Origin of the sequence: Neorhizobium sp. R1-B, assembly GCF_004368875.1 — a bacterium.
Taxonomy (GTDB): domain Bacteria; phylum Pseudomonadota; class Alphaproteobacteria; order Rhizobiales; family Rhizobiaceae; genus Neorhizobium; species Neorhizobium huautlense.
On the sequence record NZ_SOEM01000012.1, the window covers coordinates 113,797 to 169,829 of the forward strand.

Below are 56,033 nucleotides of genomic sequence, written 5' to 3' on the forward strand. Positions count from 1 at the left end.
TCATCGTCGCCGCAGTGACGGTTGACGTCTATCGCAACCGTCGCCGTCGGGGTTGACCGCTGCATTTGACACGATTGGAGACCCAAGAAATGTCCACGTTCCGATATTTCTCGCCTTATGCCGCACGGCAACTTCTGAATTGGCATTGGTCTGTAAAGCAATGGCTTAAGGCACGGAGGCATCGCCGGAGGCGTAAAATTACCTGACAGGAATGAGAAGACTTCATGATGGTCGTACCACAGATGCACAAGATACCAGTGATCGTGATGGGAGTGTCGGGATGCGGGAAGACGTCGGTTGCACGCTTGGTCGCGGCTCGGCTGCAACAGAGGTTTGTGGAGGGTGATGAGCTTCATTCCCTTACCAACATTGCAAAGATGACCGCTGGCACACCACTGACCGATAGTGACAGGGCTGCGTGGTTAGAAACCATTGGTCGCGCCTTAGCCTCCAATAGTCGTGATCCCCCGGTTGTCACCTGCTCCGCGTTGAAAGCGCAATACAGGGATCAATTGCGATCACTCGCAGGCAACGGCGTGACGTTCCTTTATCTGAGAATCTCCCATGAAGAAGCCAAACAGCGACTTGCCGGTCGGGTTGGGCATTTCATGCCCGCCACGTTGATCGAGAGCCAGTTCCAGACCCTGGAAGATCCTTCGGCCGAGAATGACGTGATAACGATCGACGCTGGTACACCCGAAAGAGTCGTCGAGCAGTTCATGACCATACTCTCAGGTGAGAACCGACCGGTCGCGCAATGACCAGTTTCCTCTGGCATTGAGGAAACTGCTTGGAGGATAGGCCGCTGCTGGCTTGTGAGAAATGGCCGGCTCATCCTCACGTGTTGCGCTTCTGCGATCTGTCGGGCTAAGCTCCAGGCTATCTCAAGGGGAGCGTTGCTGCATCAGATGGTCTCAGCAATAGGTTCAAGTTCGTTTCCGTCGTTGGTTGCGGTGCCAAACGCGGCACTGTGGGGTCACGCGTCTGTTTCGATAGCGCTGCAGCTTTTCTCGATGAGGCGCCTAGGATCCATCGATGCACAGCTTGAGGCCTCTCGCAACGCCGGGTTTAAGATCGTCGAATGTCTGCAAATCCATATCCATGAACCGTCGATCTTCAGAACTATGCTGGATGTCCGGGGGCTGGAATGCACGACGCTGCACGTCGAGTATCAGTTCCTCATCGACAACGCTGGCTCCATTCTTGATGCCTGCCTCATCGTAGGAATTCGAAGCGTCTTCGTGCACGATTTGCGAATTCAAAAGGTGCGGGACGCTTCTCAATGGGCACGAGCGGGATCTCGTCTCGGGATTCTGGCAGAACGATTTTCTGGCAGCGGCATCGAACTTGGCTTCCATAATGGTGGAGACTGCTTCGACCTTCTCAAATCTGGCCGTTCGCCGATCGAAGAATTGTTTCGCTCCGACGATAGTGGTCTGTTGAAATGGCAAGCAGATATAGGCTGGATACGTCTCAGTGGTGCAGATCCGATCGTCTGGCTCCGTCGCTTGAAATCAAGGCTAGTCGCCGCGCATATAAAAGATGTCGCCACATCCGTAACAAGGGGTCATGAGTGGACCGACGTCGGCGACGGGATTTTGGTCCTACCTTTGGTGATAAGAAGCGCGGTCCAGGAGGGCGCAAGACTTCTCGTAGCCGAACACGATGATCCAGAGCACCCTGAACGATTTGCCAATAGTGCGTACTTGTACCTTAGCCGCTTCACTTGAAGACATGGGAGATCGACAGGTTAGGACAGCTGAACGCAGGCATTGGCATAGCTGGGCTGAACAGGCCAAGGCGCAGTGGTTAACTTTCTCCCCCAAAATAGGAAGCCAGTGTGGGGTATAGGGCTTTGGGGTCGGCAATACGCGTGCCTCTTGGAAAGCTGATCTGACAACGATGCGGTTCAGGCCAACCTATGACCTGCATGCCTGCGGCGTGAGCCGCAATGGCTCCCGGCACGCTATCCTCAACAGCCACACATGACTGCGGTGCGACACCGAGTAAGGCCGCGGCCTTAAGGAACGGGTCGGGATTTGGCTTCCCAAGCTCGACATCGTCTCGGCTGACTGAGATGACGTTGGTGGGGTCCATGCCGATGGCAGCAAGGTTCGTGTCAACCACAACCCTGCTTGAGTTGGACGCAATTGCAAAGGGAATACTTCCTCGCGTGACATATGCCAGTGCCTCTCGAGCGCCAGCACGTATGGCAAGTGATGAGGACCGATCGAGATAGTACCTATGTTTGGCATCCACGAAATTGCCGCATGAACCGGAAAGCTGAGTTTCACGCTGAAGCAAAGCGTAACAGGCTTCGCTGCTGAGGCCTGACAACCTGGACGCCAGATCCTCAGATAGTTCGCACCCCATCGATAGGGCTGCCGCAGACATAGAGGCGAAGTGATGGTTCTCACTGTCAACAAGTGTTCCATCGAGGTCGAAGATGACGGCTATCATTGCAATCTGTGCAGGAGGCATTGTGCGGCCTTGGCTATTTTGGAAACTCTGTCCGGAGGACTGATGGCGGGGCCAAATGGGTCATTTCCAGATACGAACGGCTCCTCGCTACGTCTTTGTAACAGATTGGAAAGAGGCTGGAGCTTTCATCTCGTATCCAGATAACAAAAGCTGATGTAAACAAGTGCAACATTGCGGCCGATGCTCATCTCGTTGCTAACATGGGATCGTTAGCCGTTTAAGATCTGAAGCACCTGAGCATGCAAGCTGGCATTCGCGGCCATGACGACGGGACCACCTGCCGCGGCATTGCCGCCACTCAGGGTCGTCACGACGCCGCCCGCTTTTTCGATGATCGGAATGATGGCCACTATGTCATAGGGCTGAAGCGAAAATTCGAAACAGATGTCGATATGCCCGGCGGCCAACATCGCGAAGGCGTAGCACTCGCCGCCATAACGCGTCATTTTGACCTGACGGTTAAGAGCCTCGAACGAAATTTGGGGGTTCCGCAGAATCGGCTCGGGACTATTCGTGTGGAGGATTGCGTCGGCTAGATCGACCTTTTCACTCGTTTTGAGTTCAATGGCCTTGCTATCCCGCTGCATCCAGGATCCCGTCCGGTCCGCCCAGAAGCGTTCTCTCGTGACCGGCTGGCTCATCATGCCGCTGACGGCATGACCCTTTTGCGTCACCCCAATCAGAGTTCCCCACACGGGGATACCGAGCAAAAAGGGTCTTGTCCCGTCGATGGGGTCGATGACCCAACGAATGTCGCCAGACCCAGAGACACCAAATTCTTCTCCCTCAATGGCATGGTCCGGGTAAGCGTCACGAATAATTGCCCGGATAGCAATCTCCGCCGCTCTGTCCGCATCCGTCACAGGATCGAACTTGTAACCGTCTTTCGGTTTGCTCTGCACATCCAAGCGGGTCCTGAACCGTTGCATCGTTTCCGCGTCGGCCGCATCGGCAAGACGATGTAGGAACAGCGCGTCAGGTAACTGTGTCATGTTGGGATCCATAACGATGGGCGGACAAGGTAGACCGCGAGGTTTCATGTTTCCGCCGGCGATCCGACGTTCTCGATGATGTTGGCTGAAATGATCGAGGCCGGGATGAGGCCGCCCCCGATCCTACACTTCGGCTTAAGGGGCGGCGGAACGCGGCCCGATAAGCGCAACGACGAGCAGTAGACCGGCAAGCATCACCAGCGCGGTAGAGAGACTGAAATGCTGCGCAACGAAACCGATTAAGGCTGGTCCTAGCAGAATTCCCGCATAGCCGACGGTAGTGACGGCGGCGATTGCGAGACTGGACGGCATTGCCTTCTGCCGACCTGCTGCCGTGAATAGCACGGGAACGATGTTTGAAGCGCCCAATCCGACAAGTGCAAACCCGCCAAGCGCGACAGAAGCATTTGGAGCAACGACTGCAAGAAGGAAACCGGTCGCAGACAACAGGCCGCCGAAGAAGACCACTTGGGCACCGCCCAACGTCTTGACAATCCAGTCGCCGATCAACCGGCCAAAGGTCATTGTGATCGAGAACACTGAATAACCGAACCCGGCATATGACTGATCGAGTCCATGTGCGGAAATGAGGAACAACGCACTCCAGTCGAGGATCGACCCTTCACCCAAAAAAACGATGAAGCAGAGGACGCCAATGAGAATGACAATGCCTCGTGGCAGGACGAAGAGCGGCGTGGCGTTCCTGTCGCGATTTCCATAGGGCAGCAGGCCAGAGTAAGAGGCGACCAGAAGGATCAGCATTGATGCGCCTGCGATCAGGGTCGCTCCGAAAGGCGACAGGCCGGCACCCAGAATAAGGCTGATGCCACCGGCGCCAACGATACCACCCAAACTGAACAGACCATGGAAGCCCGACATCATGTTGCGGCCGCTGTCTTTTTCAACAATCACGGCCTGAACGTTGATCGCGACATCGAGCGTGCCGACGCTGGCGCCGCAAAATGCCAATGCCAGTGCAAGATCAATAGGCGTGTTGGCGAGCGCGAGGAAGGGTACGCCGATAGCCAATAGAGTTGAGGAAGCGGCAATCACGGCACGACATCCGAACTTCGACGCTAGGACACCCGTGATCGGCATCGCTACGATTGAGCCCAGTCCAAGGCAAAGAAGCAGAAGGCCGAATGCGGCATCTCCAACAGCCAAGCGCGCCTTTGCAAACGGTACAAGTGGTGCCCAGGCCGCCATTCCAAGGCCTGCTATTAGAAAGACCGCTCTCGTTGCAAACTGTTCGCGCCGACCGCTCAAATCGTGGCGGGATAGAATCGAGGTAACGTTGCTGGTCATGCCGTGTCCTTGAGAGTGGGCCGTCTTGGGCTGTGTTTCCTAGGTATTTTTTGTCTATGCCGTCAGGCGATCTGGCAAACGCGTCGGAGAAGCCGTGGCTGGTGATCCTCGGGCCAAGGATTACCCTGTCGTCGTCGAGAAACTCGCAGCCACATCATCATCGGCCTCGGACAGCCCAAACTTAATCGTCAGTTCGCTGCGCAGGTCGGTGCCCGCCAATATCAGGAACCGTGCCTAGAAGCCGATTACTCCCTTGCTCTCGGAAAAATCTCCGGTAGTTGGGCCGAGATGGTTCCGCGAGACGCGAGCTGGAACCGTCGAGTCAGATCCCCGTAGCGGAACCTGGTGCAAACGCATTTTCCTTTCTTCTGGCGCAATTGGGTGCGCAACACATCGCTTAACCTAATCCTGCCGTCCGACAGGCTAGCGGGCACGGGCCAATTGGCGCCTGTTCTTGCACGTTTATCGGTCGACAGCGAGGCGAATTTGGCATAACATGCATAAATGTGCAACAACATAAATCAACAAGAAACGGAATGGCATGTTAACAGAAGAGCGTCACGACCGAATTCGGGGAGAACTCGCGCGAAAAGGCAAGGTGCTGGCGGCGCAGCTAGCTGTGGATTTTGGTGTTTCCGAAGATACGGTTAGGCGTGATTTGAGAGAAATGGCACGAATGGGTTTGTGCCGCAGAGTATATGGCGGCGCGCTGTCGCCCGCACCTGACCTAGGAACCATTCAGACTCGTTCAGCGATACTAAGCGAGGCAAAGCACAGGCTCGGAGCGGCGATCGGAGAACTGCTCAAGTCCGGTCAAACCATATTTATTGATGCAGGCTCGACAAACATCACAATTGCTGGCGCCATCCCAGTCGACACACAATTGACTGTCATTACGAATGCTCCAAGCATAGCGCTCGCGCTCGAGAACCACGAAAAGTGCCGAACGATCCTGCTTGGCGGCATATTTAGCCCTTCTAAAGGCGCTTGCCTGGGTGGACAGGTGCTGCGCGAAGCTCAGCAGATTTTTGCGGATATCTTCATCTTAGGTGCCTGCGGTATAGACGCAGAGATAGGGTTGACTGCATTGGATGCGGAAGAGGCGGAGCTTAAGCGGTGTATGATTGAACAATCCAATCAGCTTTGGGTGCCAGTCACCGTTGATAAGATTGGCACAGTCGCGCCCTACAAGATCGCAGACGCGTCCGCTATCGGTAAGTTATTCGCTGTTTCAGACGATGAGGGCGCATTGACCCTTCCATTTTCTGAGAAAGGCATTGTCGTCCACGAGGTTCGAAGCAATTATTTTGCACGCAAGCTCGACGGTGGGTGATTGCTTGAAATCGCGGTGACGAGGTGACCGAGGGTTAAGGACGCAGTTCGCTCTTGGCTCAGAACTCCGTTTGTTCGAACGCATCGACCAGCTGATCCCCGTTTGAACAGAGCGACAAGCTTATACCGGGAGAGTTGGAGCATTATGCTGCGTGGTCTGGGTAGGTAATCAAATGCCGTCGGATGCACCACTACCATCTTTAAGCCCTTCACGAAGGGTTCCGCCTTGGCTTCGTCCTATGTATGGCCTATTCGACCCCTCGAGCCAACTCGGAGGAATGGGTGCAGCCTGCCGCTGGTCTTCGTTCTTCTATGGCCGCCTTGAGCGCGGCGACAGTTAGGAGGTCGCGCCGCCGGCACCTGACAATATGTCAGGCGCCATACAAAACGGCAATGCAAGCTCGACAAAGCTCACGGCCGTGCTGCCGAGTCGTCAATCGTCATCCATTGCGAGAGTGATTTCCTTCTGAGCTTCTAGCTCCGAAAGCCGTTCCCTCAGGGCGTTTCGGATGGCGTAATAGGGCGCCTTGCCGAGAGCCAGTCTAACAGGTGCTGGTGTGTGCTCGGCCACTGAAAGGATCGCGGCAGTCATCTTTTCAGGATTACCGGTGATCTCGAACATACCACTGTCGATCGCCTTGCGGACCTCGCCGGCAGGCGTCTCATCATAAATCGCCAGCGGCTTCGCGGGTCGTACCAAGCCGCGGCCGAAATCCGTCTTACTGGGACCGGGCTCGATGAGGGTGAATGAGATTCCGAAGGGGGCAACCTCCTGGCGGACCGATTCCACAAAACCTTCGATGCCCCATTTGGTCGCATGATAGAGGCTAAAATTCGGATAGGCGATCTGGCCACCTTCTGACGAAATCTGCAAGATACGACCACCGCCCTGTTCTCGAAGTTGGGGAAGGACTGCGCGAATTAACTGGATGGATCCGATCAAATTCGTATCGATCTGGTGACGTATCTGCTCGTCGGTCACCTCCTCGCTCGCGCCGAACAGGCCGTACGCAGCGTTGCTAACCACCACATCGATCCGGCCAAGCTCGGAAAAGGCCCCATTGACTGTTTCACGTATTGCCGCAGTGTCAGTCAGGTCTAATGAGGCAATCCAAAGACGATCCCCGTGTTTGCTCTTAAGGTCATCCAACGCACCTTCCTTGCGCAGTGTCGCGGCCACTCTGTCACCGCGCTCCAGAAGGCGTTCTGTCAACAGCCGACCGAAGCCGGAGGATGTTCCAGTGATAAGCCAAGTCTGTACCATTGCTTTCTCCTTTGGTCGCCGCCGAAGCGACTGGGTTCTGTGCCAAAAGGTACGAAGACGGGATTGAAGATACTATTCGTGCGATCTTGGATGTAGTAGTGGCGTATCGCCATGAATGACGCGTCTCTTACCGAACTGACAGCCCTTTTGGCGGTGATCCGCCATCGAAGCTTTCGTAAAGCGGCCGATGAACTCGGCCTCGCGCCCTCTTCTGTCAGCCACATCATCCGGAGCCTCGAAAGCCGGATGGGTCTGCGGCTATTGAATAGGACAACACGTAGCGTTGCGGCCACGGCCGGGGGGCAACGCCTCTTCGATCGCATTGGTCCACTCCTTCGGGATTTGGACGCAGCGCTTTCGGAAGTAGACGACCTGCGTGACGCTCCTAGTGGGACTTTGCGCATCAACACCAATGACATTGCCGCTCGCCTCCTCCTGGCGAGAGCCGTGCCCGAATTTCTTGCCCGCTACCCGCAGATGTCGATCGACCTTGTCAACGAAGGCAGATTGGTCGATGTCGTCGCCGAAGGCTTCGACGCGGGCATAAGGCTGCGCGAGTCCGTTCCGCAAGACATGGTGGCAATTCCATTCGGCGGCTCGACCCGTTTTGTTGTCGTCGGTTCTCCCGCCTATCTCATCAGTGCGGGCGAGCCGAGGGCGCCAGACGACCTGCGACAGCATCGGTGTATCCGTCATCGAATGCCGAGCGGGAAGATGTACAGATGGGAGTTCGAACGTCGTGGGGAAGAAATTGCGGTTGATGTCCCAGGAGCGCTGACCCTCGACGACGTGGCACTGATGGCGCACGCAGCGCAGCGCGGCTTAGGTTTGGCATATGTGCCACTTGGCGCCGCTATGGGGGGCCTGGAGACGGGCTCTCTGAAAACCGTACTCGATGAATGGTGCCCGGAAATCGAGGGGCTTTGCCTATATTATCCTGGCCGCCGACATGTGCCGGCGGGCCTTCGAGCCTTTATTGAAGTCCTGCGGGCGCTCTAGTTGTAGCCGATGTAGCGCTCCTGATCCGGTTTTGCTGTAGTTGCCGTCCCGTGCAAACCTTCTTTGAGACCCTTTGCGACGTGATGCTATTATCGCCATACTCGATGCAGCGCTACGATACAGCGCCAGGATTTCCAGAAACGAGTAGCCTTAAGAGGACGGTATGCCACTCGTCTCTGATCGCTCTGATGACAGCGAGGACGCGTTGGACGACAGAAAAGCCGTTAGTCACTGGACTGGTTTTAACCCATTGAAGGCCGAGTGTTTGGAAGGCCAGTCGACACTCGCAGACCCCCAATGCGGGGCAATTGTCTATGCGCCGGCATAGCTTCCAATGACGATCACACCTTTCCCTAATCGTTTTAGTTCAGTCAGCATTGAAAGGCGCGGCCGGATTTGGTTCACCGGGAGGGCCAGGTTGTGATATTTCCGAGCAATTGCTCGCGGCGTGCTGTCCCTCGAGTCGCGACCGAGCGAATGCGAGTGAGTCCTCAAGTGATCCATTCACGACGCCGTCGTGGCTTAACCCGGGATAGCGACGCCACAAGACGGCGTTTCCCGCTTTGCACAATGCAGAAACTGCCGCGAACTGCCGCATCGGCTCCACCGTCTGATCGGCTAGCCCCGTCCCAACCAGCAGCGGCACACCGACGAATTTCATAGGCATATTTGTCACCTGAATACGAACTGCCGACAATTGATCGAGCGAGATTGAAAGTGTTTCCGCCAGCGACCGCACCTTTAGTTCGCGCGCGAGAGTCTGAATCTCCGCAGTGCATGCCCGTCGTGCCGTGTCCAGGAGCTGTTTGCCGACGGGGCTCACTATGTCATCGATCTGCGGGCCATCAGAGCGGAGGCCGCCCGTGGCGAAACTCATGAACATATTGGCGGAATTGCGGACCGGAAGCGCAACAGGGCCATCCGGGAATGTGACGTTAATACCGGTTGCGATGGCAGCAAGAATATTGATTTCGGGCGCATATTGAGTAGAGAACAGCGCGGCGCCCAAAGCCGCACCTGATCCTTGGGAGTGGCCGGCAATCAATACCTTGTTCGAGATTTTCCCCGGCCTCGCCGCAGACGCCGCGCGAATGGAATCGAGGACGGAATAACTGGCCACTTGCCAATCGAGATAGGGATGTGGCCCAGGTCCGCCGAGGCCCTGATAGTCGGTCAGGACAAGCGCGAAGCCGGCGTCAAGCCACCGCCTCAGATACGCGGTGTCGCGTGGCTTGAAGCCGGTCCAAGACGGTGCGCATATGTCCGCAATGCCGACAGTACCGTGCGCCCAGGCGAGTAAGGGCCAGCCCTCGGACGGAGGCCTACCGGGCGGCATATACAGGGTGCCACTGACCGGAACTTGCCCGGAACCCCAGCGCTTGTCGGTCGATGAATATAGGATGCGGACTGCTTCCTTAGCGCCAGGAATAATTAGCTCTTTCGGAAGAGGCTCTTCCTTCATCACGACACCCGATTTGTCTGGCACGGGCCCCTCCCACTTATAGAATGGTGAGAGATCCATATCACCCGCGGTCGGACCTACGGGAAGCATGTTTCTGGAAACAGGACCTGTAGGTTTGTGCGTCGCTTGCTTCTCAATATCCGTGGATGCCCACACCACAGTCGTAGACAATATTGAGAGGCCCAAAAACAAGAAGATGGATTTTACTATATACATATTATTCTCCGCCATCTGAGAGATAGCCGCTGTATAAAACCTTCATCAAGCGCGTCATTAGTTCTAATTACATTGGCCATTCCTAGGATTGCTCACTGATCCGATTGGAATTGACAGATATATAAAATCGCGCTGGGGATACGTGTATTTGAGTTAAGAAATGTTTCGTGGCCGCTTAGAGCGATCACACTTTTGACGCAAGGAAACCGCTTGCTCATCCCCCGACATCATCGAGCTCAGTTGGCTTGCATCGGAGCGCTGACATCGGATGCTCGATGCTACCGGTGGACGGCTACGCAGATCGCGAATGCAGCTTGGCGCCGCCAGCTTTAGCTATTTCGACCGGGCCTAGGCTGTCACGAGTGTGCCCAGCTTTTCAGAATCGTGGCCGTTGGTGGCGCTCAGGGATTGTGATCGCCCATGATTGCGAAGCGTGACTTATCAGCCCGCGCGCTGATCAGCGACTAATCGCTTTAGCGGGTCTGCAATATAATTCCTGGGACTTCTATGGCGGGGGGAAAATCACCCTGAAGCCGGAAGGCGACATGCATCTTGCGACCATGAGGAGACTAGATGTCGGACCAGAGAGATCTGCGAAATTTGAAAACAACCAGGCGACAGGTACTCGAAGCCGGCGCCCTTGTTTCGATGGCTGGAACAATTTTGCCCGCGACATCGAATGCCCAAGCGCCAGATTTGATGCCTCCCCGCGAGAACGGAACAACGGTCCAGATCGCGTGCCGCATCAACGACCACCCCTTTAGCTTAGTGATTGATGCAAGAGCGTCGTTGTTGGACATGTTGCGTGAACGTTTGGGTTTAGTTGGCACAAAAAAGGGATGCGACCACGGTCAATGCGGAGCCTGCACGGTTCATATCGACGGCCGTAGAGTTGCTTCCTGTCTGACGCTGGCAGCCAAAGTCAATGGCCGCGAGGTGACCACCATCGAGGGTGTAGCGGGTGCTGACGGCCTTCATCCGATGCAACAGGCTTTTATCGATCACGACGCTCTGCAATGCGGGTACTGCACACCCGGGCAGATCATGGCCGCGATCGCATGCGTCAAGGAGGGGCACGCTTCAACGCCGGAGCAAATCAGAGAATATATGAGTGGAAATATCTGTCGATGCGGTGCCTACGTCGGCATCATTGCGGCTATCGAGCAGGCGGCTCCCCAGATCGAGCGGAGTTGAATCATGAAAGCGATATCTTATGTCCGTGCCAGGAACGTTGGTGAAGCAATCGAAGCGTTTGCGGCGGCAGGCGACGATGCGCGCTACATCGCTGGCGGCACCAACCTCTACGACTTAATGAAACTCGGGATAGAGCAACCGCGCCATCTGATCGATATAGCGACGCTCGAAGGCGCTGACACGATAGATACGAGCGGGGATCACCTATTCTTTGGTGCTGGTGCGCTGATGGCTGACGTTGCAGAGGACGCCGTTGTCAAGCGTGAATACCCCATTCTCGCTGAAAGCCTCTGGAAAGCTGCCTCTCAGCAGCTTCGCAATATGGCAACCGTCGGCGGCAACCTCCTGCAGCGCACTCGCTGTCCCTATTTTCGGAACGGCGCGAATGGTATTTATCCATGCAACAAGCGAGCACCAGGCTCCGGATGCGCGGCGATCGGTGGGTTAGATCGTACTCAAGCCGTATTGGGAGTAAGTGATGCGTGCACCGCCGTGTCGCCGGGCGATTGGCCCGTCGCTCTGACGGCATTGGATGCAGCGATAGAACTACGAGGACCTGCGGGGATGCGATCGGTCCCCATCGCAGAGTTTTATCTCTTGCCCGGTAAAACTCCCCACCTGGAATTCGATATTGGGCCAGGCGAAATCATAACGGGCATCTCAGTGCCCAAAACTGATGCTGGTCGAAATTCAACCTACCTTAAGGTGCGTGACCGCCAGTCCTACGCTTTTGCGCTGGCGTCTGCTGCGGTCGCCCTCAAAATGGATGGTGGGCGGGTGGCGCGGGCGCTTATCGCTTTGGGTGGCGTTGGGACCCGGCCTTGGCGCGCGGGCGCGGCGGAGCGTCATTTGACTGGCCAAACCCTCGACAGAGCAGTGGCTTTGGACGCTGCCAAGGCGGCATTTGCGGATGCCAGAGCCGGCAAGCACAACGCTTTCAAAGTCGAACTTGGGGCTCGAACCCTTGCTGACGCCATCATGAATGCCGGAGGGAAGATCCAATGACACTGGAACCGACGCCTGACCGTCCCCGAATCGATGCCTACGAGAAAGTTCTCGGTCGCGCGTTGTACGCCGCCGATCATCCGGTCGCTGGGCTGCTTCATGGGATGACGGTTCCTGCGGCCATTGCTAGAGGATATATTGAGGCAATCGATATTACTGATGCGAAAAACGTACCGGGAGTCGTGCGAGTTTTCACGCACGAGGATTTTTCGCAGATTAAAACGACGCCTGCGGCACGTGGGGCTTACGGACAGCCTGGCAAGGGCTACCAGCCCATGACGAGCCGACTTATCCGGCACCGGGGTGAGGCGGTCGCTCTGGTGGTCGCGGAGACGCTCGAAGCTGCAATCGAAGGAGCAGAGGCAGTCAAGGTGCGTTATGTTCCCGAGCCATTCAGCGCGTCGATGGATGACGCCCTCGCGAAAGCAGAGCAAGAGGCCGCCAGCAAACTTTCGTCCGGCGACGCGGAGTCCGTCTTCGCTTCCGCAACCCACCGCATTGATGTCGAGTATCTACATCCTCAACAACATCACAACCCAATCGAGCTAATCTCGACCACCGCGGCATTCGAGGAAGGCAAAATCGCAATCTACGAAGGGACGCAGGCGGTAGCGGCCTTTGCAGGCGGACTTGCCGGCATGATGGGAATTGAGCCGCAAGCGCTTCGTGGCGTCAGCCCCTACACCGGAGGCGGATTCGGTCAGAAGAACGGCATACAGGAGCAGAGCGTACTGGTTGCAAGTGCAGCTATGGCGCTTCGCCGGCCGGTCAAACTGGTTATGCCACGCAGCCAGCTATTCCACACGGCATCCTACCGCCCGCACAGCCGACATCGGGTACGCCTCGCCGCAGATGATGAAGGTCATTTGCTTGCGGGCATCTACGAAACCGTTCAGCAAAACAGCCAATACGACGGTTTTGGCTGCGAGCATGGCGTCAATCCTCCCCGCATGTATAATTACGGCAGTTGGCGGGGAAATGACCGGATCATACGAGTCGATTCCCAAACGCCTGGGCACCAGCGTGCGCCGCATGAGCACCCCTCGAGCTATGCCACCGAATGTGCTATGGACGAACTCGCCGAGGCGCTGGCAATAGATCCCGTCCAGCTCCGGCTTATCAATGACACCCATCGCGACGTACTCACGCGCAAACCGTTTTCATCCCGTTACCTGGCCGAATGCCTCAGGCGTGGCGCAGAGCTATTCGAGTGGGGTCGACGTGCGCGCCAACCCGGCAGCTTGGTGGCTGCGAATGGTGAACGCATCGGTCTCGGCGTTGGATGCGGCTGCTACAAAGCATCGATGACGCCTGCATTAACGACACTTCGCCTTTCAGCCACTGGGCGATGCGAAATCACCACGTCCGGCCACGAGATGGGACAAGGCTTGCGCAGCGTTATTGCGGCCGAGCTCATTGAGGTTCTAGGCGTAGATCCAAACAAGCTGGAAATTCGCATCGGTGACACTGGTTATGCGCCCCAACACGTTACCGCTGGCTCCTGGGGGACGGGGAGCGTGGCGCCGGCGGCGCGGACTGCGGCATTGAAACTTCGCGAGGAACTCAGTCAACTAACCGGAGCGCCGCTCTCGGACGAGCCCGTCCATGTCCAGCTTATGCGAACCCGCAGACCCGTTCTGGAGGTGTCGGTCGATACTGTGCCCTTGGGCAAGGATCGACAGGCAATCGACCAAATTCGGAAAGGTATTCCGTCTACGACTGGCCCTGAATATCCCGATTTTATGGCGTTCAGCTGGATCGCACATTTTGCTGAAGTTCATGTCGAGCCGTCGACCGCACGAGTACGCGTAAGACGTGTCGTTAGCGTCGCCGACTGCGGCCGAGTCATGAACCGCCGCACAGCTGAAAGCCAAGTCCGGGGAGGCGTCGTTTGGGGTATTGGTGCCGCTTTGCGTGAAGCGGGAGAAACTGATCCGCGGTTCGGTGGCGTTCTGAACAACGACCTCGCCGAATATATCGTTCCCGTTAACGCCGACATTGGCCGGATTGAGGTCGATTTCATCGATGAGCCGGATCCAAAGCTGAACATTTCCGGCGTGAAGGGGCTGGGTGAAGTCGCCATGGTCGGTGCGACTGCAGCTGTCGTCAACGCGGTATATAATGCCACCGGCAAGCGCATCAGGCACCTTCCAATCCGCGTTGAGGATCTCCTCTAAGCCGCGGGTGCTGATACACCGCAAAGAGATCAATACCGAGCTGGGCGTCAACGACCGGCGGCTATCCGGTGGCGTCCCATTTGTAGCTTTTCATATAGTCGAGAAACGCGCGCATGGCCGCGCTGGGAAGCCGACGGTTAGGATAGTACAGGAACCAGCTTGGCAAGGAAGGGCGCCAGTCGACCAGGAGCTCAACCAACAGACCGCTTTCAATATGAGGTTTGGCATAGTCATCCAGAACGTGAGCAACGCCTTTGCCTGCCAGGGCTGCCTGAAGCTCATTGTGAGCCGAATTGAGCGTCAGGCGTCCCTCCGGCGTGACATCGAGTTCCTCGCTTCCGTCGGTGAATCGCCATGTCACCAGCGTACCGCCTGGGAACCTCCTCCTGATACAATCGTGATCGACAAGTTCATGCGGGGTTTCAGGCGTGCCCCGCCTTTCAAGGTAATCCGGTGAGGCAACAATCGCATATCTCAACGACGGCCCAAGCGGGACTGCGATCATGTCCTGGGCCAGTTGCTTGCCGAATCTTACTCCGGCGTCGAATCCCTGTTCGACGATGTCGATCACGGCGGCGTCACTGATGATCTCTATTTTGACCGCGCGATATATTTCCATGAAGTCGAACACCAGTGGGCACAGAAGATGATCAACCGCTGGAGCAGGCGCGTTGATCCGAAGCGTCCCCGTGGGAGTGTCCCTCAGTTCGTCGACCTCGGCAATCGCGAGCCTGATGTCCGCCAAAGCCGGTGCGAGGCGGTCCAGGAGACGCTGCCCGGCCTCAGTTGGGGAAACGCTCCTGGTGGTCCGATTGAGCAGTCGAATGCCAAGTGCCTCTTCAAGCGAATTGATTGTTTGGCTCAAGGCCGAGGAAGAGACGCCACGTTCAACCGCCGCAGCGCGGAAGCCACCGCAGCGGACAATTGCTACGAAGGCATCAAAACCATCCAGGCGCAGTACGTTCATTGCGAAGATAATCTTACCAAGCCGATCTGATTTCCATCACTTATCAGCGCGGAGCTCTGATGTCATGGTCTTTGTAGACGTACCAAAAGTCTCGTCCCGAGTGATGATGAAAGGAACCTGATCACCGTGTCTACCATTAATAGACGAACTCATGCTCTCTGCGGTATTTGGCGTCTCTAACGCGGTAATTCCTGGTTTGGGCAGCGAGAGCGCAGACGCACAGACAAGATCCTCCCAGAGTGGCAATGTTGGACACTATCGCTTTCGGGTCGGTGAAATTAAAGCGACGGTTTTGAGCGATGGCCTGATCGGCGGCCCTCCCCGAATCTATGCGAGGGACGCGCCGGAAGTGGAGCTTCAGGAGGTTCTGCGGCGGGCGTTCTTGCCAACTGACCACCTGGCACTCTGAACCGCACCGGCTTTGCCGGAGACTCCAACTCGTGAGAAGTAGGGTCTATGACAAGCAAGACGACAAACAAGGTTTCTCCTGAAGTCCGCGCCCGCGTCGTGCGAATGGTGACGGAGCATGAAGCCGAGCACCCTTCCCGGTGGGCGGCAGTATCTTCCAAAGCCGCCAAGATTGGCTGCTCGGCGCATGCGCTCAATGAACGGGTGACGAAAGCCGAGGTGGACAGCGGCGAGCGGGCTGGCCTGCCGAGTGACGTCGCCGAGAAGATGAAGGCTCTGGAGCGGGAGAACCGCGAGCTTCGTCAGGCCAACGAGATTTTGCGCAAGGCGTCCGCATATTTTGCCAAGGCGGAGCTCGATCGCCCACTGAAGCGATGATTGCCTTCATCGAGGAACACCGGTCGGTGCTCGGGGTCGAGCCGATCTGCAGACTGCTGCCTATTGCCCCGTCCACCTATTATGAGGTCATCGCCAAGCGCCCGGACGTGGACCGTCTATCGGCCCGCGCCCGACGCGACATTGCCATGAAGGTCGAGATACGCCGGGTGTTCAACGAGAACTTCCAAGTCTACCGCGTGCGGAAAGTCTGGCGACAGTTGCTACGGGAGGGTTACGACATCGCCCGTTGCACCGTCACTCGGCTTATGAGGGTAATGGGGCTGCAGGGCATTATTCGCGGCAAACCGATCCGCACGACGATCAGCCCTCCGCGAAGTGTCGCATACAGAGGAGCCAACTGGAATTGGGACTTACGAGCTCCAGCTGTGGCTTGGTCTGAGGGGCAATCTACCTCGCGGGTGGAGGCCCATATCGAGTGCCTGAAGCGAGAGGGTCCAGCTTTCTAAGGCGATTGCAGGCGGCCACTCCGCCAACTGCTCAAGCACGGAAGGCGCAGGAAGATCTCTGCAACTGGTTGACTGAACGGCAACTAGCTAGCTGGCAGCTCATTGACCGGCCGAATCATTCTCTGCCATCTCCCGCAACGTGAGTACGCCAACCCATTTGTGGCGGGCCAGGTTACCGCACTCACGGCGCAAATCCCACTCCGTAGGGTTCACCGATCCGCCAGAACCAATTCTGGTCGAGGTCGGTCCGCCGTTCTGTTTCGACAACGGCATCGGCCGCCCGATCGAAAAGTGCGTGGCAGAGTTCCGCATCATCATGACGAGAAAAATAGGCAAGGCCATCGGCCTCGACGGGATGTCCATACAATGCCTTCGACCAGGTCTGCGGAACGTCATATGGCAAGCCACTATGCGAGACTTCAGCTGTGGCGCCGAGCCGTGCGAGACCTGGACCGGCGAAGCGGATCAGCTTCAAATTTCTGTTAGTGCTGTAGCGGAGATAGGCTTTCCGTTGGAGTAGATCGGCGTCGATCAGCGTGCGGCCCGGTGTCCGCAGAAATGTTTCTGCGAAAGCACCGGCGATCTCCTTGGCAGAATAGAGCACGCCGTACGAAGCATCAGGAGCATTGAAGCGCCCCATCGTAGAGGTGTCGAAGAAGATCGGGTCCCGCTTGGCCGCGTAGAAGCGATGAAGGCTTTCTCCCGCCGGAAGCTCCACCAGTTCCGGCTGGCGCCGGTTGAGGTCGGCGGGAGGCAGCGGGCCGCTCACGCCCCCTGCTCGCCGTGCCGCCTCGCAGCGTCAAGCACGATATCAACGTTGCCGGACTTGAGCAGATCGATGGGCCTGCGGTTGTCCAATCGCACATCCGGGTGGGAAAGGAAGTTGAGCACCGACCATGGATTGCTGGTCTGCAAGGCTTCACGCACAGCTTTCAGACCGGGCACGACCGTACCGTCGCGGTTGAATTGGAGTGTCGGATAGCTGCGACGATTGCTAGGGCCGGGAACAGCCAGCAACGAACCTTCCTGCACGCGCTTGTCGACCGCCTGCCGGGACACGCCGCGCATCAATGTGCGGACCTGATCGAGGTCATAGGCTCCGCCGGCGTCTCGCAGATCCTCCTCGGCGATGCGGATGCCTTCGAGCATGGCCCGGCTGCGGGCATCTGGCTCGAAAGCCGACCTGTCTACGAGCGGCTTTGAATCGGCCCGAACTTGACCGGGCTCTTTCTCGATCACTTCCGTGACACGAGCGACACGACCAAGGGTGGTCTTCCTGATTTCCCTGACGGACTCCGGCCTCGACGACACGATCGCAACCTTGGCCCCGGCAGGCAGCTTGAACCCAGAAAGCGCCTTGATGGCATCGCCCTTCATGGTGAACATCGTTACTATGCCCAACGGCGTCTTGCCGCGGGTTTTCGCCGAACTCCTCGATTTCCTCGAATGTGTCTTGTCGATCATAGCTCATCTCCGTCGTCCTTAATATGGAGAATGACGCAACTTTGTCAACCGAGACAACTAAAGCAACGTCCAAGCCGCAGCCGATTTACATTGCGTTCCTTGAAATGCACTTACTCAACCGCCTCCACCAGGTCGCAACCGAAAGCGTGCTCGGCGAGGATTGTGGTCAAGGTCGGACGCCGATAAGGGCCAACATTCCGGACGATGACGTAATTGCTGCCGCATATCCCAGTCTCCTCGATGGCGGCAAACTGGTCCCAGTGACAACGGGACATCACAATGAACAGTATGTCGGATTGGACGTCTCACAGAAGGAGATGGCTGTTTGCGTCGTTGACGAGACCCGTCGCCTGATCTTCGAGGGCAGGGCTAAATCGGATCCTGGCGCTTTGGTGGCGCTTCTCGCGAAGAAGGCCCCGCATGCTGAACGCGTTGGCTTCGAGACCGGTGCTATGTCGAGTTGGTTCTGGCATGAACTGAAGAGGGCCGGTGTGCCGGTGGTCTGTATCGAAGCGCGGCACGCGCATGCCGTTCTGTCGGTCCGGATGAATCTGAAGCTTCGATCCTGTCATTTTGGCACTTAAACGGGGTCATCCTCAAATTGTGATTCAGCGGCAGCATTCTCGCCCTCATCAGTTCTGGGCCGGCGCGACCGTATATTGCTCGTTTCAGCATCTTGAGGCGGTTGATCTGCCCTTCCGCTTGACCGTTGCTCCAGGGGAGTTCGATTGCATTTTTGACGGCATCGATATCCCGGCGCAAAACGCTGGCGAAGCGCATGATCGCCGTGAGTTCGGTATCAATGGCATCGTCGATCCATTCATCCAGTGCCTCCGAGCTCCTGCTGCGCAAGATGCCGTGGAAGCGCATGGCCAAGCCACGCATTATGGCGAAGACCGTCGAGCCCTGTTTCAAGGCATTGACCTTTCTGGCCTGACGATCGGTCAGCAGGCCGCGCGGTTTTATGCACAAAGCTGCAGCCACCACAGACGGGATCATATGGCCCGTGTCGGGATCGCGGACGGGTTCTGAAACATCCACATCCGGAGGCGGCTCGTCGGATTGAAGATTTCCGACTTCACGCCACACCTTCAACAGGCGCTCCAGATTGGAGCGGCTGCCCGTGTAACCGCGGTTCTTGATATCGTAAAACAAATGGCGCCCAACCCGGTTTCCATTTTTCCAGCATTCAGCCAGGAAAGCTTCAAAATCCAATGGCGAAGTCGGATTCAATGCCGTCCGATTTCTATCTCGAGGTGCATTGGAAGTAAGCCAATTTGCGATGCTGCGGCGCTCGTATCCGGTCCGCCTTGCAATCTCGCTCTAGGTGAGGCTTGCTGCCGCAAAGCTTGAAGCGTGTCGAATATTTCCTGACGAGATTGCCTGTGCGCCAAGCGGGCGCGGCGCTGTTGTGACCTGGCGCTGACGATAGCATCTTCGGAGAGAATGGGTCTGACATGGGCGTGACCATAAACGCTCATCTGTTCCTTGATTGCCTCCCTGAGATTTTGGACCAGATGAAAACGATCAGCGACCTGGCGAGCCTGCGGTGCGCCCTCCCGGGCTGCCTGGGCATATAGGCCACAGCGATCTCGGCTAACGACCTCGATAGTCGGACGTTCTCGCAACCATGCTTTTGCGCTCTCGACGCTGCGGTCGTCCAGAACATCGACGACCGAATGACGCTCGAGATCGACCATGATCGTGCCGTAGCGCGAGGAATGCCGCCAGCTCCAATCATCAATGCCCACAACGAATATTGTCTTTTTGTATGGACACCGGATTGTCGCGCTTCAGTTGTCGCAAGATCGTGTCGTCGCTGACCGGTATGCCGAGCCGACGCATCAAGTATTCACCCGGGCGACCGCCCATCTGCGGCCAATCAAGCCCACTATCTCAGCCATCCGTTCAGTTCGTCGCATGTAGGGCGAAGCAATCTCGGGCAACCTGTCGGTGAATGTCCGTCGCCCGCATTTTCGGTGTCTACACTGCCACCGGTTCAGTGCGAGGTCTATTTTCACAACTTGACCCTGAACAGGCAAGTCCTGGAGGCGGCGGTTATGCCAGCCGTGCCGCTGCCGGCTTCGCGCTCCGCAATCCGGGCAGATACCCACAGGTTTCGCAGTGGCAGAAACAACCCAGTTCTCTGCATCTTGAAGGGCGATACCCAGAACTTTGACCCCTGGGCCGGGCGACCATTTCAATTTCGTTCGCATCCCCGCTGATAGCAATAGCGGCGCTAACACTCTGTTAACCACAGAAATTGAGGAAGAATCCGTTTAAGTGCCAAACGACAGCGGAACAAGATCAGAGCGGATACACAGCCGTTATCACCGACGCCTGACGGATCTTCCCATTGCAGGAAAGTCTGTGCGATTGGTTATTGCCGCACGCCGGTTCTACTGTGACGCAGTGATGTGTGGCCGAAGGATCTTTACCGAGCGGTTCGAGGCAGATGTCCTGGCGCCGTGGGCGCGGCGTACTGCGCGACTTGATCATATCGTCCATCATCTCGGGCTTGCTTTGGGTGGGCACCGGCGGCGACTATCGCCCGCAGACTAATGGTGCCGGTCAGCAACGACACCTTGTTGCGCGTCGTCCGACGGCGCGGCACGCCGCGTTTCGTCCCGCCGACGGTGATCGGCATCGACGACTGGGCGTGGCGGCGCAACCAGCGTTACGGGACGATCATTTGCGATCTCGAACGGCGTAAAACCATTGCACTTCTGCCGGACCGAGAGCCGGCAACCGCTCAGGCCTGGCTTTTGGATCAGCAACAGATCAGTATTGTCGCCCGCGACCGCGGTGGCGCCTACGCCCTTGCTGCAGCCAAGGCACTGCCTGAGGCAACCCAAGTGGCCGATCGATGGCATTTGATGGAGAACGCCAGTCGGGCATTCCTCGACGCCGTCCGGAAATCCATGCGCCAGATCAGAACAACGATCGGGTCCGCAACGATCAATCCGGACCTGCTGACGGCCGCTGAGCGGATCCAATATCAGGGATATCTTCATCGAGAAGACACGAACGCCGTCATTCTGGACTTGGCCAAGTCTGGTGTTGCAATCAAAGAAATCGTTCGTCGCACCGGTCACAGTCGTGGCCTCGTCAGGCGAGTGCTACGCGGTCAGCGATCCGAGGTGTTCCGCGTGCGGGAGAACTCGCTTGAAGTTTACCTCCCATGGCTCGACGCACAGTGGAGTCCCGGTCACCGCAATGGCACACAGTTGTGGCGAGAGCTGACGCGCCAAGGATTCCATGGCTGCCTTCGCGTCGTAACCGAATGGGCGACGCGTCGACGAAAGGCGGAAAGGATGGATTGCGAGGCGTTGAGCCGTACGCCGTCGGCACGGGCTGTCGCACGCCTCATGACCATCGGTCGCGACGATCTCTCCAAGTCTCAGACCGTTACGGTTGCCGCGATTGAAGTCGGCGTGCCGCAACTCGTGGAAGCGCGGGAAGTCGTCGCCGCTTTCCAAGCCATGATCCGCAAGAAATCTCTCGCCGATCTCGAACCATGGCTGGAACGCGCCCGATCAAGCTTGGTCGCGGCCTTCGCCAATGGTGTTGCCAAAGACCGAGCAGCCGTGAGTGCCGCGATCAGTTCGCCCTGGTCAAATGGACAGACAGAGGGGCAGATTACCAAGCTCAAGCTTGTAAAACGCCAGATGTACGGCCGAGGGAAAATCGACCTCCTTCAGGCCCGCGTCATTGGCGCCGGATAGTCCCCTGACCACCAAAACTGCGTCAGAGCCAATTTTGCACGCCGAAACACACTTAGGGCGGAGGCGTAGATCGCCTGCACTGTAGATAGAGATGCCCATGTCCGCGTAGGAGTTTAGTCAGCCGGCCGTATCACGGTGAACTCAACCCTTCAACCGAGATGCTGGAGACAATCATGCTCAAGAAATCACTGTCCCTTCTTCTACTTCTTTTCACCTCTACATCGGCTTTGGCCGCATCGGCAGTCACGCAGGCAGACCTCAATTTGAGGACAGGCCCAGGCGTTGGGTATCAGCCAATCACCACGGTCCCAGTCGGCCGAACCGTCGCTGTGTTCGGATGTCTCGATCAGGGCCGCTGGTGCGACGTCAGCTGGAATGGATATCGCGGCTGGCTGAGCGGCACCTATCTTGGGGCGGTGCACGTTCGCGTACCCATGATCACCTATGACCCCGTCGTCTACGAGCGCTATTACGTCGGTCAGCCCTACTACAATCCGAGAGCGGCAGCACGGCGCGATGCAAGGATCGAATATCGGGTTCACCGGAGAATGGATCGTCGTTGGGAGCGTTGGACTGATTGAGCAACGCGCGTCCGGGTGAAGCGGTAGGCACATGCCCTGAAGGCCGCGGCTTCCATGTTTTACTTCAGAGAGGGCGCCCGAGATGCTCAATTCTTTAGGCGCTACATACCCAAAGACTCAGATAACGCGTCTGGAGATTGCGTGTGCAGAGTTCGCCCGACTGGGCGAACTCCTCCTTATGATTCCCATGTCCGCAGCTCAGGGCTGCTGATTACGGGACCGAATGACCGAAACTCTTGAATGCTCACCACTGGGGCATCTTCGCTGAAAAGATGCTGCCGGCTGGCGCGCGTGGGGGAAACACGAATGACTTTGTGGAAAATGAAGGTGAACAGAATCTTCTATCGGTTATTTATTGAGGGCAAGCAACGGAACGGACCCACTTCTCTCCCCTCAATAAGCTCCAAGGGATGCTCTCGATCAGCTCAATTGTTCTTTCAGTCCGAACATATTCTGGTGGACATCGGCGTTCGGCGCGAAGAGATCTGGCATTCAAGACCGCAACGAGCTTGGCTTGAGCAGTACAAAAAACTGGGAAACTGATCGAACGTGCACCAAACCATGTCACCCGGAGGCCTTTATGAGTGAGGTCTTGCTGTTCCACCACCCACAGGGGCTGACCAAGGGTGTGCGCGCGTTCGCCGACGACTTGCGGGCCAGCGGTCACATCGTGCACACGCCGGACCTGTTCGACGGACGCATGTTCCAGAAGATCGACGAGGGTCTCGCCTACATCGGAAAGATCGGATTCGACGAGATGCGGGAGCGGCATAGGCTAAAATCAGCAATGTAGCTGTGCCCAATGCGGTGATTATCTTAATCATGGTTTTGGATCTCTCCATTTGAGAGGGAGGGCGGCGATTAACGTTTGCGCAGAGCCCTGAGTTCAGAGAGGGAAAGGCTGCGGTCGCCGTTGCTGTCTGCGTGCAGAAGACGATCAGGAACGAACTGAGCAAATTCGGCCCTCGCAATTCGACCATCGCCATTCGTGTCCATCCGGTGTGCTTGCGTTTCCAAGCCCCCAGCGGTTGCCATTTGAAGCCTACCGCCCGCTCTCGCACGCTCAAGGGCGACCTTTGCCTCATCTTTATCGAACACGCCATTTCGATTTGCGTCCAGACGATCGAACACAATGGCGCGCGCCGCCTGCAGCTCACTGAACTGAAGTGCTCGGTCACCATTTTGATCCATTTGGCGGAAGGCCTGACGGGCCTTTTGTCCGTCTGCCGCACAAGCGCTCCCGGTCGCCAGAAAAAACATCACGCAAGCCAGCGGTTTCACGTTCATTCTATTCTCCCCTTTTCTCAGATGGGATTGGCATCAATGCCCTCTTCTACGGGCGCTGACCGGGGGGCCTACGAGCGGTCTCGCTTTTTTTCTGTTTGAGGGGAAGGATCTCTGCTGCGTGCTCCGCCTGTCGAATTCGGAAGGCGATGGCGTAGGAGGCATGCAGCTGCGTCGTATCAGTTCGTGTCGCTGCCCATCGGCGGCCGGAAACAACGCAACAAAAGGACCACGACCAATGAAACTGAAGCCATACGCACGCATCGCGGCGCTGGTGGCGGCGCTTTCAGTGCCAGCGTTCTCGGCGGAGGCGCAAACAAGTTTGCCTGTTCTGCAGCGGCTTGACCAGAACAAGGACAGTGCTGTTACGCGCGACGAGATTCAGGAGGCGCGCGGGAAACTGTTCGCGCGCCTCGACGCCAACGGAGACGGCGCAATCGACCAGGATGAAACGGAACGGCTCCGTGACGCGATTATGGATCACGCGATGGCGATGCAGGCGTTTGTCGGAAACCAGATGTTCCGTCTGGATACCGGTGGCGATGGCAAGGTGTCCGCAGACGAGTTTCGAGCGCGCACGCCCCTTTTCGATCTCGCTGACCGGGACGGGGATGAGAAACTGTCGGACGGCGAATTTCTCGTCATTCGCAGCATTCTGGTCAACCGTTGAGTTGATTGCAGTTACAACCAAAAATTCCATTGGTAATGAGGAGATGACGATGATGACTTGCTGGAAGACAATCTTTGCCGCACTGGGTGTTGTCGTAACGTTGGTTCCGATGCCGGCGATGTCGGCCGAGTTGACGCGGGATACGCGAAGCGGCGGTCAGATCACCCGCAACGGAACGAAAGACGGGAACATCTATCAGGGACAAACGACGCGCGTCGGGCCGAACGGCGCGACCTACACCTCGAGTTCGACCTGCCGTGATGGTGTGGTCGATCGCTGCCGCCGCAGTTACTCGGCCACGGGTCCTGATGGCCGGACGTACTCGGGCAATACTGCGACGGCGCGAGGTCCCTATCGCGTGCGTTCCATCGGGGTTCACAATGGCCCCGGCGGAACAGTCGGCGTCATCCGCCGCCATTGGAGATAAATCCGCGTGAGCCAGGCGCGTGTCCCGGAACCAGCTGGGCTGCCGGAGCGCTTCGATGACGAGGAGCTGCTCGCCCGTATTGCTGCTGGCGAGCAGCCTGCCCTCCGGCAACTGATAGACAGACACGGACGGGGCCTGCAGCTACTCGCTGCACGTTATCTCGGCGGAGCCCATGAGGCGGAGGATGTCGTTCAGGATGTCTTCTTTTCCGTCTGGAATAACGCAAAGCGTTTCGATCCCGCAAAAGGACGCGCGACCACCTGGATCTACCGGATTGCCGTTAACCGATGCATCGACGTGAAGCGGTGGCGCCGGTTCCGGCTGTTTCTCGGATTTGACGACACCGACGATGTGTTTGCATCAGACGATCCGCCAGCGGATACGCTGATCGGCTCACGCCAGGAACTGGCCATCGTCCGCGCCGGTCTCGACACGTTACCGGAACGCCAGCGCATGGCGCTACTCCTGCGCGCTGTTGCTGACCTTGACGTCACCTCGATCGCCGAAGCTATGGGAACCAGTGCCGGTTCGGTAGAGCAGCTGCTGGTGCGGGCAAGGCGGACGCTGCGCGCCCGGCTCACGAAGGTTGGTGAATCCGAACCAAGGGATGAAAGGCTGTCAAAATGAACACAGACGAGTTCGAGAACCTGAAGGTCAGGTTTGGGCCTGACACCGCGACATGGCCGGCGCCTTTTCGACAGGAGGCATCACGGTTTCTGACTGGGCACCGGCTTACCGGGCTCAGCGACGATGAAACGCTCGATTATCTTGTTCTCGAAGCGACGGAAACGTCGGTCGACGAGACCGTGCTCGTTCGCCACGTGATGACAAGAGTTGGAAAGTCCAGGCGCCGGTTTGGGCCTACGGTTGGTCCTCGATGGTGGTCAATCCCGGCAACAGCGGCAAGCACGGCATTTGTCATCACGCTGTCTGCGGCCAGTGGCTACTGGGCAGCAGGGGCGCGAATAGACATTTCCGACGACGCCCTTCTGGCCTTTGCCATTGGCGTCCCCCCCTCCGAAGTGGCGCATACGTCGATCTTCACACAAGAAGAAGGAAGCCGCCCGTGAAACGATTTACCTGGCCTCGCTTACTCCTGTTGGCCGTCTTCATGGCGTCGCTGCTCGGAAATGCCTTCTCCCTCGGCTACGTGTTCAAAAGGGATCGTGACGCCCCTGCAATGTCCATTTTGGCTGAAGGTGCGTTTTCGGCATATCCGGATGATGTCCGCACGGAGTTTCGTCGGCTCTTGCGAGAAAACCGAGAGCAAACCGTTCAGGCGCTTCGCCAATTGCGCGAGGCGCGGCGGGAGCTTGCGTCGGCAAGTGCCCTGCCGCTCAAGGAAGTGGAAGTAGGAAAGGCAATGGCCGATGTTCGGGAGGCGACCGATGCACTCCAGCGTCTCATGCAGGGTCTGCTGCTCGAGGCCCTTCGGGCGACAGAGCGAGGGCGGGCCAGCGATACCAAGTGAGGCACGGGCTGCCCGCCCGCAAGGAATGGAGACCAACTGCACCCTCAAAGCCTCCAAGGACGCATGCAGTCATATAGTTGGCTGAAGCGCGTTGTCGCCCTCTGTGCGAAGGGGACCATATTGGGCAAAGCGTCCATCGGACAAACCGATGGCACAATCGGAACCTTCCGTTTTATTTGCCGGTCGAAGCAACACATCTTCTTACCATCGGAAAAGGAGATGCACATGAACGACATCAAGATCGAAAACGCAGAGATTGTTATTGTGGGTGGGAGCTCCGGCATGGGGCTGGCGCTTGCGCGGCGGCTCCTTCTCGAGGGCGCGAGTGTGACCATTGTGGGTCGCTCGCAGCAGAGGCTTGAAGCCGCAAAAAGTGTGCTGGGTGAGGGTTCACGACTTCGCACTGCCGTTCTTAACGTGACACAAGAAGATCAGGTCGCTGCCTTCTTCCGCAATCGCGGGCGCACCGACCACATTGTCAGCACAGCAGCTGATATTGAGGGGGCCTACCAGCTATTGCCGGATATGAAGTTGTCTGCGGCTCAGCGAGTGGTGGAAAGCAAGTTCTACGGTCCTCTACTGCTTGCCAAGTACGGCGCCCCCTGCCTGCCTCCATCGGGTTCCATCACTTTTACGTCGGGGGTTGCGGCCTATCGACCGGCGGCGCGCGGATCGGTGGTTGCCGCGGTCAATGCGGCGCTTGAGGGACTTGTGAGGGCTCTGGCCGTCGAACTCGCGCCGCTCCGCATCAATGCCGTTTCGCCGGGATGGGTGGATACGCCTATCTGGAACTTTGTTGCAGGCGACGCGAAGGAGGCGACGCTCGACGCGATGGCACAACGACTGCCCGTGGGCCGGGTGGGCCGGCCAGAGGAAATTGCCGATGCAGTTCGCTTCCTGATCGGCAATGGTTTTGCCACCGGCACTATCCTTCATGTCGAAGGGGGGCACCGGCTGGTCTGAAGGATTGCAATTCCTTTTGCGCCGCAGCAAGCATCAATGAGAGGGGCGGCGGTTGCACCCGTCTGCGTCGCCAGACCATTACCAGCGACGCGGTCGGCGTTTTTCCCGGCCAAGGCAGCTCGAGTAGATCACCGCGCGTCGGATAGGCATTGAGCGCAAGTTGCGGAACCAGACCGTATCCTGTACCAGCTGCGACAAGCCGGATGATCGTGGCGACACTGTCGACCTGCGTTGCTATAGGCGGCGGTGCGACCGCTGCCTCAGTAAAGGCTTTATCGAAGAGGTGGCGGTAGACACAGCCTTCCTGCGTCACAATGAACGGCAACTCGCTAAGGCCCGCAAAGGTGACGGTCGGCAGCGCCCTGAAATTTACACCCGCAATCAGCGCCATCGGTTCGTGCGACAGCTTGCGGTCAATGAAGCGCTCGTCTTTCTGACCACGATCAAAAGTGATCGCCAGTTCGATTGAACCATCCTCAAGCCAGCGCTGAAGGTCGCCGCTCCCGCCTATCTTCAGTGTCAGACCGATATCGGGGTGGACAAATCGAAATCGTGGGAGAAAGGCTGCCAGTTTCTCGGTTGCGATCGTCTCAAGTGTCCCGATCGTTAGGCTCTGATCGTCGTTCCCTGCGGAGGCACGGATCGCATTCTTGGCCTCTTCGTTTAAGGCCAGGATTTCCGTTGCGTAAGTCTGCATCACATGCCCTGCTGGTGTCAGCGCCACTCCGTGGCGGCCGCGCTCGAACAGCTGAACGCCTAGCTCCTGCTCGAGCGATTGTATTTGATCGCTCAGGCTTGATTGCGCCAAGTTGGCTTCCGAGGCCGCCCGGGTCAGATTACCGAATCGCGCAGCGGCAAGAAATGTTCTTAACTGGTGTGGGTTCAATTCAAGCTTCCGTTATTGGCGACAGCAAAGATCGACTGAGCATGTGTGAGACGACTTCAAACTCAATCGCCACTGGATTAATTTGAGACCATGAGGCTGAGTTCGAGGGTGAGGATTTCAATGGAGATCCATTTGCCCCACTCCCGTCAACAAGTATCCTGCTGGACCTAGGGAAATATTCTGATGTTTGATCCTGCCATCAAAGGGATGGCAACCGCCCTTGCCGCTGCCCCCGGGGTTGAGGCTGTCGTGCTTGGCGGTTCCCGTGCGAGGGGCGATGCAGGCCCTGCGTCGGACTATGATCTCGGTCTCTATTTTCATTCGCAGTCTCCATTCCTTGTTCAGGACCTGGTACGGGCGATCTCGCCTTTCGTAGATCCCGGCTCCGGGACATCGCTAACCCCAATCGGCGAATGGGGTCCCCGGATCGTCGGAGGTGGCTGGCTGACCGTCGGCGGCACACCCGTGGACCTGCTCTATCGCTGTGTGGAGGATGTTGAAGCGACGATTGACGATGCATTGCACGGCATTGTCCAGGTGGACTACCAACCCGGCCATCCCCATGGCTTCGTCTCGACGATCTGGTTGGCGGAAATCCACCATTGCAAGTCGATCTTCGACGCGAACGGCAGCATTGATAAATTGAAGCAGCGCCTCGATCCCTATCCGCGCGCGCTTGGTCTGGCACTTGTCGAGCAGTTTCAATGGGAAATCACGTTTGCCGCCGGCAATGCGGCCAAGGCGATTGGCAGGAACGACAGGAGCTATATCGCCGGCTCGATCTTTAGAGCGCTGGCCTGCATGGCCCAGGTGATCTGTGCCATGAACGGTACGTATGTGATGAACGAAAAGGGCGCCATGCGGCTTGCCGCCTCCTTGCCTGTCACACCGGCCGAGCTTGCCGATCGAATTGATATGATCTGGAACGGGTTTGCCAGTGGCGACCACGAGGGATCGTTGCGTATTTTGAACCGTCTTGCCCACGAGGTCGCCCAGTTGGTGGAGGCCTGGCGGTCCAAAGGCTGACGTACCAGCCTTGGCCTCCGGGGAGATCTGGTTTTGTCATGGTGACCGGGCGACGGAACCTGCGAATATGCCAGAGGGTTGGTGGAACCAATAACTGAAAGGTTATGACATGATAGTCCAAGCATGCATCAATGGTAGCCGAGACCCGGATTTCCATCCGCTTTTCCCTTCCACCGTTGAGGACATGGTGCGGGATGCTGTTGCCGTTGTCGAAGCTGGCGCTGCGGAACTGCATGTGCATCCCCGCGATAGAGCGGGGCGTGAGACCCTGGCTGCGGTTGACGAAACGGTTGCCGCTATACGTCAGAGCTGTCCCGGCACATTCATTGGCGTTTCGACCGGCGCGTGGATAGAGGGCAACGAGGAGCGCACCAGAGAAGCTATTGCCCGCTGGCATGTCCTTCCCGACTACGCATCCGTCAACCTCTCTGAAACCGATGCGCCCGGCGTTATGGATCTGCTTCACCGCAAGGGGATCGGTGTAGAAGCCGGTCTGGCAACGGTCGCGGATGCGGAACGATTCGTCAAAACGGAAGGTCATGACCGGGTCTTGCGCATTCTCGTCGAGCTCGATCATGAAAGCGACGATGAGGCGGCCATGAGGAGCTGCGATGGCATCCTGTCGGTCCTGCGAAAGGCCGACGTGAAACGGCCGATCCTATTGCACGGTTTTGACCAAACGGTCTGGCCCTTCGTGCGGCGCGCGCGCTTGGAACATCTTTCGACGCGTGTGGGCCTGGAGGACGGAAAGCACCTTCCTAATGGAGAGATCACGCGCGACAATGCCGAACTTGTCTCGGCGGCAGTGGCGATCTTTAGGCAATTATGAGAGCTGGCTTGCTGTCGAAGGACTAATGGGCGAAAAGTGTGCCGTTAGAACTCAGGGGGCGTCGCCGCGGTGATCGCCGAAACGGTGCAATGCCGCAGCCACGACGCCTACACGGCATCTACAGCAGGTCGCAGCACGAAGCTCCGGCTACGCTCCCCCGACAAAAGGCAGTCATGAGCAATCTTTCGAGACTCGTCGATCGATCAAAGCATTGGAAATTAGACACGGCTGCCTGAAAGCAGACAAGGGGCAGTGTTCGTTCACTGCCCCTTGTCTGGTTCCTACTGTTGTACCCTGTCGTATCGGCGCAGCATCCTTAAGGCTGTCAGTACCGCTGCGGCCATCAGCAACGAATAGACCACAATTGGCCATGCAGTGTCACTCCGTAGGGCTACGAGGACAACCGTACCGAGCAAAGTAACGATCAGACTTTGGGTGCAGAAATAGAGGGCGACGGCAGATCCGGCCACATCCTCAAGTCCAGCAAGGGCACCGTTGGCTGTGACAGACACCGCAAAAACAATTCCGATGGCCATGACCCACATGGGGAGAACAAAGGTCGCAAACGACGGCCACTCCAGGAACTCTCCCACACAGAGCAGTGCCGCCCCTAGTATTAAGGCCACCATACCGGAGCTGAGACTGCGGGCAATCCCCATTCGCTCGATGAGCCGCCGCGTGAAGCGCGTGGTGATAATCATGACGATTGCTACAGTCGAAAATGCCAGGCTGAACTGCAGCTCTGAGTAATCGGCTCTTTCGATGAGGACACTTGGTGCCGTCGAGAAGAATAGAAAAAAGGTCCCCATTGCCGCGCTAAAACCAAGCGTATACGTCCAGAACGCGGGGCTTTCCAAAACCGGCCGGAACCGCCGTCGCACGAGTGACGCATTTACCGGACGTGTCTCGTTCCACCAAAGCAGCGCATTCACTGTGGCCAACAAGCTCACTGTACCCAGCGTGACGAAGATGGCGCGCCATCCAAACTCGTTTGCGATCATCGCTCCCGCGATCGGTCCGAGAGCTGGGACAAAGGCCAGAATGGAGCTGAACAGCCCGTAGATTGTCACGCTTTCCTGGCGGTTTGCGTAAACATCCCGCACGGTCGCGAAAGTCGCGACCAGCACAGCAGACGCGCCCAGTGCCTGGGCCGACCGCAGCAGAACAAAGAACACGACGCTTGATGAGCTGGCGAGACCAAACGATGCGGAGGTGAAAAGGAAGCCTCCACACAGAATAACCGGTCGTCTCCCTATGCGATCTGATATCGGTCCGAAAATCAGCTGGCCCACGCCGAGCACAGCAATGTAGATGCTCAGTGTCAGCTGGATGACAATCGGAGTGGCGTCCAGCTCGGACGGCATGGCAGGAACGACAGGCAAATAGATATCCATTGCCAAAGACGCGAGGATATCGAAAGGCGCCATTAGCAAGAGCGCCACGGGCAAAGTATAGCGCCAGGAATCACGAATTGGAGACATAGCGAGGTATCCGCTCAAACGAGAACATTTGGCGGCTTCTGCCTCTACCCTCCATGGGATCTTCTCGACAGAGCGCCGCAACAACGAAACAAATGTTGTTGCGGCCTATTGATCTGCTGACTTGGCGGTTCCCATGCAATGACTCCAAGGCGGTTCTTTCAGGTCGACGCCTAGCATTTCTCCTCCACACGAGCAACCACACGGCTAGCAGCGTGAGGGGCCCACGAATGATCCGCGCCCCTCTGCTCGACAAACCGGAGCTATGCTTCCTGAGGCGCTGCCGTCACCTACCCTGGCGTCCCGCCCATGCCTTCATTGCAGTGACGAGATAGTTGGCGAAACCGGGCTCGATCGCCTCATAGCGTGCCTGGAAGTCGGGATGCTGGTAGATATTCGCCAATTCGGCATAGGCGTGCGGGCCACATTCGCCTCCTTGACTGGCTCCGACCCAGCGGCGATGGCGTTTCAGTGCCGGATCGAGCACGGTGGATTGCGGTGGCACACCCCGACGCAAGCCCTCCGCCAGCATGTTTTCGATCTCCCGCAGTTCTTCCATCCACGCCGCCATGTCGGCGTCAGACAGCGCAGCCATCTTGGCGTGGCTCCGCTCGATCTCGCGGTTAATATCCGGCCCATAACGCTCGGCCAGCCAAGCCTCATACCCGGCCTGCTTTTCCGGCGCGACGATCCCCGAATAGAGGTCCTTATCCTTCATGGTGATTTCTCCTTCCAGCCGCTTTATCGTGCGGTCAATGGTTTCAATCATCGCCAACTGCCTCTCGACGTCCTCGGCGAGCCGGGTTCTCTGCGCTTTCAGCGTCGTGAGCCGATCGAAGTCGGGAGCATCCAGCACTGCCGCGATTTCTGCGAGCGGCATGCCAAAGGCACGGTGAATGAGGATCTGCTGTAGCCGCAGCAGCTCCTCCTCACCGTAGTAGCGGTAGCGGTTCGTTCCGGTGAATGCAGGCCGCAGCAGGCCAATCTCGTCATAATGGTGCAGAGTCCTGACCGAGACCCCGGCGAGATGAGCAAGCTGTTTTACGGTGTAACTCCTCAAGGTCTGCATCCTCCAAAAAAGTGCCTAAGCCCTCACGCTGCGTGAGGGTCAACCCGGGTTTTTCGAGTGGCTCCTGAAACGTCCTGTCGAAAGTTGCGTAACTGCATAGGTGGCTACACGCCGCAATCAGACCGTTTATTCCGCGTGGAATCCAACAGTGTCCGATTGACAATTTTCCAAAATTTGCCCTCCTTATCGTGTCTCATTCTCAACGGAAAAGAGACATCAATGAGTAAGAACTTCTATGCCTCCCAAAGCGTCTATTCCGAACCTGGGCCTTATCGAGAAACATTGTTGCGCTTTGGCACTGAGCCTCGTTCAATTGCCCGGTGGATTAGTTCGTTCTTGCAGCATCCGCTCGGGGCTGAGACCAAGGAGCGTGGCTTCACAGATGAACAAGCCTCCGATCTGAACCTCCGCTCGGTGACCGATATCCTATCTGTCGCTGCGAACCGGAATTTGCTTGACGGCGACGACACACAGCCCAAGGTCGGCGGAGTATGCCGAGATTCGCTATAATAGCCGTCAGTGCATTTCGTGAGCGAGGCGTTCCAGCTCGCCTCCGTGTCGGGTTTGCCGATTATCTGGTACCTGGCTGCTGGGAAGATCATTGGCTTTGCGAATGGTATGACTGCGGGCGTTGGAAACGGCTCGACGTTGAGTTTGCGGCTATTGGAGGCGTTTCTTTCGATACCTTGGATGTGCCGAGTGAGCGATTCCTAACCGCCAGCGAGGCATGGTTCCGGATCCAAGGCAATCCGGAGATGGCCTCGCGATTTGGCGTGTCTAGCCTTAATCTTGAGGGGGAGTGGTTCGTAGCGGGAAGCCTGCTTCGAGAAATGGCGGCCCTGCGTAAGTTGGAACTGAAACCGTGGGACTACTGGGGTCCGTCAAAGGACCTTTCTCCCATTTCAAACGGGTTGCCGAGCGAGGTGAGGACAGTTCTGGACCAACTCGCTTCGCAGCTCGCGACTGTCGCCCCCGATGCGGAGGGCGAACCGGAAGCAATCGCGAACTGGCCGTTGCCGGATGAGATAGTCAGCTTTCCCCATGGCGAGCCCTTGGCCGTCAGATTGCACCACGCAGAAGATGCGCAACGCTAGCCGATAGTAGGCTGACGGCAGAGGGCCAAGCGGCGGACCGCTTTACCGAAGCGTGGCCGCCGTGGCCCTCTACCGGTCCTCTGCATGAGTCTCGGTCCGGAATTGGAATACGGTATTGAGCCTACCCGCATCGGACGCCAAGCCGGCAAAGTCCGGGCCGGGATAATTGGCGATCGCATCCAGCCGCGTCGTAGGCAGGTGAGCGCGATAGGGATCACCGATAAGGACCGCCATGCCCGCCCCCAGGCACCGGTCGAGAAAGGCAGTTACGCGTGCCGCCAACACCGCGTCGTAGAAGAGGTCGCCGACGAGCACCACGTCGACCTGCGGTGGTGGCCCGGCGGTGAGATCGCCGAGCAGCGGCAAGAGCTCGGCTCCGTTCGCTTTGGCATTCACTGAACTGCCCACGATGGCGTAGGGATCCACGTCGGAAGCAATGATCTGGGAAGCCCCCACCTTTGCGGATGCTATGCCAACAATACCTGAACCTGTCCCGAGATCTAGCACGCGCCGGCCCTCGACCACGTAGGGATGATCAAGCAAGTAGCGGGCGAGCGCCAATCCGCCGCCCCAGAGATACGCCCAATAGGGCGTTCTGAAGTGTTCGTATCGCTCCGCCAGCCGCCGCATACAGCTCCTTGGACCTGCCGTGTGGAGCAGAATTTCCGGCACGGTCGGGACCGGGCCGAGGACGAAATTGTTGCGGATAAAATGAGCGAGACCGGCTGCGTCTATCGATTCGATGGCCGTATCACCGACATGGCCGATTGATTTCAAGGACTGCCGTTTCCCGACCGGATTTGGGCAACCCCGCGCACGGCCACACGGAAGGCCTCGTCGAAGTTGACGCCGCGAACCGTCCAGCGCTGTTCCATGCCGCCAGCGCTCAGCCGCCAGGTTGCCACCCAGCCGAGATCGGCGTCGCTCCACATCAGCCGGCCCACCAGCGGCAGATCGGCGCCGACCGCTTCGGCCCTTTCTAAAAGTTCGGGGGCGGCGGGACCTAGCGCCCAGGCATCTATATCGCCCTGCGCCGGAAAGCGAACCTGCATAGCCATCGGTTCGGCGCCAAGCGCAAAAGACTCCCGCATCGCGAGATCACGCGGATCGACAGGCGAAACACGGTAAGGGGAGCCCTTAGGCTGGACATCGAGGAAAACGGCAAGCGTCGGTCGCTTTTCGAGCCAGGGACGGCTTCCGAGTTTAGCAAGCACATTGTTGATAACCGCGAGATCGTAGCGACAAGTCAGGTCGTGCGGGCGGTCGTAGGTACCCTGTTCGTCGTGAATGGCTTTGCCCGCCAGCCGGTCGCGATAGGAGAAGGAACTCACGTAGTCTCCTGCGCTGGCCCGTAGCCGTTCGTAGCCCGGGTTTTTCGGCAGCCGCTGGTCGCCCGACACACGGATCAGTACACGCTCAAGGCAATCCCTAAAACCGGGCTGACGGTTCCTTTCTCCCTGTCCGGTCACGATTGCCTTAGCGACATAGAGGTCGTCGATCTGGCGCGCCTCTACCTGTGGCGCTGGTGCCAGCAAAGAGAGCGACAGGGCCGCCCATGTCTTGATGTCCAGCATCGTCTCAATCCGATCACAGAGGGGCTGACTAATGTAACCTATTAGGTAGTTACATGGGCTATGCGAGGGAATCAAGTCATGAGGGGTGGCCTTTTCGAGCCAACGTCTTGCTTGCAGATCATGCTGTCGCTGCTTAAATGGTTACATGGCCCGATCAGCAGCCCCTTTGCCCGCGCTGCGCGCGTATTTTTCCGACCTTGGACGGATGCGGATGTTGGCCGGGGATCCGGCGCTCGATTTCGCCAACACCTTGCACTGGCGGGGCGGCAGTCAGGTCGATTTCATCCCCAGCTATTCCGCCCTGGTGGAATGGTCGTTGCCGGCCGGGCTCCTGACTGAGGAGGAGGTTGGCTTGCTGCAAGGCCAGGCGCCCGACAATCCCGACGACGCCGCATCGGCACATCGTGCCGCCTTGTACCTGCGTCGAATCTGGCGTGATCGGCTTGAGCATCGAATGAGTTCCCTCCGGATGGACGAAACGATGCAGGCGCTACGCACATTACTGGCTGAGATGCTCGGTGATGGCGGACTGCATTCGGAGAAGGTGCCCGGCAGGAACAGCGATCCTGGATCGCGCTTCATGCTACCGGTTAGACGCGTAGCTCTGGCGATTGCGAGCCTCGAACTCATACCCATCGAGAGGCGTATCGGCCGATGCGAAGGCGATCCTTGCGGCGGCTTTTTCCTTGACAGCTCGAGGTCGAAGCCTCGCCGCTGGTGTTCGATGGATACGTGCGGCAACAGAGCCAAAGTACGTGAATATCGCGGCCGCATCCGGGCAGAGGAAGTGACCGGGGACTGATACGGTCAACGCATGTTGGCAGCCGCAAACAGTGCAATTTTGCCGAGACAGCCCTGCCAGCCCAAGGCATGTTCGTCGCGCACAGTTACATCGGCGAAGCGCTCATGGTGAATGCGAACTTCGGTACCATCGGGGTGATCGAAGAAATTGACATGCAGCAGGGAAGGCCCGGAGCTGTGCGTGTCTAGCATCCAAGTGTAACTCAGCGCGTCCGGAACTTCGACGCGGGTGAACGTGCCGCTGATCCATATGATCTGACCATCCGGCCCCAGGTTTGCAAGCCGGTAGCTGCCGCCCACCCTGAGGTCGATCTCGGCGACCGGGCATGTAAAGGGCGGCGGGCCCCACCATTGCCGGACAAGCTCGGGATTCGTCCAGGCGGCAAACACCTTGCGGCGCTCGGCCTTCACCACCTGCGAGACAAATAGCTCGGTCGGCTGCATCAACTGTCATCCCGGCTTTCGACGAATTGCGCGAGGCCGTGCAGCTGGCTCGTCCAAAACTGCCGGTAATGGGAAATCCATGCATCGGCGTCGGCAAGCGCGCCTGGCGCGAGCACGCAGGCCTGGCTGCCCCCCTCCTGCCGCCGCTCGATCAGCCCGGCCTTTTCCAGCACGAAGAGGTGCTTGGAAATGGCATTGACCGACATGTCATAGGGCCGCGCCAGCTCGTTGACACGGGCGGGCCGAACGCTGAGATCAGCAAGTAGTCGCCGCCGGGTGCGGTTCGACAGCGCATGGAAGATGGCGTCGAGCGTTTCGTCTTCAGCTATCATGATTTTCGTCAACCATATGGTTGACGCCCCTGTGTGCGTGGTCTAAAAGATCATTGTCAACCATTCAGTTGACGAATAGCAGTTACTCCCATAGCGATCAACTGGCACGACGTCGAAAGGCGGCGATGGCAGGGGGATTGCCTGTCATACGGAAAAGGAAGGACTTCATGCTTCTGAAGGGAAAGAACATCGTCATTTTCGGCGGCAGCGGCGCGATTGGCACCGCCATGGCCAAGGAATTCGTTGCGGAAGGCGGCCGCGTGTGGCTTGGCGCGCGAAACCAAAAGCGCCTGGATACCGCGGCGGACAAGGCGGGCGCCGCCAGCGGCACTATCGAGACATTCAAGGTCGATTGCCTCGACGCGACGGAGACGACGGAGGCCCTGTCGATTCTTGGCGCCCGCATCGGCGGCATTGACGTCGCGATCAATGCGACCAGCTTCATGCACGATCAGGGCTCCCATATCGATGACCTTGATCTCGCTACTTTCATGAGTCCGGTGGAGAATTTCCTGAGCTCTTTGTTCAACAGCTGCAAGGCGGTGGTGCCGCATATGGGCAAGCGAGGCCGGGGCGTCATCCTCACGCTCTCGACGCCTGCCGGACGCACGGCACCTCCTGGCCATCTGGGCTATAGTGTCACCTGCGCAGGCGTAGAGGCCTTCTCCCGGGTTCTGGCAGCAGAACTGGGGCCGCGCAACATTCGTGTCGTCTGTTTGGGCCCGCATGCGATTTCCGATGCCCCGCAAGCGGGATCCTATACTGGCGAACTCTTTGCACCAAAGGCCGGTGCTCTGGGACTGACGGTCGACCAATGGCTCGGTGGCGGCGCCCAGACGACGATGCTCGGGCGATTGCCGACCCTGGATGACGTGGCGCAAACGGCAGCCTTTTTGGCCTCCGACAAAGCCCGGTCCATGACGGCCGCCTACGTCAACCTGACGGCGGGAATGATTCCAGAGTAGGAGTCTGGCGGGAGCTTCGTATAACGGTAGTCCCGGTCGAGGGACTCCGTCATCCAATGGACAATCTTCGTAAGCAAGTAGGAGCAATGATGTTCACGTCTTCCTTCTTCCCGCTGATCTGAGCCGCGAAGCGCTGCTCAATCAGTTTCTTTTCGAAAAGATCAGAATGGCCCCGCAGTGCGGGCGCCATGGTAGACCATCATGTCAAATCAACACCATACCGGGCTGACTGCTGTTCAGGTCCAGCAATTCATCGACGACGGTTTCATCAGGATAGATCACGCTTTCAGTCCTGAGTTGGCGGCGCAATGCAGGGCGGAACTTTGGGCCGAGATCGGACTGTCGCCTGAGCGGCCGCAGGAATGGCGCCAGCCTGTCATCCGCGTTGCCGGAAAGTACACACCGCCGTTCGTGGAGGCTGCCAATACGCCGAGGCTGCGCGCCGCCTACGACGACCTCGTCGGAGTGGGTCGCTGGGTGCACCCCCGCGGACTTGGCTCTTTCCCCATTCGCTTTCAATCCGCAGAGCCGCCGGGTGACGATGGCTGGCACGTCGACATGAGCTTCGGCGATTCCGCCGATTTCATGGAATTGCGGGTCAATGTGAAGAGCCATGGTCGAGCCCTACTCATGCTTTTCCTGTTGTCCGATGTTGGCGAGAAAGATGCCCCCACTCGGATTCGAAAGGGTTCACACAAAATCATTGCGCGCGAGCTTCTACCCCATGGCGAAGCGGGACTGTCGCTGAGGCAACTGTCGCTCAATGGTTATGCGTCCTCTGCCAATTGCCCAGAGGAATTGGCAACTGGTCCGGCCGGTACCGTTTTCCTTTGCCATCCGTTCCTGGTCCATGCGGCACAACCTCACCGGGGCAGTCAGCCTCGCTTCCTAGCGCAGCCACCGTTGGTGCCGAAAGGGGAGTTCGACCCGGCTATCCCGCCGTCTCCGGTCCAGATCGCCATCCGACGAGGCTGCGATCTGACCTTCTGACCTCATCAACCTCAGGGACGCAGTTTGCGCTGCGTCCCAATTCTAGTCGCCGATGCGGGTCCGACGGGCGCAATCAGGAGGTGAGGTTCATGAACCCGTGGCGGCATTCCTTCTGGCCATGAGAGTCTTACGGCCGATCTCGAGAGTGTCTGAGCACAAGGCGCTGGCCGCAATTCTGTTCGCTTGGGACGAAGAGACGGGGCCGCCTTTTCATGAATGAAAAACGCCGTAGAATCTCGGTTGTGGCGGCAGCGCCGGCCCGTATGAAAATGTTCACCGCCAATCTTCGGTCTGGGCCCGGACCCGGGCCAGATTGTTGTTTTTCCCTTCTGGACTGAAATGAGGAGATGAAAATGATCACTACCCGCAAACTTGGCCGTAGCGACATGTCCGCGCCACCCATTGGTATGGGCTGCTGGGCGATCGGTGGCCATTTCACAATGGACGGCATGAACGACGGATGGGGCGACATCGACGATGCACAATCGATCCGGGCCATTCATGTCGGGCTGGAGCTGGGCGCGACGCTGTTCGACACATCGGATGCCTATCGCACTGGCCACAGCGAAGAGGTGATCGGCGAGGCTTTGAAGGGAAGGCGTGAGCAAGCCACCATCGCCACCAAGTTCGGTTATACATATGACCGTGATAAGAGGGCGCTCATCGGCAGTGATGTCAGTAAGGCCTACATCGAGTGGTGTCATTTTGCATTTAGCCGTGAGATTCCGCTTCTAATATTTTCAACCAGATAGCTTGGCACTAAATTTGAGACTTGGCACTTAATGTGAGATTCCTTCTTGGATTTTGGCACTTCATGTGAGATTCAATCGTCGACGCAATCGACGGTATTTCTGCATGATTGATCCATTCCCTGAGGAGGTTGACGAAGCGCTTTGGGATGAGGCGTGTCGACGAGCCGAGGCATCCGAGGATTTCTGTTGCGTCGCTCTGGCAAGGTAGCGGCCGGGGATATGGCGCTGCCGGCTGCCGAACTAGACGTCAGTCGGGCAACCGCATTCCGCCTTATCAAGCTATTTCGAGCTGGAGGAACGGTGATGTCGCTGGTGGAGCGCAAACCGGGCCGGCCTAACGGCCGCAGGATGCTCGACGACAGGCGAGAGGAAATCATCCGCACAAACTGAATGGCTATGGTCTCACCACTGCACACATCCTCTACCGCATCCCCGATTTCGAGTCCGTGCTGCAGACGTATGTCTGGTAGGACTATGATCTGGCTCCCGATTTTCCCGAGATGCACAGGTTCCTGGATTTCTGGCAAACCCGCCTGGACGGACCCCTGCACTCCGTCCGTTATTCCCATCAGCGCCTGATCGGGCCGAATGAATGGCGACGCGTCGAAGGCGAGTTCAAGCTTCACTGAGGGCTTGAATCTGAAATTTTTCCTTCCTAGCTCTTGTGTGACCGAGGCTTGATGAGCTCGGTTTTTTTCCGCACGTCTGTTCAGAGTGAGGCCAAGATGGAAGAAAGAATTAATACAATCAAAGATCTCGATATCGAAGAACGCGAGGAGGTTTTCGTGGACATCGCCCGCGCCCTCGAGCATACAGCGCGCGACGCTTTCATCGAAGGCGACAGGCACTATGCTGCGATGTCGACTAACATGGCCGAAGCGATACGTATCAATGCCGACGAGCTTGCTCGTGATGATTTGCGCAATGCCGAGCGTGTGCTGCAACAGGCAACGGCGATGATCGCCCAGTTCAAGGCTGTACATCCCTACCCGCTGGTGAGCATGGCTGTACATTGACCGCCTCGTCTGTTCCTTCCCAGCCGCCTGAACCATGATATTTCGCCTTATGCGGCTGCAATCCTTCGTTAGGTGTCCCTGTCAGCGGCAGGATTGTGAAGCCCATGGGATGAGGTGGGCTCCGGACACAGGTGGCACACCACAAGTTCTTGCGCATCTCGCTCGCCTATGAGAGCGCTTTCGTGCGCTCTACCGCATCGGGCAAGGGCTGAGCAACTCGCCGAATGCCATATCGAAGATGAAGAGCGATATGACGTATTGCGTGGATAGCGGTGGCGCGACGCCCACCTCTACTCGCAACTGGTGTAATCCGGGAGGAACGCATCGACGCTGAGAGAGACCAACGAGGTCAGAAAAACATAGAGGATAATGCGGCTGTCTCGAGGAGATGAAGGGCCTCGAGAATATGTGGCCCAATTGGGCCAGAGGACGAAGCTGGCGCCGTGCGAGCCTTGCATGAAGGCGCGTCACCGGTTTGTTAAAGACGGCGCAGCGCGCTGGCATATTGGCGACGGCGCGGCGCAGTGACAATCCTATCATGGCCAACAGCATATGGGTGTTTCCGTCGCGCTCTGATCATCGGATGTTGTTCGGCTCGGCCCCGGGCACAGCCGAAGCCCGTTGATCTTCCGCGGCGACAACTCGCGTATTGCCGGCCCATGGTCGAAAGAGTTCGCGACGAAGCTGAAATGGCTACACCATTGGGCCTTTTTGAGAGTGTGGGATAGATAAATGATGTCGAATGAGTTGCAAATCGTTCCTGTCGGTCCGGCCGACGACCCCGTTCTGGTGACGCACTACCTCGCTATATGGGATAGCTACGGCACGCGGCTGGAAGACTATGCTCCCGACGCCACCGAAGCCGTCGCTCGCTTCATCGGAGAAACGCGGAGTGATGGGAGCCACGGCGGATTCCTCGCAATCGTCAACGGCGAAATCGCTGGTTCGGCGATATGCTGTTTGTTGCGGTCACCTTATCCCGAAGTCATCAAACCGGCAGTTCGCCGGCGCGGTTACATTTGGTCGGTCTACACGGAGCCGCGCTACCGCGGCAAAGGTGTCGGCAAGAGCCTGACCGAGCGAGCCATCATTCACCTGAAAACGGCCGGCTGCACTGATGTCGTGCTCCACGCCTCTGACGCGGGCGCGTCGATGTACGAAAAGCTTGGATTCACTCGGGCAGGCGAAATGCGACTGGCTTTGTAGCTGGTGAAGAATCTAACCGTGCCCTAATCGAAATTCGTCCCAGAGTACGGCGGTTTTTCAGTCACAATTATATCCCGGCAGCCGAACGCATAAGAGCGTGGCGGAACGCCTCTGCGGCAGGTCCCAGCGGCTGGTCTATGCGATGCGCGAGGTAAGCCTCCGACGCAATCTCACTATTGCGCCCCAACGCCTTGCTTGCAATACGCACAAGGCGCCCATCGCGAAGATCACGTTCCACCTGCCAGAGCGGCAGCCGCCCCCAGCCCAATCCGGCAACAATCATCGCATGCTTAGCGTCTTGGCTGCTGACGCGGCAGGTCTGAGGCGATAGCACCCCGAAACTTCGTCCGTCTGACAGAGGTGACGGATCCGTCAAGACAATCTGCAGATGATCGGCAAGATCAGGCACCCCAATTTTTTCGTCCTTTGGCCATTGACCCAGCGGGTGGTTGGATGAAACCACAGCAACTTGCTTGACAGCACAGATAGCTTCTTGTGCAATGCGCGGATCTCGGAAGTTTTCGCCCACCAGAAGAGATAGCGTACTGCGCTTCTCGATTAGCGCGGTGGGTGGTCCGCCAAGCGGCTCAACCGCGAGTCGGATTGACACGTCTGGATAGGCCACTCGCATCTCAGAGAGCGCTTTGCCCACGACCGCGGCGGGGAACAAGGTGTCCACTGTAAGAGAAAGCTCAAGCTCAACGCCTTCGCCGAGACTGCGGGCGCGAGCGCGCATCACATCGATCCTGAGGAGGATGTCGCGAGCATTAGCTAGCAGCGCGTGCCCCTCGGCTGTCAGCACCGGACGATGCCCGCCGCGATCAAACAAGGCCACCCCAAGCTCAGCCTCTAGATTGGCGATTGCATGACTAATCGCTGACTGGACGCGGAATAGTCGCGCGGCGCCTGAGCGAAAGCTTCCGCTTTCCGCCACCGTCACGAAAACCCGCAATTGATCAAGCGTCAGAGCGTCCAGCATGATCTACCCAATCGATCAAACTCATCGATCTTATATCACTTCCTCTGACGCAAAACAGAGGTATCTTTTCAGCAACTAATGTGAAGCAGCTGAGGAAGTGCGATGACTAAAGTCCTGGTGCTATACTATTCATCTTACGGTCACATCGAGGCGATGGCGCAGGCGGTAGCTGAAGGGGCGAGGGATGCTGGCGCTGATGTCGCGATCAAACGTGTTCCAGAGCTCGTACCTGATCCTGTCGCTGAGAAAGCCGGATACAAACGTGATCAGTCCGCCGACATCGCCACTGTACCGGAACTCGCTGACTACGATGCCATAATATTCGGCACCCCCACGCGCTTTGGTAACATGGCCTCGCAAATGAAGAACTTCCTCGACCAGTGCGGCGGTCTTTGGTTCGAGGACAAGCTCGTGGGCAAAGTCGGCAGCGTCTTCACCTCGACCGGCAGCCAGCATGGCGGCCAAGAAAGCACGATCCTGTCCTTTCACACCGTTCTACTCCATCTCGGCATGGTGGTTGTCGGTTTGCCCTATACCTATAAGGGGCAAGGGCGGATGGACGAGATCACCGGGGGCTCTCCCTATGGCGCGTCCACGTTGGCCGATGACGGTAATGGAGGTGATCGTCAGCCAAGCAGCAACGAATTGGATGGAGCACGGTTTCAGGGTCGGCACGTGACCGAAATTGCTCGCGCTCTGGCTTCGGCGAGGTTGAGGGAGGCTGCGTGATGCCTCCGAGAGCGTACGCTTCGACTGTGCCCCAAACCTGGGGCGTAATCTGTGTCGTGGTGGCGTCCGGCGTGATCAGCGCACTTCAAGTCGGTAAGACTGCCATTGCGACACCCATGTTGCAGTCGGAGTGGGGTCTCGGCCTTGCGGCGATCGGGTGGCTGACGGGGATCTTTTCTGTCCTTGGACTTGTCGGCGGTATTCCTGCGGGCGCATGGGTCTCGAATGGTGGAGACCGCCGTATCATGATCATCGGGCTTGGATTGCTCAGCGCAGGCACCATCATGGGCGCAATGGCGCCAGGTTATGTCGTGCTCCTCGCGGCACGGTTCTTGGAGGGCACTGGATTTCTCCTGGTTACCGTTGCTGCCCCTGCCGTTCTGAACCGGGTGGTGCGAGGGGAGCACCGTGACTTTGCGCTCGCTCTGTGGAGTTGTTTCATGCCGGCCGGTATGGGGCTCGCCATGCTAATAGGTCCGTTGTTTAGTGGTTGGCGTTCGCTCTGGTGGGGGAACGCAGGTCTTTTAGTAGCAGCAATTGCAACCACGCTCGCTATTGTTCCGGCCGCATCGGGAGGGCCGACAGACTCTGCAAGAAGCATCGCGTCTGACGCGTTGCGAGTCCTCACAGGCAGGCAGCCCGTTCTACTAGCTGCCTGCTTTACATTCTATAGCCTTGTGTTCTTCGCCCTGTTCAGCTTCCTCCCTGTGCTTTTGATGCAGCAAATGGAAGTCGAGCATGGCATGGCCGGTTTTCTCAGTGCTCTGGCTAGCGGCGTGAACATCATTGGCAACCTTGGAGCGGGTTATCTTCTGGCACGTGGCGCAAGTCGTCGACTGCTTCTGGCAGGGTCATATCTGATCATGGGCCTCGCAGGCATCGGCATTTTCTCTGACGTACTTGGCCCTCTGCCGGTGTTCGTGCTCTGCGTCTTGTTCTCGGCGGTCGGCGGCTTGATTCCCGCTACACTAATATCGTCTGCCCCGCTGCTTGCGCCTTCCGCTGGACTTGCCCCAGTCGTGATCGGTCTGCTTATGCAGGGCAGCAATCTTGGCCAGATTATCGGTTCTGTGGCGGTGGGCGTCGCGATCGGCGCATATGGGTGGGTAGCCGCATCAGTCATTGTCCCGGCAACCGTTCTATTGGCTATCCTGTCAGCGCTGGCAATCAGTTTCGATGACAGGCGGGCCCAGTGAGACTTATCGGTAGGTGGTCCAATGGTTGGTGAAAGTGGAGAGTCAGGCAAAGCAAGTCGGCTCGCCAAAGTCGGAGAAAAAATTTGGGAGAAACTGCAGCAGTGCCTGTAACGCCGCAGCGAACAACCAGAGGCCGTAGATGTGGCCTCTGTCACCTCGAGTTGCCTGCCGCAAGCCAGTTCATAACCTCAAACTGAAGCCAGGCCCGCGGCGCTTCTTGGGTTTGGTGAGCATCAGGTTGCCCATACCAGTTCAACAATGGAACAGTTAAGAAGGGATACCTAACAGATGGAACTGCAACCCGATGAAATGATCCTGTTTCGCAACACGATGAAGATTACCGAAGGCCACATGGACGCCTTCAAGCAAGCCATTTGCGCGGCAGTAGATTTCGTGAGTGAACACGGTCCGCAATTGATGGTGCAGACGTTCATTGACGAAAAACAACTGACCGCCGTCAGCTATCAACTTTATCGAGATTCCGAAGCGATCCTAGAACACTGGCGACTTGCCGATCCCTACATCGCTGAAGTTATGCAGCATTGCACGGTGGCCGCGTTCGAGATTTGCGGAGAGCCTAATGCGGCGGTTATGGAACGGATGAACACCATGATTCAGGACGGTCGCGCTACCCAAATGGTCCGCCTCGCGGGTTTCGTTCGGCAATAGGCAGACGTCTAATCACGGGTGGCGCCCGTTTAGCAAGAGCTTCGCCCGCCTTGAAGCGATCGGAACCAAGGCCCCCGCAATTTGCTTCGCGCCCAGCGGCAGACAGTCGAGATACCGGACAGGCTCTGACGTAAGCTTTCTCTGATCGACGTCATCACACCTCTTGGCCGAGTTAATGGTCTTGACTATTCTAGAGTCTGCTATCCACCCAAAGCCTTAGAATAAAGTCGAAGCTCCGTACTTTGCCATCATCAATCTTACGCCCTCGACGCTGATGGAACAAACAGACGCTGTTCCGCAACATTGCCGATGCCAATCTACGCTCCATATTCCAAAGCTGAAACGGCCGACCGTCGACCTGTTCAAGCTACGCTGAAGCGCGGAGGTGGAATTGCTAAATGATCTCAGCGGTCCGCGACGCGTTTATTCGATTTCCAACTCTTCTCCGTCATCAAGCCTGCCTGCCTTTGTAAGCGTGCTTGCAGTTATCGCTATTCTCTATTTCGCCAAGGACGTGCTTCTTCCTCTGGCAATTGCAGTCCTGCTGACGTTCGCCCTCGCTCCGATTTCTTCACGTCTGCGGAAGTTGGGTCTCCCGCGCATTCTCGCCGTTATAATCACCGTCGTGCTCGCCTTCCTTTTTCTCGTGATTTTTGGGCTCGTCGTGGCTGGGCATGTCGCCGAGGTGGCTCAGAAGCTCCCGGAATACCAAGGCAATATCATAGCCAAGATCCGGGCGCTTCAAGATAGCGGAACGGACAACGGTTTCATCCGACGCCTTATGGCCGCCATTGAGAGCGTGGGCCGTGAACTCAACAATGATGGTCAGCCACATGCGGGCCCAGGTGCTGGACCGATACCCCGCGAACCGCTTCTCGTTGAGATATTTGCGCCTAGTCGTCCAATCGCCACGCTCACGAGCCTGATCGGCCCCCTGCTTGGCCCCATAGCCTCACTAGGCCTGGTCATAGTCGTGGTCATTTTCATGCTCTTGGAGCGAGAAACGCTTCGCGACCGCTTTATCCGCCTCGTCGGCTACGGAGATCTGCATCGAACAACAGAGGCAATCCAGGAGGCCGGCAGCCGGGTCGGGCGATATCTGCTCATGCAGTTGGTGGTCAATTGTACGTACGGCGTCCCGTTGGCGCTCGGTCTATGGGTGGTGGGGGTTCCGAACGCAGCGCTCTGGGGAATGCTCGCGATCGTCCTCCGTTTTGTCCCCTACATTGGGCCTGTCATAGCGATGGTTCTGCCCCTGTTCTTAGCGTTCGCGGTCGACTCAGGCTGGAGCCTCGTTTTGTGGGTTGCGGCCATATTTCTCATTTTGGAATTGACCAGCAACAATATCGTGGAACCGTGGCTTTATGGATCTCGCACTGGGCTGTCCCCCTTGGCAATCGTCGTCGCTGCGATTTTTTGGGCGTGGCTTTGGGGACCAGTCGGCCTGGTCCTATCGACACCACTGACCGTCTGCCTTGTAGTCCTGGGCCGATACGTCCCGCAGTTCGAGTTCCTGGAGGTTCTATTTGGAAGCGAGCCGGTGCTCGATCCTAAGGAGCGCCTCTATCAACGGCTACTCGCAGGAGACCCCGATGAGGCGACTGACTACGCGGAGGAGCTGCTTGAGGAGGACTATCTGGAGGACTACTACAGCCAAGTGGCTATTCCGGCCCTTTTGCTTGCTGAGAAGGACCGGCGTCGTGGTGTCTTGAGGGCGGAACAAATGGATCAGGTTTATGAAGCTGCCATTGCTCTGGTCTCCAATCTTGCCGACATCGCCCAGGAAGAAGAGCAGGAGGAGCAAGCTCCTAAAGATGAAACCAAGGTAGATCAGCGCCCTTTGACGCCGATCAAGGTTAGCGATGATGCAGCGGAACTACCGGACGGGAGTGGCAAAACAGTCTTCTGCATCGGCGGCAGGGGGCCGCTGGACGATGCGTCAGCAGCCATGCTCGCTCAAGTCCTCCAGGTCCAAGGAGCCGAGGTGGTGGTAGCAAGGCACTTAGATCTTTCCGATCGCCGTGGCACCAATTTGGTGCCGGAACGAACAAGCGCCATCGTCGTCTGCTTCCTAAATGAGGACTCGGGCAGGCACGCCCGCATGGTTGTCCGCAGGCTCAAGCGTCTTTACCCGGCGGCGCGGGTGGGCGCGGTTCTATGGACGGAAAGCCAGGACGACAAGCTAACGCTTGATCTCGAAGAGGCTGACTTCGTAGCTTTGAACCTGAGCTCGGCCGCTCGGGAAGCGCTCTCTGATACGCAGCCGCCACTGGTGGCCCCGCCGCGTAAAATCCGCATCAGGCGTCATCTGAACAAGCCAAGCAACACCGTCGGGCATTCCGAGCCCATCTGAAGCGGAACAAGCCGCACCGAGCAATTCCAGATCGAGCAGTCGCATCCGAGGAAATCAAGCAACTACCACTACGCTGCATGAAGGCGACTAGATCTACGAAGGCGGACGCATAGCGTGGTCCCGTTGACAGGTGAGTGACGCAAGCCATCTTGAACGCCCTAATATCTTCTAAACAAGGACGTCTCTGTGCACGCGATCAATGATCCAATTTGGTGGGGGGTACGTCCGCTGCCCCCTCCAAACGATATACTGCTGCTGTTATACCTTAGCGCGACTTCTTGTAGAGCTTTTGAGCAATCTCAAACATCTCTTCGGGCGCATAATCCGGCGTAAAGGCTGATGGCACACCGACCAATTGATGGATTTTACCGCCCTCGGGCATACCGTCTACGACTTCGAGTTCACCCGGCGGGTCGTCTGGAAGCGCAACTTCCCCGTTGCCCCATATGCCTGCCATTTCTTTGTAGTCGGCCGGGCTGAAGGTATAGAGCCTGCGGTGGGAGCCCTCGTCGAGGTACTTCTGAGATTCTGGTATCTTACTTAGCGGGATGTTCGGTGTCGGCAGGAACTTCTCAATCTCGACGCCGGTGATTTTCTTGAGGGCCAAGGCATAAGCGTGTGCGTGGACTGAACCCCGAACTAACAAATAGCCGCATACCTCTCTCCCAGTCGGGTCGCTCAGTGTTTCGTAGACACGGAGCTTATGAAGCCGGGCTCCACATTCAAGGTGGAAGTTGTGCAAGAGGTCAAGCACGACATTGCCCGTCGTGGTGATGAAGTCATTGTTCCAGGAAACGCCATTGCTGTTGATGGGCATTGCGCCGCCGCCGCCAGACAGAAAGCTCGCAGCCAGACGGATATCCTTCATGTCCTCAAATGGCGCGCCCGATATGTCGCCACCGTCTCCGGCGTCCCCGTCAGCGACGTCCGGTCCGTTGTTGAGCATGGCGACGCCGTTGCTTACAAGCTCAACATGGCCGAGTTCTTCCGCTGTGATAGCCGCGACGAGACTGTAGAACGGCCGAAGCTTTTCCTTCGATCGAAAGTTGAAGCTCTGGAACATATAGTTCCCGAGCGTCGACATCTCGCCGTACTTCCCGCCAAGCAACTCTTGAAGCGCGGCGGCGGCATTTGGGTCTGCACGTTTCGGCGCTGGCAGGTGGGCCTGCAGCTGATCGACTCTCATGAACATGAGTGATCCTTTCCATTGGAGGTCTGGGTCTAACAAGGGGCATCAGGGAATGTTCCAAAAGGCGCTCTACCCTCCAATGTACGAACGGTGCACTTGATCGCTCAACGCGCGGCCGTCGGCTATCCCGGATCCTGTGACCGTGACAGGGCGCGGCTCCGCGTGCTTGCGGCCTTGCAACACCTGTTAACGCGGCCGGGGGGTAGGGCCGCCCCTCACCCGGGCCATGAAGCGCCACAAGCCTCCTGCCGGCGCTTCACGGGAGGCTCTTGCCGACCCTCCCTGCTCTCCCGGTGTGGATCGCAAGCAGGCAATCGACCCAGGGGCATGCGGCTCGGTGACGGCCTCCCGGCCGTATCAGGGCTCGGTCGTCACGTCGGCGCAATTTGGTTTAGCGCATTCCGGCTCCGCCCCTCCGGCGCCAGCGGCGCATATGGAAACGCGTCGCCGAGGCGACACGTCTCATGTTAGTGCGATAAGGTCCTACACCTCTTCCAGATCCACATCATCGATCGGCACCCCAAGCTTGTCGGCGATAATTTTGCGCGCCGCCTTCAAACAGCGGAGGAACACGATCGTATATGCCCCCATCGAGCAGATTCATCTGACCACAATCGGCCGTCTATAGCACCCCCCACGCCCGAAACCTCCCCCTCCCCGTCATCTCCCGGAGGCCGAGTTCCAAAACGATCCGCGGCGCCGCCTGCGGCGTTACCTCGCCACCATGTTTGCCGACACGAGCGGTTTCGCCATCACCAGCTCGACCAGCTCCGGCAATTTCGACGACGTCCGCCGTCCTTCAAGTTTTCGGTCCATCATCGTTTTCGCCAGCGTCAGCCGGTCATGCTCTTTCATGCCGATCTCGGCCGCTGCCAAAAACCCGTGGGCCATGGCGAGAAGCCGCATCTCCCGATCACGATGCCGGCGCCGATCGACGGAAATGGTTTTCAGGCCGAGATTGATGGCGGCCAGGTGAGAGCCGGTGGTGATGCCGGCCTGGCGCAGGATCGAGGCGACCAGTAGCCGTCCGAGCCAGGGCGCGTGCTGAAGGACGGCAAGTTCGTTCCACGCATCGAGGGCAACGATCGCCTGCAGCACCGCCGGTAAGTGTTCGGCCTGGCGCAGCACACCACGCCATTCGTCGAGCCTAGAATCCTCGTCCCAGTCGAGATCATAGACCAGCGAATCCTTTTCGGCAGCACGGCTGCCCGCGACACGGCCGGGCCGTATTGCGTTCTCGATCGCCGCTACCGATCGGGCCAGGACCGCATCGATGGCGGCATAGTCGACACCGGGCAGATTTTCCACGACTTCACCGTCGTCCCCCTCCCCTTCCAGGGGTGATCGCGACCCCCGCCCGAACAGTTCCGGCCGTCGACGCCTCGTCCCCGCCGCCCGACCCGATCTCCGAGGTTTTCCGCAGCGAACGGATGCCGTCCGCCGAAACTGCCCAGACGGGGGGTTGCCCGGCGATGCGCCGACGGGTGCGAAGCACGTCGCGGGCGATTGTCATGGGTGGGTGTGCGAATATCGCGTGTGGCATCGTGAAGCACGAGGTCCTCGAGATGCACGAGCTCGCCGTCGATCCACAGTGAAGGACAGGCGTCGGCAAAGTGGGTACGCTCAATCCAGCCGATTCCGACCGGTGAACGGGCGATACGCTCGTCCAGACGCGTTAGAGAAATACCGGCGCGAAACGCCGGTTCGAGAAGACTCGGAAAATTGCCAATTTTTCGAAGTCATAAGCCATTGAATTTATGGTAAACGAAGTCTTACGAGAACTCTATCGCTAGGTTAGGGCTCCTCACATGGTATGATTGTGGGTTAGTCCTCTAACCACCGATAAGTACTGCTTATCGGTGGTAGATCGACAAAGCCCGCGAATCCACCTAATCTGGGGCAAATCCCGCTCCGCAAAGGCTCCCACCATGGAAGATCGCGTCCGTTTCCCCTCGAAAAGCTGCTCAACGTCGCGCACGGCGATACCGGCCAAGGCCGCCGTGTCGCCAATTTTTTGCTCGCCTGGTGGAATGCGGATGTGCATCGGGGTTTCGACCTGACCGACCTCGATCCTGAAATCTGCGAGGACATGATCACCGTCTTCACCTTCATCGCCCGCGAGGAGACGCTGTCCTATCCCGACGCCTACAAGCCGGAGATTATCCAGATCATCCGGCGCTGGCGGCCGCACGTCGAGATCGACTGATGCCGAAGGCATCGAAGTCCGACGGACTGTCTGGGGTCGATCGCCGGGCGGTCGAGCTCGACACCATTGCGTCGGTGTTGCCGATCGACCGGCGTGATGAGCTCGCCGAGCTGTTGACCGACCAGGATGTGGAAACGCTTCGCCACCTCGTCAACGCGGGTATGGGCGCCAACACGCTGCGGGCACTGACCTCGGATCTGGCCTATCTGGAAGCCTGGGGATTGGCGGCAACCGGAAAGTCGCTGCCCTGGCCGGCGCCAGAGGCGCTGCTGCTCAAATTTGTCGCGCAGCATCTCTGGGATCCGGAGAAGCATGCAACCGATGCCGATCACGGCATGCCCGCCGACGTCGACGAAAAGCTTCGGCGCCAGGGGTTTTTGAAATCCGTCGGCCCACACGCTCCAGCGACGGTGCGCCGGCGGCTGGCGAACTGGTCGACGCTGACCAAATGGCGCGGACTGGATGGTGCCTTCACCTCCCCCGCCCTCAAATCAGCCATTCGGCTGGCGATCCGAGCCGCGCCAAGACAACGTCTTCGCAAGAGCGCCAAGGCGGTCACTGGCGACGTCCTGTCAAAACTGCTGGGGACCTGCACCACCGACAGCCTTCGCGATCTGCGCGACCGGGCGATCCTGATGGTCGCCTTCGCCTCCGGCGGCCGCCGGCGCAGCGAGATCGCCGGGCTGCGGTATGAGCAGCTGACCGTTGAGCCGCCCATCCTGGTGCCAGACGGCCCTCCCCTCCCCTCTCTTGCCATTCATCTCGGTCGCACCAAAACTGGCTCCGGCGAAAAGGACGAGATCGTTTATCTCACTGGTCGGCCGGTGGAAGCGCTTGGCGCCTGGCTGGCGGCGGCCAAAATCGACAAAGGCAGCGTGTTTCGGGGGATCGGGCGCTGGGGAACGGTGTCGAAGCGTGCGCTCGATCCGCAGTCGGTGAATGCCATTCTGAAGCAGCGGGCGGAGATGGCAGGGTTGGAGCCTGGGGAGTTCTCAGCGCATGGGCTACGATCGGGGTATCTGACAGAAGCGGCGAATCGTGGCATTCCACTTCCCGAGGCGATGGAGCAATCGCGGCACCGCTCCGTGCAGCAGGCTTCCAGCTACTACAACAACGTCACGCGGCGAACCGGGCGCGCTGCACGGATGCTGTGAGGGCCGATAGAGGCCGACACTGTAGTAAACCTTACTGGATGGGCCTCATCCACCTATTTATTTCCGGCGAATGGAAAAGTATGCCATGCTGGTCTCGCTTATCGTGGTGATCCATGTTCACTGCTGGCCAGCCGAATTATAGATGCTCGTCGGTCATCTGCTCGCTGGGCAGATCATCAGCATCGGAGTTCAGCATTTTGACGCGCGGAACAAAGGCCCTGCGAAACCGCTGCATTTTATCCAGCATCCATTCGTGAATGCTTGGATATTGGTTTTCCTCGGTTATATCGACGTTGTAACGGTATAAGGTGATCTTGCTCGCTTTTCTGCCAGGTAATTCCTGCCATTCTAAATGATCACCAATCTCTTGCTCAATCGCAGCTCGATCCCCCTCAAGGGCGCGTATGGCATTCTTCAGCGGGTCGCGATACATATACAGTTCTACGCCCACTCGTTTCTTCAAGATGTTTATTGTTACATTGATGACGAACCAAGAGCGCCCTGTTTTGAATTCCTGCCGATCTTCCCTATTATCCCTCCGAACGGAAAAACTCGTATCCCGCGTTTTCAGGAATTCCGCGAATGAATTCCAATATGCCATTCTCAGAATATGACGTTCTGCCAGATCTTGATCGGTAGCTACTTTGGCGTCGATGGCTCGTGACCAGTTGTTTGGCTGCGCCACTATCCGAAAGAATGGAGCAGGATCACTGTCACCAATCTTTAAGGCCTCTACCTCGACAGCAAAGAAGTCAAACCCATTCGCTGTGGTTGCGTTGAGCCAATCGATGGCAGCCCTATGATCCTCTCGGATTTTTTCGGCAATCCATATTGCCGTCGTATCCTTGCGCTGGCTTGCCATGTAGGTGATCAGCTGGCCAAGATGACCATGATCGGTCTTCCCAAATTGATTCTCGATCAAAACGGGATTGCCACTTCCATCTTCCGCAAGGATATCAAGCCGAAACTCACCGGCGGGAACCTCGGTGTTTTTCAGTTCGAGCTCCCCGATGCCGAGGGTTTCGCCCAGCAGATCGAGATTTTCGGCAAGCCACGGCGTAAAGGTTTGCGCCTCATACTGCCATACGCTCTTGGCACTTAGCGTCACAAGCCTGCCAAGCTTCGGAAAATTCATCTGCCCCCCAATTCTATGCGACCGTCATCCTGGCACTTAAAGTAGCTTTCAAACCTATAATTTGCCTAAACATCTTCGGTTAAGGCACAGCTTAACCGTGAACCCATGGACGACGCCATTGACCCCAGTTCACGACGATCCTGCGCTTCGCCAGCGTTTGCGCCGGGATATTGATCCCGTCCAAGGGAGCGCGGGCACATCGCGGGTCAGTCCCGCAGGCTTTGTTCCCACAACGTTCTTCGAGTTGGCCAAGAACGCAGCTTCGGGCCAACTGGGCCTGTTATGAGGGCCGCTCAGGGCCACTCTCCCCTCCCGAGCGAATGCGGATTTCTCTGTAATCATTCTCTCAGGCGATACCCTCCTACCCCTCCCCTCCTCCGAAGTCCCTAGTCTGGCATTTCCGCCGCACATGGCCGATAGAGCGCATTTCACGCTGGTCACGGTCCGCCTGCCCCAACCATGGTAAAACGGCCAGGCACAAATCCGTCATCGGCACCCCCACGGCTTATCGGCTATGCACGCGTCTTGACCGGCGACCAGGCCACGATGCGCAGATGGCGAATTGTGCGCTGCGGGCTGTGAGCGAATTTTTCAGGAGGTCGGTTCCGGCTGGAGGGGCGCTACCGGACGCTCGAGCGGTGCCTCGAAACTTTTTTCTTCGAAAGCAAAACGAGAGAAAGCTCCAGCCACTTCAAAAACAACATTCGAAGGGCTGCACGTCGCGGGGCGACTGCTCGCTGTGCACACAAATTGGTGCGCTAGCGATGATGCAGGACTTCCCAGGGGATTTGAACGTCAACGGAGTGCCGTGGCTTCAGCGGAGACGTGAGCGTTGACAAACCGGCCTCAAGACAAGCCGCGACAAAAGCCTCACGTGCAATCTCTGCTGGGATTATACCGCTCAAGACGCGACGGCATCGTTTCACGGCTTGCTCATGATGTTGCCCGTGGCGTATCGGCCACTCGTTCTCCAGGAAATCGAGCGCATCGTAGATGCTGGTGAAGGTGTGCTCCAGTCCACACTGAAGCCGGACCTTTACAGGACGGGTCCATCGAACATCGGTCAGAGGCATTTTGCATCTCCTTCCTCGCCACCTGAACTTCCCAATACCCTAGTATTGCGCCTCTGCCGCAGCGATTCAAGGTTTCGATGCCGGGCCATAAGCGGTCTGAACAGACCACCGGCTTCGGCGCCACGAGCGATTAACTATCGGGGTTATTGGGTTTGTCGCGAGCGACATATGTATCCTTCGCAGGAGGCGTTGGAACGCCATCACATCGGGGCAGGTTCATCTTTTCACGGCCGAATCTCTTAACCGCTTTTGCCTTCACTGGCCGTGCACGATGCCACTGGCTTGATGGCGCTAGACCGGCATCCGGAACAGGAAGGCGGTCTGGTTGTCGTCGGAGTGGACCTCAAGCCTACCGCCATGGCTTCGAGCGATCTCACTGCAGATAAAAAGGCCGAGGCCAAGCCCCTGCTTCTCCGCGGAGCTTGTGGCGCGGAAGAAGGGCTCGAACAGGTGGTCCTTCACATGTCCGGGAATTGGGTCGCCCTCGTTCGCAACCGTTATCACTAGTTCGTTCACGCCTGGAGCCGCGACGACCTTCACCGGTCTGTCAGGGGCCCCATGCGCCAAAGCATTGCCCAGCAGGTTCGATACCAACTGAGCAACCCGGTCGCCGTCACAACGTATCTCGCCCCCGATATCAAGCGAACTCAGGATGTCTCGCCCGGGATGTGCGGTCTGTAATTCCTGGACAACCTGCTCAAGCACGGACCGCAAGTCCGTGGGCCTCGGGTCGATAGCAATGCCTTGGCCAGCTCGACAGCGCGCGAGATCAAGCATGTCCTGTATCAGGCTGGACATGCGCTCGGTGCTTTGGCTCATCATAGCCAGAACGCGCCGGGCCTTGTCGGACTGCGGTTCCCGGGTCAGGATGTTGAGCCCACCAGCGATCGACGCCAGCGGATTGCGCAGGTCATGGCCGAGGATTGCAACGAACTGCTCCCTCAAGCGAGCCACCTCCTTTTCCGCAAGCAGCCCTTGCTCAAGCTGGAGCCGCTCGGCAATGCCGGCATCGATACGCTCTTCCAGGGTTCTGTTCAGTTCCTCGAGTTCTCGGCGGGCCCGATCGGCGGCGTTCTTCGCATCCACCAGGTCGCGCTCGTATCGGCGCCGATCCGCCGCCTGGAACAGGGTTATGCGGGTAAATTGAACTCCTCCGTCGTTCGAGCGGCGCTCGGCTGCATTTGCCAAAACGGGGAGCTTTCTTCCATCCGACCCAACAAGATCCAAGGCGACTTCATTGAAGTGCCCCTGCATTCGCAACAAGGGCGCAAAATGGGTCTCGTAAAAAATCTTCCCCGGAACATTGAGCAGATCGTAGAACCGCTTACCAAGGAGGTCGAAGCTCTGCATGCCAAGCCATCCGGCAAGCGTGCGATTGGCTTTGACAATCACGCCATCAGCGGCCAGAGAGAGGTATCCACATGGGGCATTCTCGTAGAGGTCGTCCAGATCCTCCATGATGCCCTCCAGTCCTGTTTGAGCCTCCGCATTACACAAAGGCTTTGATCGCGGAGATGACCTGGGCAGGCGCGCTCAGGTTCGGGCAATGTCCTGTTGCATCGATGACGACCATCTCTCCCCGTGGCAAGTGATCCCGTACATATTCTCCGACGCCCTGCTGGGCGATGACATCCTGCTTGCATTGGATCACAAGCG

53 protein-coding genes, 8 pseudogenes and 1 other annotated feature (2 of these 62 only partly in view) are annotated in these 56,033 nt (G+C 57.9%); of the genes and pseudogenes, 37 read left to right on the top strand and 24 right to left on the bottom strand.

Features of this window, described 5'->3' with window-relative positions; all coding sequences use genetic code 11:
- The 3 genes from EDE05_RS17250 to EDE05_RS17260 form a co-directional block, all read left to right on the top strand.
- On the top strand, positions 1–56 hold the 3' portion of the coding sequence (locus EDE05_RS17250; RefSeq protein WP_112803394.1) for an ABC transporter permease. Its footprint begins 970 nt before the window's first position; the window shows 56 of its 1,026 coding nt (coding positions 971–1,026); its start codon lies off the left edge, out of view; its stop codon occupies positions 54–56.
- 168 nt (positions 57–224) lie between these two features.
- Positions 225–761 (top strand): gluconokinase, encoded by a 537-nt coding sequence (locus EDE05_RS17255; protein ID WP_134102030.1) that lies wholly within the window; start codon positions 225–227, stop codon positions 759–761.
- A gap of 135 nt (positions 762–896) precedes the next feature.
- Positions 897–1,730, top strand: a complete 834-nt coding sequence (locus tag EDE05_RS17260) for a sugar phosphate isomerase/epimerase (protein WP_132412687.1) — start codon at positions 897–899, stop codon at positions 1,728–1,730.
- A 79-nt stretch (positions 1,731–1,809) separates the two neighbouring features.
- Here the strand turns inward: EDE05_RS17260 and EDE05_RS17265 are convergent, their stop codons facing one another.
- From EDE05_RS17265 to EDE05_RS17275, 3 genes are all read right to left on the bottom strand, one after another.
- Complete coding sequence (locus EDE05_RS17265) at positions 1,810–2,460, bottom strand: HAD family phosphatase (RefSeq protein WP_162712556.1); 651 nt, start codon at positions 2,458–2,460, stop codon at positions 1,810–1,812.
- 230 nt (positions 2,461–2,690) lie between these two features.
- Positions 2,691–3,473, bottom strand: a complete 783-nt coding sequence (gene hisN / locus EDE05_RS17270) for a histidinol-phosphatase (RefSeq protein ID WP_112803419.1) — start codon at positions 3,471–3,473, stop codon at positions 2,691–2,693.
- Between the two features lie 135 nt (positions 3,474–3,608).
- The gene (locus EDE05_RS17275) at positions 3,609–4,778 is read right to left on the bottom strand and encodes an MFS transporter (RefSeq protein ID WP_112803402.1); all 1,170 of its coding nucleotides are present in this window, start codon (positions 4,776–4,778) and stop codon (positions 3,609–3,611) included.
- A gap of 541 nt (positions 4,779–5,319) precedes the next feature.
- Here EDE05_RS17275 and EDE05_RS17280 point away from each other — a divergent pair.
- On the top strand, positions 5,320–6,111 hold the full coding sequence (locus tag EDE05_RS17280) for a DeoR/GlpR family DNA-binding transcription regulator (protein WP_134102033.1): 792 nt from the start codon (positions 5,320–5,322) through the stop codon (positions 6,109–6,111).
- A gap of 432 nt (positions 6,112–6,543) precedes the next feature.
- Here EDE05_RS17280 and EDE05_RS17285 read toward each other — a convergent pair whose 3' ends face one another.
- The gene (locus EDE05_RS17285) at positions 6,544–7,374 is read right to left on the bottom strand and encodes an SDR family oxidoreductase (protein WP_112803406.1); all 831 of its coding nucleotides are present in this window, start codon (positions 7,372–7,374) and stop codon (positions 6,544–6,546) included.
- 111 nt (positions 7,375–7,485) lie between these two features.
- Here EDE05_RS17285 and EDE05_RS17290 point away from each other — a divergent pair, with 111 nt between their 5' ends.
- On the top strand, positions 7,486–8,373 hold the full coding sequence (locus EDE05_RS17290; RefSeq protein WP_134102036.1) for a LysR family transcriptional regulator: 888 nt from the start codon (positions 7,486–7,488) through the stop codon (positions 8,371–8,373).
- A gap of 367 nt (positions 8,374–8,740) precedes the next feature.
- Here the strand turns inward: EDE05_RS17290 and EDE05_RS17295 are convergent, their stop codons facing one another.
- On the bottom strand, positions 8,741–10,051 hold the full coding sequence (locus tag EDE05_RS17295) for a lipase family protein (protein ID WP_245519929.1): 1,311 nt from the start codon (positions 10,049–10,051) through the stop codon (positions 8,741–8,743).
- A 573-nt stretch (positions 10,052–10,624) separates the two neighbouring features.
- Between EDE05_RS17295 and EDE05_RS17300 the strand changes: the two genes are divergently transcribed.
- The 3 genes from EDE05_RS17300 to EDE05_RS17310 are packed head-to-tail and all read left to right on the top strand — an operon-like array spanning position 10,625 to position 14,427.
- Entirely contained in the window at positions 10,625–11,245 is a 621-nt protein-coding gene (locus tag EDE05_RS17300) for a (2Fe-2S)-binding protein (RefSeq protein WP_112803409.1), read from the top strand.
- Between the two features lie 3 nt (positions 11,246–11,248).
- On the top strand, positions 11,249–12,250 hold the full coding sequence (locus EDE05_RS17305) for a xanthine dehydrogenase family protein subunit M (RefSeq protein WP_112803411.1): 1,002 nt from the start codon (positions 11,249–11,251) through the stop codon (positions 12,248–12,250).
- The gene (locus tag EDE05_RS17310) at positions 12,247–14,427 is read left to right on the top strand and encodes a xanthine dehydrogenase family protein molybdopterin-binding subunit (protein ID WP_134102039.1); all 2,181 of its coding nucleotides are present in this window, start codon (positions 12,247–12,249) and stop codon (positions 14,425–14,427) included. Before EDE05_RS17305 ends, EDE05_RS17310 begins: the two co-directional genes overlap by 4 nt.
- A 61-nt stretch (positions 14,428–14,488) precedes the next feature.
- Here the strand turns inward: EDE05_RS17310 and EDE05_RS17315 are convergent, their stop codons facing one another.
- Entirely contained in the window at positions 14,489–15,394 is a 906-nt protein-coding gene (locus EDE05_RS17315) for a LysR family transcriptional regulator (protein WP_134102042.1), read from the bottom strand.
- Positions 15,395–15,514: 120 nt separating this feature from the next.
- Here EDE05_RS17315 and EDE05_RS27515 point away from each other — a divergent pair.
- Positions 15,515–15,794, top strand: a pseudogene (locus EDE05_RS27515) (MBL fold metallo-hydrolase); the annotation flags it as partial.
- A 56-nt stretch (positions 15,795–15,850) separates the two neighbouring features.
- Positions 15,851–16,506 (top strand): annotated as a pseudogene (locus EDE05_RS17325) (IS3 family transposase); the annotation flags it as partial.
- Positions 16,135–16,251: a sequence feature (AL1L pseudoknot), on the top strand. (Overlaps the previous pseudogene by 117 nt.)
- Positions 16,507–16,828: 322 nt before the next feature.
- Here the strand turns inward: EDE05_RS17325 and EDE05_RS17330 are convergent.
- Both EDE05_RS17330 and EDE05_RS17335 read right to left on the bottom strand, forming a co-directional pair.
- The gene (locus tag EDE05_RS17330) at positions 16,829–17,416 is read right to left on the bottom strand and encodes an RES family NAD+ phosphorylase (protein WP_134102045.1); all 588 of its coding nucleotides are present in this window, start codon (positions 17,414–17,416) and stop codon (positions 16,829–16,831) included.
- Positions 17,413–18,111 (bottom strand): hypothetical protein, encoded by a 699-nt coding sequence (locus tag EDE05_RS17335; RefSeq protein WP_245519930.1) that lies wholly within the window; start codon positions 18,109–18,111, stop codon positions 17,413–17,415. Before EDE05_RS17335 ends, EDE05_RS17330 begins: the two co-directional genes overlap by 4 nt.
- Before the next feature lie 317 nt (positions 18,112–18,428).
- Between EDE05_RS17335 and EDE05_RS27260 the strand changes: the two genes are divergently transcribed.
- Positions 18,429–18,695, top strand: a complete 267-nt coding sequence (locus EDE05_RS27260; RefSeq protein ID WP_245519936.1) for a hypothetical protein — start codon at positions 18,429–18,431, stop codon at positions 18,693–18,695.
- Between the two features lie 28 nt (positions 18,696–18,723).
- Here EDE05_RS27260 and EDE05_RS17345 read toward each other — a convergent pair.
- Positions 18,724–20,327 (bottom strand): annotated as a pseudogene (locus tag EDE05_RS17345) (ISL3 family transposase); the annotation flags it as partial.
- Positions 20,328–20,412: 85 nt separating this feature from the next.
- Between EDE05_RS17345 and EDE05_RS17350 the strand changes: the two are divergent.
- From EDE05_RS17350 to EDE05_RS17360, 3 genes and pseudogenes are all read left to right on the top strand, one after another.
- Positions 20,413–21,836: pseudogene (locus EDE05_RS17350) on the top strand (ISL3 family transposase); the annotation flags it as partial.
- A 173-nt stretch (positions 21,837–22,009) separates the two neighbouring features.
- Positions 22,010–22,417, top strand: a complete 408-nt coding sequence (locus EDE05_RS17355) for an SH3 domain-containing protein (RefSeq protein ID WP_166675477.1) — start codon at positions 22,010–22,012, stop codon at positions 22,415–22,417.
- A gap of 580 nt (positions 22,418–22,997) precedes the next feature.
- Positions 22,998–23,186 (top strand): annotated as a pseudogene (locus EDE05_RS17360) (dienelactone hydrolase); the annotation flags it as partial.
- Between the two features lie 92 nt (positions 23,187–23,278).
- On the opposite strand, the gene EDE05_RS17365 reads toward EDE05_RS17360, so the two are convergent.
- Positions 23,279–23,704, bottom strand: a complete 426-nt coding sequence (locus EDE05_RS17365; protein ID WP_134102051.1) for an EF-hand domain-containing protein — start codon at positions 23,702–23,704, stop codon at positions 23,279–23,281.
- A 235-nt stretch (positions 23,705–23,939) separates the two neighbouring features.
- On the opposite strand from EDE05_RS17365, the gene EDE05_RS17370 reads away from it, so the two are divergent.
- From EDE05_RS17370 to EDE05_RS17395, 6 genes are all read left to right on the top strand, one after another.
- Positions 23,940–24,371: a signal transduction protein gene (locus EDE05_RS17370; protein WP_134102053.1), complete on the top strand. Its 432-nt coding sequence runs from the start codon at positions 23,940–23,942 to the stop codon at positions 24,369–24,371.
- A gap of 49 nt (positions 24,372–24,420) precedes the next feature.
- Positions 24,421–24,798 carry a hypothetical protein gene (locus EDE05_RS17375; protein WP_105372897.1) on the top strand — a complete coding sequence of 126 codons (378 nt, stop codon included), beginning with the start codon at positions 24,421–24,423 and terminating at the stop codon, positions 24,796–24,798.
- A 6-nt stretch (positions 24,799–24,804) separates the two neighbouring features.
- A complete protein-coding gene (locus EDE05_RS17380; protein ID WP_134102056.1) occupies positions 24,805–25,425 on the top strand; it encodes a sigma-70 family RNA polymerase sigma factor in 621 nt (206 codons plus the stop codon).
- The gene (locus tag EDE05_RS17385; RefSeq protein WP_134102059.1) at positions 25,422–25,868 is read left to right on the top strand and encodes a hypothetical protein; all 447 of its coding nucleotides are present in this window, start codon (positions 25,422–25,424) and stop codon (positions 25,866–25,868) included. Before EDE05_RS17380 ends, EDE05_RS17385 begins: the two co-directional genes overlap by 4 nt.
- Positions 25,865–26,269 carry a periplasmic heavy metal sensor gene (locus EDE05_RS17390; protein ID WP_134102062.1) on the top strand — a complete coding sequence of 135 codons (405 nt, stop codon included), beginning with the start codon at positions 25,865–25,867 and terminating at the stop codon, positions 26,267–26,269. The genes EDE05_RS17385 and EDE05_RS17390 overlap by 4 nt, the downstream gene beginning before the upstream one ends.
- A gap of 225 nt (positions 26,270–26,494) precedes the next feature.
- Positions 26,495–27,232 carry an SDR family oxidoreductase gene (locus tag EDE05_RS17395; RefSeq protein WP_134102065.1) on the top strand — a complete coding sequence of 246 codons (738 nt, stop codon included), beginning with the start codon at positions 26,495–26,497 and terminating at the stop codon, positions 27,230–27,232.
- Here the strand turns inward: EDE05_RS17395 and EDE05_RS17400 are convergent.
- Positions 27,195–28,118, bottom strand: coding sequence for a LysR family transcriptional regulator (locus EDE05_RS17400; RefSeq protein WP_134102068.1), 924 nt, complete (start codon positions 28,116–28,118; stop codon positions 27,195–27,197). The two genes, EDE05_RS17395 and EDE05_RS17400, sit on opposite strands and share 38 nt — an antisense overlap.
- Before the next feature lie 183 nt (positions 28,119–28,301).
- Here EDE05_RS17400 and EDE05_RS17405 point away from each other — a divergent pair, with 183 nt between their 5' ends.
- Both EDE05_RS17405 and EDE05_RS17410 read left to right on the top strand, forming a co-directional pair.
- A complete protein-coding gene (locus EDE05_RS17405) occupies positions 28,302–29,144 on the top strand; it encodes a nucleotidyltransferase domain-containing protein (RefSeq protein ID WP_134102071.1) in 843 nt (280 codons plus the stop codon).
- A 109-nt stretch (positions 29,145–29,253) separates the two neighbouring features.
- Positions 29,254–29,973: a 3-keto-5-aminohexanoate cleavage protein gene (locus tag EDE05_RS17410; RefSeq protein ID WP_134102074.1), complete on the top strand. Its 720-nt coding sequence runs from the start codon at positions 29,254–29,256 to the stop codon at positions 29,971–29,973.
- 281 nt (positions 29,974–30,254) lie between these two features.
- Here the strand turns inward: EDE05_RS17410 and cml are convergent, their stop codons facing one another.
- Together cml and EDE05_RS17420 are read right to left on the bottom strand one after the other, a co-directional pair.
- Entirely contained in the window at positions 30,255–31,454 is a 1,200-nt protein-coding gene (cml, locus tag EDE05_RS17415; RefSeq protein ID WP_134102077.1) for a CmlA/FloR family chloramphenicol efflux MFS transporter, read from the bottom strand.
- Between the two features lie 283 nt (positions 31,455–31,737).
- Positions 31,738–32,520, bottom strand: coding sequence for a MerR family transcriptional regulator (locus tag EDE05_RS17420; RefSeq protein ID WP_245519931.1), 783 nt, complete (start codon positions 32,518–32,520; stop codon positions 31,738–31,740).
- A gap of 219 nt (positions 32,521–32,739) precedes the next feature.
- On the opposite strand from EDE05_RS17420, the gene EDE05_RS27265 reads away from it, so the two are divergent.
- The gene (locus EDE05_RS27265) at positions 32,740–33,030 is read left to right on the top strand and encodes a hypothetical protein (RefSeq protein ID WP_245519932.1); all 291 of its coding nucleotides are present in this window, start codon (positions 32,740–32,742) and stop codon (positions 33,028–33,030) included.
- 653 nt (positions 33,031–33,683) lie between these two features.
- On the opposite strand, the gene EDE05_RS17430 is transcribed toward EDE05_RS27265, so the two are convergent.
- Both EDE05_RS17430 and EDE05_RS17435 read right to left on the bottom strand, forming a co-directional pair.
- Positions 33,684–34,391: a 50S ribosomal protein L11 methyltransferase gene (locus EDE05_RS17430; RefSeq protein WP_245519933.1), complete on the bottom strand. Its 708-nt coding sequence runs from the start codon at positions 34,389–34,391 to the stop codon at positions 33,684–33,686.
- Positions 34,388–35,188 (bottom strand): DUF2066 domain-containing protein, encoded by an 801-nt coding sequence (locus EDE05_RS17435; RefSeq protein ID WP_134102083.1) that lies wholly within the window; start codon positions 35,186–35,188, stop codon positions 34,388–34,390. The genes EDE05_RS17430 and EDE05_RS17435 overlap by 4 nt, the downstream gene beginning before the upstream one ends.
- A 166-nt stretch (positions 35,189–35,354) precedes the next feature.
- On the opposite strand from EDE05_RS17435, the gene EDE05_RS17440 reads away from it, so the two are divergent.
- The gene (locus EDE05_RS17440; RefSeq protein ID WP_166675478.1) at positions 35,355–35,990 is read left to right on the top strand and encodes a CGNR zinc finger domain-containing protein; all 636 of its coding nucleotides are present in this window, start codon (positions 35,355–35,357) and stop codon (positions 35,988–35,990) included.
- Positions 35,991–35,995: 5 nt separating this feature from the next.
- On the opposite strand, the gene EDE05_RS17445 is transcribed toward EDE05_RS17440, so the two are convergent.
- Positions 35,996–36,433, bottom strand: a complete 438-nt coding sequence (locus tag EDE05_RS17445; RefSeq protein ID WP_134102088.1) for an SRPBCC domain-containing protein — start codon at positions 36,431–36,433, stop codon at positions 35,996–35,998.
- On the bottom strand, positions 36,433–36,765 hold the full coding sequence (locus tag EDE05_RS17450; RefSeq protein WP_069061748.1) for a metalloregulator ArsR/SmtB family transcription factor: 333 nt from the start codon (positions 36,763–36,765) through the stop codon (positions 36,433–36,435). Before EDE05_RS17450 ends, EDE05_RS17445 begins: the two co-directional genes overlap by 1 nt.
- A 167-nt stretch (positions 36,766–36,932) precedes the next feature.
- Here EDE05_RS17450 and EDE05_RS17455 point away from each other — a divergent pair, with 167 nt between their 5' ends.
- The 7 genes and pseudogenes from EDE05_RS17455 to EDE05_RS17490 all read left to right on the top strand — a co-directional run bounded on the left by EDE05_RS17455 (position 36,933) and on the right by EDE05_RS17490 (position 41,694).
- Positions 36,933–37,730 (top strand): SDR family oxidoreductase, encoded by a 798-nt coding sequence (locus EDE05_RS17455; protein ID WP_134102091.1) that lies wholly within the window; start codon positions 36,933–36,935, stop codon positions 37,728–37,730.
- A gap of 201 nt (positions 37,731–37,931) precedes the next feature.
- Entirely contained in the window at positions 37,932–38,720 is a 789-nt protein-coding gene (locus EDE05_RS17460; protein WP_134102094.1) for a phytanoyl-CoA dioxygenase family protein, read from the top strand.
- A 347-nt stretch (positions 38,721–39,067) separates the two neighbouring features.
- Positions 39,068–39,415: pseudogene (locus tag EDE05_RS17465) on the top strand (aldo/keto reductase); the annotation flags it as partial.
- A gap of 243 nt (positions 39,416–39,658) precedes the next feature.
- Positions 39,659–39,862 carry a hypothetical protein gene (locus tag EDE05_RS17470; protein WP_208325221.1) on the top strand — a complete coding sequence of 68 codons (204 nt, stop codon included), beginning with the start codon at positions 39,659–39,661 and terminating at the stop codon, positions 39,860–39,862.
- Positions 39,859–40,101: pseudogene (locus EDE05_RS17475) on the top strand (aspartate-semialdehyde dehydrogenase). Before EDE05_RS17470 ends, EDE05_RS17475 begins: the two are co-directional and overlap by 4 nt.
- Positions 40,102–40,197: 96 nt before the next feature.
- Positions 40,198–40,488 carry a hypothetical protein gene (locus EDE05_RS17480; RefSeq protein WP_134102100.1) on the top strand — a complete coding sequence of 97 codons (291 nt, stop codon included), beginning with the start codon at positions 40,198–40,200 and terminating at the stop codon, positions 40,486–40,488.
- Between the two features lie 732 nt (positions 40,489–41,220).
- Complete coding sequence (locus EDE05_RS17490) at positions 41,221–41,694, top strand: GNAT family N-acetyltransferase (RefSeq protein ID WP_245519934.1); 474 nt, start codon at positions 41,221–41,223, stop codon at positions 41,692–41,694.
- Positions 41,695–41,761: 67 nt separating this feature from the next.
- On the opposite strand, the gene EDE05_RS17495 is transcribed toward EDE05_RS17490, so the two are convergent.
- Positions 41,762–42,673: a LysR family transcriptional regulator gene (locus EDE05_RS17495; RefSeq protein ID WP_134102104.1), complete on the bottom strand. Its 912-nt coding sequence runs from the start codon at positions 42,671–42,673 to the stop codon at positions 41,762–41,764.
- A gap of 102 nt (positions 42,674–42,775) precedes the next feature.
- Here EDE05_RS17495 and wrbA point away from each other — a divergent pair, with 102 nt between their 5' ends.
- The 4 genes from wrbA to EDE05_RS17515 all read left to right on the top strand — a co-directional run bounded on the left by wrbA (position 42,776) and on the right by EDE05_RS17515 (position 47,620).
- Positions 42,776–43,402 carry an NAD(P)H:quinone oxidoreductase gene (gene wrbA / locus EDE05_RS17500; protein ID WP_134102106.1) on the top strand — a complete coding sequence of 209 codons (627 nt, stop codon included), beginning with the start codon at positions 42,776–42,778 and terminating at the stop codon, positions 43,400–43,402.
- Positions 43,402–44,598, top strand: coding sequence for an MFS transporter (locus EDE05_RS17505; protein ID WP_134102109.1), 1,197 nt, complete (start codon positions 43,402–43,404; stop codon positions 44,596–44,598). Before wrbA ends, EDE05_RS17505 begins: the two co-directional genes overlap by 1 nt.
- Before the next feature lie 288 nt (positions 44,599–44,886).
- A complete protein-coding gene (locus tag EDE05_RS17510) occupies positions 44,887–45,267 on the top strand; it encodes a hypothetical protein (protein WP_134102111.1) in 381 nt (126 codons plus the stop codon).
- A 385-nt stretch (positions 45,268–45,652) separates the two neighbouring features.
- The gene (locus EDE05_RS17515; RefSeq protein WP_134102114.1) at positions 45,653–47,620 is read left to right on the top strand and encodes an AI-2E family transporter; all 1,968 of its coding nucleotides are present in this window, start codon (positions 45,653–45,655) and stop codon (positions 47,618–47,620) included.
- Between the two features lie 265 nt (positions 47,621–47,885).
- Here the strand turns inward: EDE05_RS17515 and EDE05_RS17520 are convergent, their stop codons facing one another.
- Entirely contained in the window at positions 47,886–48,812 is a 927-nt protein-coding gene (locus EDE05_RS17520) for a manganese catalase family protein (protein ID WP_112800750.1), read from the bottom strand.
- A gap of 619 nt (positions 48,813–49,431) precedes the next feature.
- Positions 49,432–50,559, bottom strand: a pseudogene (locus EDE05_RS17525) (RHE_PE00001 family protein).
- A gap of 288 nt (positions 50,560–50,847) precedes the next feature.
- On the opposite strand from EDE05_RS17525, the gene EDE05_RS27520 reads away from it, so the two are divergent.
- Together EDE05_RS27520 and EDE05_RS17535 are read left to right on the top strand one after the other, a co-directional pair.
- Positions 50,848–51,015 (top strand): hypothetical protein, encoded by a 168-nt coding sequence (locus EDE05_RS27520; protein ID WP_348631515.1) that lies wholly within the window; start codon positions 50,848–50,850, stop codon positions 51,013–51,015.
- Complete coding sequence (locus tag EDE05_RS17535) at positions 51,015–52,169, top strand: site-specific integrase (RefSeq protein ID WP_134102116.1); 1,155 nt, start codon at positions 51,015–51,017, stop codon at positions 52,167–52,169. Before EDE05_RS27520 ends, EDE05_RS17535 begins: the two co-directional genes overlap by 1 nt.
- 136 nt (positions 52,170–52,305) lie before the next feature.
- On the opposite strand, the gene EDE05_RS17540 is transcribed toward EDE05_RS17535, so the two are convergent.
- From EDE05_RS17540 to EDE05_RS17560, 4 genes are all read right to left on the bottom strand, one after another.
- The gene (locus EDE05_RS17540; RefSeq protein WP_134102119.1) at positions 52,306–53,304 is read right to left on the bottom strand and encodes a DUF4268 domain-containing protein; all 999 of its coding nucleotides are present in this window, start codon (positions 53,302–53,304) and stop codon (positions 52,306–52,308) included.
- A gap of 758 nt (positions 53,305–54,062) precedes the next feature.
- The gene (locus tag EDE05_RS17550; RefSeq protein WP_134102122.1) at positions 54,063–54,377 is read right to left on the bottom strand and encodes a DUF982 domain-containing protein; all 315 of its coding nucleotides are present in this window, start codon (positions 54,375–54,377) and stop codon (positions 54,063–54,065) included.
- Positions 54,378–54,668: 291 nt separating this feature from the next.
- Positions 54,669–55,835 (bottom strand): PAS domain-containing sensor histidine kinase, encoded by a 1,167-nt coding sequence (locus EDE05_RS17555; RefSeq protein ID WP_134102125.1) that lies wholly within the window; start codon positions 55,833–55,835, stop codon positions 54,669–54,671.
- A 31-nt stretch (positions 55,836–55,866) separates the two neighbouring features.
- Positions 55,867–56,033, bottom strand: the end of a protein-coding gene (locus EDE05_RS17560) for an alpha/beta hydrolase (RefSeq protein ID WP_134102128.1). 622 nt of this gene lie beyond the right edge of the window; 167 of the gene's 789 nt are visible here — the last part of the coding sequence; its start codon lies off the right edge, out of view; it ends in the stop codon at positions 55,867–55,869.

What these genes read in the sequence shown, in the direction of transcription:
- EDE05_RS17255 (WP_134102030.1), top strand. Translation starts at nt 225, where the DNA reads ATGATGGTCGTACCACAGATGCACAAGATACCAGTGATCGTGATGGGA.
- EDE05_RS17265 (WP_162712556.1), bottom strand. Translation starts at nt 2,460, where the DNA reads ATGATAGCCGTCATCTTCGACCTCGATGGAACACTTGTTGACAGTGAG.
- hisN (WP_112803419.1), bottom strand. Translation starts at nt 3,473, where the DNA reads ATGACACAGTTACCTGACGCGCTGTTCCTACATCGTCTTGCCGATGCG.
- EDE05_RS17275 (WP_112803402.1), bottom strand. Translation starts at nt 4,778, where the DNA reads ATGACCAGCAACGTTACCTCGATTCTATCCCGCCACGATTTGAGCGGT.
- EDE05_RS17280 (WP_134102033.1), top strand. Translation starts at nt 5,320, where the DNA reads ATGTTAACAGAAGAGCGTCACGACCGAATTCGGGGAGAACTCGCGCGA.
- EDE05_RS17285 (WP_112803406.1), bottom strand. Translation starts at nt 7,374, where the DNA reads ATGGTACAGACTTGGCTTATCACTGGAACATCCTCCGGCTTCGGTCGG.
- EDE05_RS17290 (WP_134102036.1), top strand. Translation starts at nt 7,486, where the DNA reads ATGAATGACGCGTCTCTTACCGAACTGACAGCCCTTTTGGCGGTGATC.
- EDE05_RS17295 (WP_245519929.1), bottom strand. Translation starts at nt 10,051, where the DNA reads ATGTATATAGTAAAATCCATCTTCTTGTTTTTGGGCCTCTCAATATTG.
- EDE05_RS17300 (WP_112803409.1), top strand. Translation starts at nt 10,625, where the DNA reads ATGTCGGACCAGAGAGATCTGCGAAATTTGAAAACAACCAGGCGACAG.
- EDE05_RS17305 (WP_112803411.1), top strand. Translation starts at nt 11,249, where the DNA reads ATGAAAGCGATATCTTATGTCCGTGCCAGGAACGTTGGTGAAGCAATC.
- EDE05_RS17310 (WP_134102039.1), top strand. Translation starts at nt 12,247, where the DNA reads ATGACACTGGAACCGACGCCTGACCGTCCCCGAATCGATGCCTACGAG.
- EDE05_RS17315 (WP_134102042.1), bottom strand. Translation starts at nt 15,394, where the DNA reads ATGAACGTACTGCGCCTGGATGGTTTTGATGCCTTCGTAGCAATTGTC.
- EDE05_RS17335 (WP_245519930.1), bottom strand. Translation starts at nt 18,111, where the DNA reads ATGATCGACAAGACACATTCGAGGAAATCGAGGAGTTCGGCGAAAACC.
- EDE05_RS27260 (WP_245519936.1), top strand. Translation starts at nt 18,429, where the DNA reads ATGGCTGTTTGCGTCGTTGACGAGACCCGTCGCCTGATCTTCGAGGGC.
- EDE05_RS17355 (WP_166675477.1), top strand. Translation starts at nt 22,010, where the DNA reads ATGCTCAAGAAATCACTGTCCCTTCTTCTACTTCTTTTCACCTCTACA.
- EDE05_RS17365 (WP_134102051.1), bottom strand. Translation starts at nt 23,704, where the DNA reads ATGAACGTGAAACCGCTGGCTTGCGTGATGTTTTTTCTGGCGACCGGG.
- EDE05_RS17370 (WP_134102053.1), top strand. Translation starts at nt 23,940, where the DNA reads ATGAAACTGAAGCCATACGCACGCATCGCGGCGCTGGTGGCGGCGCTT.
- EDE05_RS17375 (WP_105372897.1), top strand. Translation starts at nt 24,421, where the DNA reads ATGATGACTTGCTGGAAGACAATCTTTGCCGCACTGGGTGTTGTCGTA.
- EDE05_RS17385 (WP_134102059.1), top strand. Translation starts at nt 25,422, where the DNA reads ATGAACACAGACGAGTTCGAGAACCTGAAGGTCAGGTTTGGGCCTGAC.
- EDE05_RS17395 (WP_134102065.1), top strand. Translation starts at nt 26,495, where the DNA reads ATGAACGACATCAAGATCGAAAACGCAGAGATTGTTATTGTGGGTGGG.
- EDE05_RS17405 (WP_134102071.1), top strand. Translation starts at nt 28,302, where the DNA reads ATGTTTGATCCTGCCATCAAAGGGATGGCAACCGCCCTTGCCGCTGCC.
- EDE05_RS17410 (WP_134102074.1), top strand. Translation starts at nt 29,254, where the DNA reads ATGATAGTCCAAGCATGCATCAATGGTAGCCGAGACCCGGATTTCCAT.
- cml (WP_134102077.1), bottom strand. Translation starts at nt 31,454, where the DNA reads ATGTCTCCAATTCGTGATTCCTGGCGCTATACTTTGCCCGTGGCGCTC.
- EDE05_RS17420 (WP_245519931.1), bottom strand. Translation starts at nt 32,520, where the DNA reads ATGCAGACCTTGAGGAGTTACACCGTAAAACAGCTTGCTCATCTCGCC.
- EDE05_RS27265 (WP_245519932.1), top strand. Translation starts at nt 32,740, where the DNA reads ATGAGTAAGAACTTCTATGCCTCCCAAAGCGTCTATTCCGAACCTGGG.
- EDE05_RS17435 (WP_134102083.1), bottom strand. Translation starts at nt 35,188, where the DNA reads ATGCTGGACATCAAGACATGGGCGGCCCTGTCGCTCTCTTTGCTGGCA.
- EDE05_RS17445 (WP_134102088.1), bottom strand. Translation starts at nt 36,433, where the DNA reads ATGCAGCCGACCGAGCTATTTGTCTCGCAGGTGGTGAAGGCCGAGCGC.
- EDE05_RS17450 (WP_069061748.1), bottom strand. Translation starts at nt 36,765, where the DNA reads ATGATAGCTGAAGACGAAACGCTCGACGCCATCTTCCATGCGCTGTCG.
- EDE05_RS17455 (WP_134102091.1), top strand. Translation starts at nt 36,933, where the DNA reads ATGCTTCTGAAGGGAAAGAACATCGTCATTTTCGGCGGCAGCGGCGCG.
- EDE05_RS17460 (WP_134102094.1), top strand. Translation starts at nt 37,932, where the DNA reads ATGTCAAATCAACACCATACCGGGCTGACTGCTGTTCAGGTCCAGCAA.
- EDE05_RS17480 (WP_134102100.1), top strand. Translation starts at nt 40,198, where the DNA reads ATGGAAGAAAGAATTAATACAATCAAAGATCTCGATATCGAAGAACGC.
- EDE05_RS17490 (WP_245519934.1), top strand. Translation starts at nt 41,221, where the DNA reads ATGATGTCGAATGAGTTGCAAATCGTTCCTGTCGGTCCGGCCGACGAC.
- EDE05_RS17495 (WP_134102104.1), bottom strand. Translation starts at nt 42,673, where the DNA reads ATGCTGGACGCTCTGACGCTTGATCAATTGCGGGTTTTCGTGACGGTG.
- wrbA (WP_134102106.1), top strand. Translation starts at nt 42,776, where the DNA reads ATGACTAAAGTCCTGGTGCTATACTATTCATCTTACGGTCACATCGAG.
- EDE05_RS17505 (WP_134102109.1), top strand. Translation starts at nt 43,402, where the DNA reads ATGCCTCCGAGAGCGTACGCTTCGACTGTGCCCCAAACCTGGGGCGTA.
- EDE05_RS17510 (WP_134102111.1), top strand. Translation starts at nt 44,887, where the DNA reads ATGGAACTGCAACCCGATGAAATGATCCTGTTTCGCAACACGATGAAG.
- EDE05_RS17520 (WP_112800750.1), bottom strand. Translation starts at nt 48,812, where the DNA reads ATGTTCATGAGAGTCGATCAGCTGCAGGCCCACCTGCCAGCGCCGAAA.
- EDE05_RS17535 (WP_134102116.1), top strand. Translation starts at nt 51,015, where the DNA reads ATGCCGAAGGCATCGAAGTCCGACGGACTGTCTGGGGTCGATCGCCGG.
- EDE05_RS17540 (WP_134102119.1), bottom strand. Translation starts at nt 53,304, where the DNA reads ATGAATTTTCCGAAGCTTGGCAGGCTTGTGACGCTAAGTGCCAAGAGC.
- EDE05_RS17550 (WP_134102122.1), bottom strand. Translation starts at nt 54,377, where the DNA reads ATGCCTCTGACCGATGTTCGATGGACCCGTCCTGTAAAGGTCCGGCTT.
- EDE05_RS17555 (WP_134102125.1), bottom strand. Translation starts at nt 55,835, where the DNA reads ATGGAGGATCTGGACGACCTCTACGAGAATGCCCCATGTGGATACCTC.